Genomic DNA, 41,623 nt, shown 5'->3' with positions numbered 1-41,623 from the left:
GTAGTTTATCTGGTAACAATAGCAAGAGGGACACACCTGTACCCATACCGAACACAGAAGTTAAGCCTCTTAACGCCGATGGTACTTGGATGGCAACGTCCTGGGAGAGTAGGAAGTCGCCAGATTAGTGACCTAAACTTAGTAACAATAATAAGCTTTTAATAGGTCAAATGTAGTAGCATAGATAATCTATGCAGTTCTACTATTCTTAGGTAGCTCAATGGTGGAGCAACCGGCTGTTAACCGGTAGGTTGTGGGTTCGAGTCCCACCCTGAGAGCCAATTAAGTTGCCGGAGTGGCGGAACTGGCAGACGCACAGGACTTAAAATCCTGCGGCCTTTATCGGTCGTACCGGTTCAATTCCGGTCTTCGGCACCAACTTTTTACTTAATACCTAAGTGTACAACTTTAATAACATAACGCGGGATGGAGCAGTCTGGTAGCTCGTCGGGCTCATAACCCGGAGGTCATAGGTTCAAATCCTGTTCCCGCAACCATAAATTTATTTTTATAATAGGGAGTGCCCTAGTGTACAACCATAAAATTACTATTTATATGAGAAGGACAAGTATAAAAATTGTGGCGGCGTAGCTCAGATGGCTAGAGCATGCGGTTCATACCCGCAGTGTCAGCGGTTCAATTCCGTTCGCCGCTACCAAAACTTCATACATAGATAAATGTGCTAATAAAACAAATAAGGCCCCATGGTCAAGCGGTTAAGACATCGCCCTTTCACGGCGGTATCCCGGGTTCGAATCCCGGTGGGGTCACCAATTAACATCATATTTAAATATATGGGCGCATAGCTCAGTTGGGAGAGCACCTGCCTTACAAGCAGGGGGTCACAGGTTCGAGCCCTGTTGTGCCCACCATATTATGACCTAATCCAATTTGCATAGCAAATTGATGGTAGGTCAAATGCAATGAGTACCAAATTTATACGACCGATAGGGAGTGAATAAATTTGTGTCACGAAACTGCTAAAAAACATGCGGCCTGGTAGTTCAGTTGGTTAGAATGCCAGCCTGTCACGCTGGAGGTCGAGGGTTCGAGTCCCTTCCAGGTCGCCAAAAAAATATCTTGACATTTTAAAAGATGGATAGTATAATATGAAAGGTATTAAATATTTACCTATATAATTAATGATGCTGGCGTAGCTCAATTGGTAGAGCAACTGACTTGTAATCAGTAGGTTGGGGGTTCAAGTCCTCTCGCCAGCTCCACAAAAACATTATAAAAAAATATGGAGGAGTACCCAAGTGGCTAAAGGGGACGGACTGTAAATCCGTTAGCTCAGCTTTCACTGGTTCAAATCCAGTCTCCTCCACCAAAAAAAAATTTGCGGGTGTAGCTCAGTGGTAGAGCTCCAGCCTTCCAAGCTGATTGCGAGGGTTCGATTCCCTTCACCCGCTCCACTTGTTTTAAAAATTAAGCACCTATAGCTCAGTAGGATAGAGCAACGGACTTCTAATCCGTGTGCCGGGGGTTCGAATCCTCCTAGGTGCGCCATTAAATTTTACATTGCTTTACATTGGGGTGTAGCCAAGTCGGTAAGGCACTAGACTTTGACTCTAGCATTCCACAGGTTCGAGTCCTGTCACCCCAGCCAACAAAACTTATGATCCATTAGCTCAGTTGGTAGAGCACCTGACTTTTAATCAGGGTGTCCCGCGTTCGAGTCGCGGATGGATCACCATTTTTTATTGAACATTATAAAAAAGAAATATGGAGAGGTACCGAAGTGGTCATAACGGGGCGGTCTTGAAAACCGTTAGGGTGCAAGCCCACGTGGGTTCGAATCCCACCCTCTCCGCCAATTAAATTAAAGTTTGAATGGAGAAGTACTCAAGCGGCTGAAGAGGCTCCCCTGCTAAGGGAGTAGGTCCTTTACGGGGCGCGAGGGTTCAAATCCCTCTTTCTCCGCCATTTAAGGAAAAACATCTGGGGCCTTTAGCTCAGTTGGTTAGAGCGCCCGGCTCATAACCGGTAGGTCCGGGGTTCGAGTCCCTGAAGGCCCACCACACTTTATTTATTGTCCTTGAATCATGATTTTGTTTAAAATATTCAGCGAGGACATTTTTTTTCGCCCAGATGTTTAAATTTTAATACTATGCCCAGATAGCTCAGTCGGTAGAGCAGTAGACTGAAAATCTACGTGTCGCTGGTTCGATTCCGGCTCTGGGCACCATAGGTAAAGGGGTGTAGTTCAGTGGTAGAACGTCGGTCTCCAAAACCGAATGTCGTGGGTTCAAATCCTGCCACCCCTGCCATAAAAGGGTATAAAGGACATATGAGCTCACATTATTAGGTATGGACCTGTAGCTCAGCTGGTTAGAGCGCACGCCTGATAAGCGTGAGGTCGGTGGTTCGAGTCCACCCAGGTCCACCAAAACATAAAATAAAATTAAATATTAAAATAATAAAATAGTATGGACCTGTAGCTCAGCTGGTTAGAGCGCACGCCTGATAAGCGTGAGGTCGGTGGTTCGAGTCCACCCAGGTCCACCAGTAAACAAAATTTACTGGGGCCTTTAGCTCAGTTGGTTAGAGCGCCCGGCTCATAACCGGTAGGTCCGGGGTTCGAGTCCCTGAAGGCCCACCATATAAAAAAACACAGAAACTTTTAGTTTCTGTGTTTTTTTATAAAGATTTGCTATATTAAATTTTCTATTATTTCCTTAAGCAGTTCTAAGATATCTTCTAATAAATATTCAGATTCTATTTTTAATAAGAAGATATTTTTAGGAAGGGCATACCCATGAGTAACACTTATATCTTTGGATATATTAAAATCTCTTTTATCTATAAAAGTACAAGTTTCATCAGGAGTTACTAAGCCTCTAGTTACATAGAGAATTAATTTAAACTTATTTGTATCTTCTATTAACAGATTAAAACTTGCATCATAATAAATTAATTTTTCTCTTAAACCTTCTATATCTCCTTCAAAGATGAAACTGTCCTTGGACTCTTTTATATCAGATATCACAAATTCTATCATTTCATCATTTTTATTGACTTTAAAAGACTTCTTTTTTCTTATAATATTTATTATATCTATAATATCTATTAAAAAATAAAGATCATCATAATTATGAGATAGTAATCTATTTTTTAATTCTAAGTCTCTATGAAGAATATAGTCTTTATAAAAATCAATGCAATCTTTTCCGCTATAGATATCTTCTCTAAATATACCTAAATATTCTTCTACTGTCTTTAGTTTTAGATTATCTATTTTTAATAAGTCTTTATTTTTTCTAATAATAGAATATAAATCTAGTGATTTTTCTTTATCTATATAGAAAGGAAGTTTAAAATACTTTAATTTATGATTTATAAAAGGTATATCAAATGTATTTCCATTATAATTTATTATAGTTTTAAAACTCATTAGAAGTTTAGAGGATTCTATTAGTACCTGAGGTTCATCTTTTAATTCATTTGCAAAATATTGTGAGAGGATCCAAGTATCTTCTTTTTTATCAAAATATAATATTCCTACTAAATATATTATATCTCTATTTCTATTAAATCCTGTTGTTTCTATATCCAAAAAACACACATCTTTTGTTATATTTCCATTATTATATAATTTATTTTTATCTATTCTTTTTTTTATAATTTCCATATCTATCACCTAATTTCATATTATCCTATAATATGAAAAAAGTATAGTTTTCTTTATGTAAAAAAGGATAGATATTTCTATCTATCCTTTTTTATATTATTCTTCTTCTTCGTGTAGTGAAAAATTAAATGGTTTTTCTCTACAACCAGGGCCTGTTCCAGGACCGGTTTCACTATTTTCATCTATTTGCTTAGGAAATAGTGTTGGGAATGTTGTACAAATAGGTGAAGTATCAGGTGATAATTCTGGGAAACCAGTAGATAATACACAAAGCTGTACTGGTACTATTATCTTTTTCTCACATGTAATACATAGAGCGATAATAAGATCTATAGTTATTCGTCCTGATTCTGGACATACAGTTATATCTCTTTGAATACTATTAGTTGCAAGTCTAGTTTCACATAGTATATTACAGAACTCTGCAAATCTTGGGAAGAATGCTGAGTTGAAAACTGATGGTATACATAATTCAAAGAAATTAGTTAAGATAAGTGGAGAGTTTACTGGTGCTACTGGTACATTTGCAGTAATTGTGAATTTTACTCTTCTATCTCTAGAATCTAGTATCAGTAAATCAATTTCAATCAATACATTTCCACGAACTTTAACCTTTTGAGTTCCAAATACAGGGGTTCCAGCATTTACTTCATCACAATCGCTTGTATCAGCATAAATCAACTTTTCAGTAGAAAGTCCATCAGGGCCTATAACCTCTACATAACAACCCTTTTCATCTTTGAGAAATTCCCCACCAGAGAGAACTGTTTCTGGTTCAAGTTTAAAGTTTCTTGGATCGTTTATATTAGATGGATTAAAGAATTTTTTACACCTAATTTCTAGTACCCTAAGGATCCTACTTCCACTTGGGAGATTTGGAGTAAACCTCACATTGTTTACAGTGCTTAGTGCTTGAAGATTAAATAGTGCTGCGTCATATACCTTTTGAACAAATATTGGTTCTGTTACCACATGTCTAAGAGTTCCATCCCATTCACATCCTGTTGTCCCAGTACAACACCTTTCAGTTACTGGAAGTTCTTCTGGTGGACAATGATGATGGTGATGGTCATGATGCTTATTTGAAGACATATATTTTCCTCCTTTCAATAATTCAATAATAAATAGTGTTCAATCTTAATATATTCAATTTTGTTGACTTGTGTTACTATTAAGTCATAAATCCTTATATTATTAATAATAATAGTTATAGGGGTGATATTAATGAGTTTTTATGAAGACAGGGTATCTATTATTAATATGAATGAAAAAGAAGTTTATCTATTTAAAAATAAAAAGAATGAAATAAGCATGGATTATTATAATTTAAATGATGGGCATAATAATATTTCTATATGTGAAGATGCATATGGAGAATTTGATATTGTAGCAGTAGATGAAAAAATAAATTTGATCTACCAAAACACTAAAAACGATTTAAAACTACTAGTAATAGATAAATTGTTAATAGAAGAAATTGATGTAGAAACAGAAAAACTACCTAAGACATATGAAATAAAGATTGTCTTAAATGGTGGTATAAAAAGTATAATTTATTTAACACCTAAGTTCAGTGAAAAAGGAGTATTTGAAATTTATCATCAGATTTTTAAAGATGAAGAATGGATAAAGTTCAAAGTTGATGAGACTCGTATAAGTAAGTTTTTAAATCCTATAAAGATTTTAAATGATGAAACTACTATATACTTATTTTTTTATTATGGAGATCAGATTTGTATGAAAGAATTTGATGTGAATTTATTGGAATGGAAAGAAACTATAGTACTAACTGACAGTGTAGAAAAGTTAGATATAGATGTAATAAAAGATGGAAGATATATTCATTTAGTTTACTGTGAATATATAGATCAAAACTTAAATATAAAATACAAGAAATACGAGTATAGAGGGGATTCTTTATACGAAATAATAGATAGAACTATTTCAAATGAAGGAAATAATACACATCCTACTATAATTTTAAACGAAGATAAGATATGGATAGTATGGAAAGATACTTTAGGTTTAAACAGTTCATTTTCAAGTGATAAAGGTGAGAGTTTTAGCACTATTTATCTATGGAAGAAAACAAAAACTTATAATTATGTAAGATATAATTATAAACAAAAGGAAGATGAAACAAAATTAAAATTAAATCATTCATTTGGAACAATTTATCCAGATATAAAGTTTTTAGGATTTGGTGAATTAAAAGATGTAGAAGAAGTAAAACTTAAAAAAAGAAGGGATTAATCCCTTCTTTAATTTGTATATAGATTATCTTTTTCAAATAAGTCTTTAATAGTAGATAAGTTATTTGTTTTTCCAAGTATTAACATAAGTTGTATCCTAGCTTTATGACCTGGGAGATTGCCTCCAAGGATTACGCCTAAATCCCTAAGATGCTTTCCGCCACCCTGGTAACCATATGTGTCTAGGACTCTTCCAGTATGACAGCGTGAAACCATAACTATAGGTATATTATTAGCTATAGCTCTTTTAACTCCAGCAATCATTTGAGGGGGTATATTTCCTCTTCCTAAAGCTTCTAATATAATGCCTTTATATCCAGAAGCTATATAAAAATCTATAATGTCTGACTCCATTCCTGAAGCTACTTTTATAAGACCAATCTTTTCTTCTATATTTTCAGTTTGTATATGCTTTCTATTTATTATATCACGATAGAATATAACTTCATCATTATCTACTATTCCAAGTGGTCCAAATTCAGGTGATTTAAATGTATCAAGTGATAGTGTATTAGTTTTAACAACTTCACCTGCAGCATTTACTTCATTATTCATTACAACTAAGACACCTTTTCCTAAAGCTCTAGGTGAAGAAGCTGTACATATAGCAGCTGATAGATTACTAGAGCCATCATAACCTAGTTCAGAATTATTTCTCATAGCTCCTACTACTATAATAGGTTTTTCTTGATCTATAATTAAATCTAAAAAATAAGCAGTTTCTTCTAAAGTATCAGTACCATGAGTTATTATTACTCCACTTATATCTTCTCTATGTATATTACTTTTTATAATATTACATATTTCCATCATATGCCCAGGCAGTATATGAGGACTTGGAAGATTGCCAAAATTTATTGACTCTACATCTACAATTTCCTCTATATTGTTTATTGTAGACATTATCTCTTCTGAATTAAGTGCTGGGATAGCTGCGTGTAAAAGAGGATCAACCTTCATGGCAATTGTACCACCTGTAAAAATAATTAAAAGTTTTTTCTTCATTATAAGTCCTCCACTTTTGTGTTTATTCCATCTTAACATAAAAATAGGTAAAAAAAAAGACTCTTAAGAGTCTTTCATCCTTTCGGATGGAACAAATTGTTCAAAAGGGGTATTGGGAATAGAGATCTTATTTAAGGTTACCAGGGGGATAACCTTAAATAAATTATAACAAATTTCGACAAAAAATTCAATCCTTTTATTTAAATATTTTTTTATAATTTATATTGCAATATATTTTGTAATATAGGAAATATACTATATAATATAGAGTGTAATTATAATTTAAAAAAACTATAGGAGATAATCAAATGATTTATTTAGATAATTGTGCTACAACAAAGATGAGAAGAAAAGTAATAGAGACTATGTATAGTTCATTAGAAAAAGACTTTGGAAATCCTTCATCATTACATAGATTGGGATTAAAGTCAGAAAAAGAAATAAAGAAATCCAGACAAATCGTATCAGACTATTTAAATGTAGATGAAAGAGAAATCTATTTTACTTCAGGAGGAACGGAAAGTAATAATATAGCAATTCAAAGTATAGTAAATAGTTTATGCAAAAGGGGAAAACATATTATTACAACTAATATAGAACACGCTTCTATAATAAATACTATGAAGGAATTAGAAACTAAAGGATTTAAAGTTACATATCTAGATGTAGATAGTGAAGGAAGGATATCTCTGGAAGATTTAAAACAAGCTATAAATGATGAAACGATACTTGTTTCCATAATTCATGTAAACAATGAAATAGGAACTATTCAAGATATAAAAGAGATAAAAAACATAATAAAGCTTAAAAACTCTAAAGTTATCTTACACGTAGATGGGATACAATCTTTTGGGAAGATAGACTTTTCTATAAAAGATTTAGGAATAGACACATTTTCTTTTAGTTCACATAAAATCCATGGTCCAAAGGGAGTAGGAGGATTATATGTGAAAAGAGATTTAAAACTCTCACCTATAGTTTTTGGAGGAAATCAGGAAAGAGGAATGAGATCTGGAACTGAAAATGTATCAGGAATTATTGCATTTGGAAAAGCAGTAGAAATTATGGATAAAAACAAACAAGAAGAAAGAAAACATGTATTAGAATTAAAAAGATATACTATAGAATTAATTGAAAAAAATATAGAAGATATTAAGATAAATTCTTCTTTAGATAATGGTTTTTCTCCATATATATTGAGTATTTCTTTTAGAAATACAAGGGGAGAAGTTTTACTTCATTTTCTAGAACAAAAGGATATTTATATTTCCACAGCTTCTGCTTGTTCATCTAATGGGACTAAAAAAAGTGATATTTTAAAAGCAATAGGCTTAGATGACTTAGAAATAGAAGGAACTATAAGAATATGTTTTTCATATGAAAACAACAAAGATGATATAGTATATTTTGTAGATGAATTAAGAAAATCAGTAGAAGAAATAAGAAAAATAATGAAAAGGTGATATTTTGGAAAAAGTAATAAGTGTAAGTTTAGGAGAATTAGCATTAAAGGGATCTAATAGAAAATATTTTGAAGATCAACTTATAAAACAAATTATGAATAAGACAAAAGATATAAGATACGATAAGCTCTATAAAGAGCAAGGAAAGATATATATAGAAGCAAATGAAGAAAAGTTTGAAAGTTTAATGGAAAAACTTAAAAATGTATTTGGACTTGTCTATATAAGTCCATGTATAAGGGTAGAGAAAGATATAGAAGCAATAGAAGAAGCTTGTATTTTAAACATGAAAGAGAGGTTAGAAAAAGATCCTAATATAAAAACATTTAAAGTAGATACAAATAGAGCTGATAAAAACTTTGCTTTTACATCTCCAGAGATTTCTAGAGAAATTGGAAAGAGGCTTCTAAATAAATTTGACAACTTAAATGTAGATGTTCATAATCCAGATTTATACATGTATATAGACATAAAGCAAACTCACGCATATATATATAGTGAAAGAATAAAAGCATATGGTGGTATGCCAATAGGTACAAGTGGTAAAGCTCTTTTACTTATCTCTGGAGGAATAGATAGTCCAGTTGCAGGTTTTATGATGGCTAAAAGGGGTGTAAGTTTAAGTTGTGTACATTATCATTCGTATCCTTTTACATCTGAAAGAGGTGAAGAAAAGGTAAAAGAATTGGCTAAAAAGCTTAGTATGTATACAGGAAAGATAAAGTTTTATAGTGTAAACATTTTAAATATACAAAAGGAAATAAATGAAAAATGTCCTGAAAAAGAGATGACTATTATCTCTAGAAAATTTATGATGAGAATTGCAGAAAAAATAGCGAGATATAATAAACTTGACGCCTTAATCACAGGAGAGAGTTTAGGACAAGTGGCAAGTCAAACTATGCAAGGATTAACTGTTACAGATGAATCAGTATCTATTCCAGTTTTTAGACCACTTATAGGAATGGATAAAGTTGATATAATAGAAATAGCAAGGGATATAGATACACTTGAAACATCTAATCTTCCATTTGAAGACTGTTGTACTGTATTTTTACCAAAGCATCCAGTAACCAATCCTAGTGTAGAAAATATAAAAAGATCAGAGGAAGCACTAGATGTGGAAACACTAGTAAAGGATGCTATAGATAATATGAAGGTATATATTATAAAATAAGGGTATATATTTAAATATTACAATTTAAATAGGAGGAATATCATGAAAAAGTTTTTAGTTCCAATAATTATAATAGCTGTTATATTAGTTTTAATTGGAGGAGGATATAATAATTTACTTTCACTAAATGAGGATGTAGACAATTCATGGGCACAAGTAGAAAATGTTTTAAAACGTAGGGCAGACTTGATCCCAAACCTTGTAAAAACAGTTAAAGGTTATGCAGAACAAGAAGAAAGAGTATTAACCCAGATAACTGAAGCTAGAAGCAAAATGTCTTCTGCAAAAACACCAGGAGAATATGCTGAAGCTGATGCACAGCTTACACAAGGATTAAACAGTTTAAATGTAGTAGTAGAAAATTATCCAGATTTAAAGGCCAACCAGGGATTTTTAGAACTACAGGCAGAATTAGCTAGTACAGAAAATAAAATTTCAACTGAAAGAATGAGATATAATGACAATGTAGCTGTTTTCAATAAAAAGGTAAAAAGATTTCCAACAAATATCTATGCAAATATGCTTGGATTTGATAAAAGAGAATATTTTAAAATAAATGAAGCTGACTCAGAAGTTCCAAATGTTGACTTTTAGGGAGTGTTTATATGATTAAGAATAAACAAAACAAATCTATATTTATTCTTAGTTTTATTCTTTTAATTCTTTTAAATATATCTTTAAATACAAATATTGTAAATGCTAAACCTACTCTTCCAGATCCTAGTTTCGAGTTTTACGTATATGATGAATCTAGCATAATAAATTCAGATGTAGAAAACTATATAATAGATGTAAACAAAGAACTCAATGAAAAGACAGGAGCACAAGTAGTTGTTGCAGTGGTGGATTCACTACAAGATTTGGATATAAACACATATGCAACTTCTCTCTATGAAAAATGGAAAATAGGAAGCAAAGAGTATGATAATGGTATTCTCATACTAATAGCACCTAATGAAAATAAAATCTGGATAGAAACAGGCTATGGATTAGAAGGGGCTCTTCCTGCTGGAAGAACAAAGACCATCATCGAAAGAGACATGATTCCATCATTTAAAAATGATGATTACAATGAGGGTATAGCCCTTGGTTTTAATAGTATAATAGAGTATATAGAAAAAGATTACGATATTGTCTTAGATAAGAATGGATTTAATGATGACTATTATCCCGTACAAAGTGGAAGAAAAATTTCAATATTTCCTATTATGATATTTTTACTTATATTTGGATTTATTGACTTTAGATTTTTTAGAGGCATGCTTATAGCTAGTATTTTAAGAGCTTTTTTTAGTGGTCGTGGAGGTCCCGGTGGATTTGGCGGGGGTGGAGGCTTCGGAGGAGGAAGTAGCGGCGGCTCATCAGGTGGCGGAGGTCGATCTGGAGGTGGAGGAGCTGGCGGTAGCTGGTAAAATTCTAATTCCTAAAAAATCAAGACTAATACAAGAAGAATCTATAGAGATGGAAATTAAAATCTCTATGGATTCTTTTTATATTTGTTATTATAATAGAAGCTTTCTTTATAAAATCTATTGACAATAAATGCAAATCTCTTTATAATAAATAATTGGAGAAAAGTTTAGTAATAATAAACAAATAGTTTAATATATGCCTAATTATAGAAAGGTGGTTTAAGATGAATATAGGAGATAAAATCAAAAGACTTCGAATAAAAAACGATCTAACTCAAGAAGAACTGGCAGATAGATGTGAATTAACAAAGGGTTTTATTTCACAAGTTGAAAGAGACTTAACTTCTCCGTCAATTGCTACCTTTGTAGATATATTAGAGAGCCTTGGAACAAATCTTAAAGATTTTTTTAATGAAAATATTGATGAAAAAATTGTATTTACAAAAGAAGATGTATTTGAAAGTGAAAATGAAGATCTAAAGTATATATTAAAATGGATAATTCCAAATGCCCAAAAAAATATGATGGAGCCAATTTTAATAGAATTAGAAATAGGGGGAAAGACAAAAGAAGATTTCCCTCATGAAGGAGAAGAATTTGGGTATGTATTAAATGGAATTGTTTATCTACATATAGGTAAAGATAAATATAAGTTAAAAAAAGATGAATCATTTTACTTTAAGGCAAATTCAAATCATTATATTTCAAATGCTGGAAAAGGTAGAGCAAAAATAATCTGGGTGAGTACGCCACCTAGTTTTTAAAAAAGGAGGAAAATGATGAACATAATAGATTTAAAAAATGTATCAAAAGAATATGGTGGAGTAACAGTACTTGATAATATAAATTTATATATTAGGAAGAATGAATTTTTAACATTATTAGGTCCTAGTGGTTGCGGTAAAACTACTACACTTAGAATTATTGGGGGATTTGAAGAACCCTCTAGTGGGCAAGTAATATTTGATGGAAAAGATATTACTAAACTTCCAGCTTATAAAAGACAAATAAATACAGTTTTTCAAAAGTATGCACTTTTCCCTCATATGAATATATCAGAGAATATAGCTTTTGGATTAAAGATTAAAAAGATGAGTAAAGAGAAAATAGATAAGAAAGTAAAAGAAATGTTAAGACTTGTAAACTTAGAGGGGTTTGAAAATAGGTCAATAGAATCATTAAGTGGAGGTCAACAGCAAAGAATAGCAATAGCAAGAGCACTTGTAAATGAACCCGAAGTCCTGCTCTTAGATGAACCACTAGGAGCACTTGATTTAAAACTTAGAAAAGAAATGCAAACTGAACTTAAAAATATGCAACAAAGATTGGGTATAACATTTATCTATGTAACTCATGACCAAGAAGAAGCACTAACAATGTCAGATACAATAGCAGTTATGGACAAGGGAAAGATTCAACAGATAGGAACACCTGTGGATATATACAATGAGCCTAAAAATGCATTTGTAGCTAAATTTATAGGAGAAAGTAATATTATAGATGCGGTAATGAAAGAGGACTTTTTAGTTGAATTTGGAGAGAGAGTTTTTGAATGTGTAGATAAGGGATTTGAGAGATGTGAAGAAGTAGATGTGGTTATAAGACCTGAAGATATAGAAATAGTGAAAGCAGAAGATGGGAAATGGGAAGGTGTTGTAGAATCAGTAACATTTAAAGGGGTACACTATGAAATGATAGTTAAGTCAAAAGGTTTTGATTGGATGATTCATAGTACTATTATGAAACCTGAAGGAACCCATATAGGAATGAATGTAACTCCTGAAAATATTCATGTTATGAGGAAGGTGAAAAATCTATGAAATTAAAAAGAGCAGCCTATCCATATATTGTTTGGATGATGGTCTTTATACTCATGCCTTTACTTTTAATTGTTTATTTTGCATTTACAAGTGGAGATAGCCAAAGTTTTTTAGATTTTACTTTTAGTCTTAATAATTTTAAACGTTTTTTTACTCCCACATATTTAAAAGTTCTTACGAGATCTGTTAATTTAGCACTTTTATCTACTATAATTTCTTTAATAGTAGGTTATCCTTTAGCTTATATAATATCTAAAGAAAAGTCTAAAAGACAAAATATAATGATACTCATGCTTGTAATTCCAATGTGGATGAACTTTCTTCTAAGAACTTATGCATGGCTTACTCTTCTTGGAAGAAATGGATTTATAAATAACATACTGGCTAAAATAGGAGTTTCACCTTTAAACTTGATGTATAATAACAAAGCTATATTACTTGGTATGGTATATAACTTTTTACCATTTATGGTTCTTCCCATATATTCAGTTCTTACAAAGATAGAAAAAAACTTGATAGAAGCAGCGGAAGATTTAGGGGCAAACAGTATCACTATATTTAGAAAAGTTATATTTCCACTAAGTCTTCCTGGAGTTATAACAGGGATAACTATGGTATTTATTCCTGCGGTAAGTACATTTGTGATTTCAGACTTACTTGGAGGAGGAAAATATAGCCTTATAGGAAATGTAATAGAACAACAATTTAGAGTTACTGGAGATTGGCATTTTGGGTCAGCACTTTCGATTGTTCTTATGATTTTCATCCTTATAACTATGGCATTTACTTCAAAAATCGATAAAGAAAAAGAAGGAGGAGGTGGAGGGCTATGGTAAGTAAAATTTCAAAAAAAATATATTTATTTTTAATGTTTGCTTTTTTATATATTCCTATAGTAGTCCTAATCGCATTTTCTTTTAATGATTCTAAACTTCAAGGTGTATGGTCTGGATTCACACTGAGATGGTATATTGATCTTTTTAAAGATGCTGAAATCTTAAGAGCACTTTATATAACTATATTAATAGCAATCCTTTCATCAGTTATTTCTACCATTATAGGAACATTTGCTGCAATTGGTATTCATGGCATAAAGGGATTTAATAGAAATATAATTTTAAATCTAAACTATATACCTGTATTAAATCCAGATATAGTAACTGCTATATCCCTTATGGCTTTATTTAGATTTGTTAAAGTAGAATTTGGTTTTATTACTATGCTTCTATCACACATAGTTTTTTCAATTCCATATGTAATTCTTTCAGTACTACCTAAATTAAAGCAAATGAATGTAAATTTAGCAGAAGCTGCAATGGATCTTGGAGCTACACCGTTTTATGCTTTAAGAAAAGTAATAATCCCTGAAATATTTCCCGGAATCATTACAGGAATGCTACTAGCTTTTACACTTTCTATAGATGATTTTGTAATTAGCTTTTTTAATACAGGACATGGTATATCAAATTTAAGTATTACTATATATTCCATGACAAGAAAGGGCATAAACCCTATAATAAATGCTTTATCTACACTAATGTTTGTAGTTTTACTTGTACTACTACTTGTAATAAATAAAAGATCAGATGAAGATCTAAAAATAGGAGGTAATTAAATGATGAAAAATAAAAAGATGATAATTTTATTAGTTATAACTATACTTTCTCTTACCGTATTAACAGCTTGTGGAGAAAAAAAGCCTACACTAAATGTCTATAACTGGGGGGATTATATTGATAAAGAAGTTTTAAAAGAATTCGAAGAGGAATTTGATGTTAAGGTTAGGTATGAGGACTTTGGGACTAATGAAGATCTTTATGTAAAGGTGAAGCAAGGTGGAAGCAGTTATGATGTAATCTTTCCTTCAGACTACATGATAGAAAGAATGATAAAAGAAGATTTATTAGTAAAATTAGATAAATATAATATTCCAAATATGGACAAAATAGATGATAGATTTATAAATCTAGACTATGATCCAGCCAATGAATATTCCGCTCCTTATATGTGGGGAACTGTTGGAATAATATACAATAAGACAATGGTAGATCCTCTTACTAAATGGGCAGATTTATGGGATGAAAAATACAAAGATGAAATAATAATGCTAAAGAGTCAAAGGGATACTCTGGCTGTTGCTTTAAAAAAATTAGGATATTCTATGAATACAAGAGATATGGGAGAATTAGAAGAAGCTAAAGCAGAACTAATAAAACAAAAACCTTTGGTTTATTCTTATCTTGGTGATGAAATTAAAGGAGAAATAGTAGGAGAAAATGCAGGGGTTGGTGTAGTATGGTCAGGAGATGCTGTAACGATGATAAGACAAAACCCAAATCTTGAATATGTTATACCTGAAGAAGGAACAAACTTATGGTTTGATGCTATGGTTATACCAAAGTCTGCTGAGAATAAAGAGCTTGCAGAAAAGTTTATAAATTTTATGTTAAGACCAGAAATATCAGCTAAAAACGCAGATTATATAGGATACTCTACACCAATATCCGCGGCAAGAGAACTTCTGCCAGAGGACATAAAAAATAGCTTGGTTGCTTATCCTACAGATGATATGATAAAAAATGTAGAAATATTTAAAGACCCAACTGATATAATAGCTGAATATGATAGAATATGGACTGACATTATGAGTGAAGAGTAAAATTTTTAGAATAAGCTAAATTTATATAAAGATATCTATAGATAAATCTTTAAAAAAGAGATTTAATCCATAGATATCTTTTTTATTATAATGTGGTCTTGAATAGTTAATACTTAAAAGGGTATATTTACTTAGTGTAAAGTTATTTTTTATATACTATAATAAAAGAAAAAACATAAATTTTAGGGGGAAAATAATGAAATATATAGAAAATTTTTCTAATGATCCAAGCTATAATTTAGCATTTGAAGAATATTGTTTTAAATATTTACCAGAAGATGAAGATTATGTTATACTTTGGATAAATGAACCAGCTATAATAGTAGGGAAAAACCAAAATACTCTAGAAGAGGTAAACATAGAATATGTAAAAGAAAACAATATAAAAGTAGTTAGAAGGATTACAGGAGGTGGAGCAGTATATCATGATCTTGGAAATCTAAACTTCTCAATTATAAAAAATACTGGGGAAAATAAGAAGATAGATTTTAAAAGATATAACATCCCTATATTAAATGCTTTAGAGAGACTAAATATAAAATGCGAATTATCAGGTAGAAATGATATGACAATAGATGGAAAAAAGTTTTCTGGAATAGCTCAGTCTATATGGAGAAATAGAGCATTAAATCATGGAACACTTTTATTTGATACAGAACTTGATGTATTATCTAAAGCTTTAAATGTAAATCAAGATAAAATAGTTTCAAAAGGTATAAAATCTGTTAGGAGCAGGGTAACAAATATAAAACCATTTTTAAGTAAAGATACTACTATGGAGAGCTTTAGAGAAGTACTTCTTAAATATATATTTGAGTTTGAAGGAGAAGAGCCAGTAAAATATGAATTAAGTGAAAAAGAAAATGCAGAAATAGATAAACTATTCAATGAAAAATATGCTACATGGGAATGGAATTACGGATATTCTCCACAATTTAACTATAAAAACTATAAAAAGTTTCCATTTGGTGGTATAGAAGTAAGACTTCATATAAAGAATGGAATAATAGATAATTGTAAATTCTATGGAGATTTCTTTGGCTCTGCAAATGTAGAAAAATTAGAAGAAACTCTAACTGGTAAAAGCTACAATGAAGAAAGTATATTATCTTTATTAGATGAAAAAGAATTAAAACAATATTTTGGTGATATAGAAAAAGATGAATTCAAAGAATTGATATTTGGAATATAAAATTAGGCAAAATTGCAATTATAGATAAATCATTAGCAAATAAAAGAAAATAGAAATCTTAAAATTAAATATACCGCCTCAAAAGGCGGTATATTTAATAATTTAGGTATTTAAATATAAAGGATGGTTGAAATGAGAGAAATTCATGCAGATTTAATAACAAAAGAAGTAAAAAGACTAGTAATGGAAGCAAACTTCTTTTTACCAGAAGATGTATTAGAATCATTAAAAAGGTCTAAGAAAGATGAAAAATGGGAACTTGCATCTAACACTTTAGGTAAGATTATAGAAAATGCTAAAATCGCTAAAGACACGGAAGTTCCTATGTGTCAAGATACAGGTATGGTTGTAGCATTTGTAGAGATAGGTCAAGATATTCACGTAATAAATGGCTCTATAGAAGATGCCGTAAATGAAGGAGTAAGACAAGGCTATGAAGAAGGGTATTTAAGAAAATCAATAGTAAAAGATCCATTAGATAGAGTAAATACAAAAGATAATACTCCAGCTGTGATCCATTATAATATAGTCCCAGGAGATAAAATGAGTATTATAATTTCGCCAAAAGGATTTGGTTCAGAGAATATGTCTAGAATAAAAATGTTAAAACCAACTGAGGGTATAGATGGAGTAAAGGACTTTGTACTTGAAACAGTAAGCCTTGCAGGACCAAATCCTTGTCCACCTATAATTGTAGGAGTAGGTATAGGTGGAACTTTTGAAAAGGCAGCACTATTAGCTAAAAAATCTTTAATGAGAAATGTAGATCAGTACTCATCTGATTCTTTTTATGAGAATCTAGAAAAACAATTACTCAAAGAAATAAATGACTTAGGAATAGGACCTCAGGGGTTTGGAGGTAAAACTACTGCCTTAAAGGTAAATATAGAAACTTTCCCAACTCATATAGCAGGTCTTCCAGTAGCAGTAAATATAAGTTGCCATGCAACTAGACATAAGCAAGTTATTCTTTAGGAGGATAGAAAAAGATGAAAAAAACGCTCAACACACCGATAAACTCAGAAGACTTAAAAGATTTAAAAGTTGGTGATGATGTATATATCAGTGGATATATATATACTGCCAGAGATGCAGCTCATGCTAGACTTGTTAGATTACTAGAAGAAGGAAAAGAGTTACCATTTAATATTAAAGGAGCTATTATATATTATGTAGGACCATCTCCTGCAAGAGGGAAGGATCCGATAGGTTCTGCAGGACCTACTACAAGCTATAGAATGGATATGTACACTCCACAACTTTTAAAAGCAGGACTTAAAGGTATGATTGGCAAAGGTAAAAGGAGTCAAGAGGTAAAAGATAAAATTGTAGAAAATGGTGCTATCTATTTTGCCGCAATAGGAGGAGCCGCAGCTTTAATTAAAAAATCTATAAAATCTGCTGAAATTATAGCTTATGAAGATTTAGGAGCGGAAGCTATAAGAAAATTATATGTAGTAGATTTTCCAGTTACAGTTATAAATGATTCTAAGGGGGACGATCTTTACATGAAAGGTAGGAAAGAATACTTAGAATGGGCAAAGAGACAATGCAAGTAATTGCATAAACTTTTAAAATATAGTGGGGGTTATGAATATGAAAGATAGATCTAGTGGAATACTATTACATATATCTTCTTTACCTGGAAAATTTGGAATTGGTGATTTTGGTGAAGAAGCTTATAAATTTGTTGATTTTTTATGGGATGCTAAACAAAAAAACTGGCAAATCTTACCTCTTGGGATTACATCATTTGGAGATTCTCCATATCAATCTTTTTCGGCTTTTGCAGGGAACCCTTATTTTATAGATATAAATGAACTTATAAATAGCGGATATATAAAAGAAAATGAATTAGATACACTTTTTTTTGGAAATAACCCTATAAAAGTAGATTATGGACTTCTTTATAGAAATAAAATGTATATATTAAAAAAATCATATAAAGAAGCTAAACATACAATATATAATGACTTAAAATATTTCTATGAAGAAAATTATGATTGGATTAGGGATTTTGCATTATTTATGACGATTAAGGGTAAGCATAATAATAAGTCTTGGCTAGAATGGGATAAAAAATATCAAGAATATAATTCACCAGATGTTTTACAATTTGAAAGAGAAAATAATGAAGAAATTTTCTTTTGGGTATTTACTCAATATTTATTTTCAAAACAATGGAAAAGATTAAAAGAATATGCAAACAATAAAGGAATAAGTATAATAGGAGATCTGCCTATATATATAGCAATAGACAGTGCAGATGTTTGGAGTAATCCTAAACTATTTAATTTAGATGATAGTTTTAGACCTATAACAGTATCAGGGTGTCCTCCTGATGCCTTTTCGGCGAAAGGTCAGCTTTGGGGTAATCCAATTTATAAATGGGATGTTATGGAGAAAGAAGACTATAAATGGTGGATTAAGAGAATAGAATATAGTTTTAAGCTATTTGACACTTTAAGAATAGATCATTTTATAGGATTTGAATCATTTTGGGAAGTTCAATATGGAGATGAAGATGCAACAAGAGGTAGATGGTCAAAAGGACCAGGAATAAAATTATTTAATAAGATAAAAGAAGAACTTGGAGAGCTAGATATAATTGTAGAAGATTTAGGAGTTATCTCAGATGCTGTAAGAGAACTTGTAAAAAATACAGGATTTCCAAGTATGAAAGTAATTCAATTTGCATTTGATAAAACAAATGAAAGTGAACACATGCCACATCTATATAATAAAAATATGGTAGTTTATACCGGAACACATGACAATCTTCCTATTATGAGTTGGTTTGAAAATGTATCTAAAGATGAATTAAACTATGCTATAGAATATTTAAAACTAAACCATGATGAAGGTTTAAACTGGGGAATGATAAGAGGAATTTGGAGTTCATGTGCAAACCTTGCTATTGCCCCTATGCAGGATTTTTTAGCACTTGGTGAAACCTCTAGAATGAATTTGCCATCTACAATAGGAGAAAATTGGACTTGGAGACTAAAGAAAGAAGACTTAACAGAAAGCTTATCGAAAAAAATCAGGGACTTAACTGAAATCTATTGGAGGTAATTATAATGGATATAGAAAATATAAAGAAAATAATGGAAATAGAAGCTTTAGTTCATTTTGCAAAAAACTTGAATGAGTGTAATGTACATGAAAAGTATTTTGTTCTTTCAAAAAGTTTAATGGCAGAGGTAGTTCCACGTTGGAATAAGTCTAATAACAAATTTAAAGGAGAAAGAAAAGCATATTATTTTAGTGCGGAATTTTTAATGGGAAGAGCCTTAAGTAACAATATAATAAACCTTTCATTTAAAAGTGATATCTTAAATCTCTTAGATGAACTTGGTATGAATTTCAATAATATAGAAGAAGCTGAGGAAGATGCTGCACTTGGAAATGGTGGACTTGGAAGACTTGCAGCTTGTTTTTTAGACTCAGCAGCTACTTTAGACTATCCCCTCTATGGATATGGTATTAGATATCAATATGGACTCTTTAAACAAGCAATAGAAGATGGTTTTCAAATAGAAACTGCAGACAATTGGTTAGAACATGGAGACCCTTGGTCTATAGAAAATAGAGATGAAGCTGTTATAGTAAGTTATTCTGATCAAAACGTACTTGCCATACCTTTTGATACGCCAATAATAGGATATGGTGGTAACACTATAAACACTTTAAGACTATGGAAGTCAGAGTCACTTGTCTCTTTAGATTTTGAGAAGTTTAATAATTATGAATATGATGCCTCAGTAAAGCAGAAAAATGATGCAGAAAACATTTCAAAAGTTTTATATCCAAATGATATGGACAGAGAAGGTAAAAAGCTAAGACTTAGACAACAATACTTCTTTGTATCGGCATCATTACAGGATTTAGTTAGAAAATATAAAAAGAGTCATACAACTATAAATGATTTTAGTAAATTCCACAGTATTCAACTTAATGATACACATCCAGCAGTTGCAATACCAGAACTTATGAGAATATTAACTATACAAGAAACTATAGAATGGGATAAAGCTTGGCAGATAGTAACAGAAACTTTTTCTTATACAAATCATACTATATTAGCCGAAGCTTTAGAAGAGTGGCCAATAGAATTATATAAAGAACTACTTCCTAATATATATAAAATAATAGAAAAGATAAATATTAAATTAAAAGAACAACTTATTCATAAAGGTATATCTTCTAAGAATATATATCAATATGAAATAATAAGTTCTCACAATAATATTAGAATGGCTTATTTATCAATTTATGGTAGTCATTCTGTAAATGGAGTAGCAAGACTGCACACAGAAATATTAAAAGATACTCAACTTAATAATTGGTACCGAATTTATCCAGAAAAGTTTAACAATAAGACAAATGGCATAACGCAAAGAAGATGGCTTCTTCTTTCAAATCCTGAACTTTCAGATCTTATAACTGAACTCTTAGGAAGTGATGGGTGGATAACTGATTTAAAACAGATAAAAGTTTTAGAAAAATACAAAGATGATGAATATGTACTTAATAGATTTTTAGATATAAAAAATACAAAAAAGAAACAGTTAGCTGAATATATAAAGAAACATGAAGGGATAGAGATAGATCCTAATTCTCTATTTGACATACAGATAAAGAGATTCCATGAATATAAAAGGCAATTTTTAAATGCCCTTCATATACTTGATTTATACTTTAGAATAAAAGAAAATCCAAATTTAGATAGAGTACCTCAGACATTTATATTTGGAGGGAAAGCAGCACCTGGATATTTTAGAGCAAAAGCTATTATTAAGTTTATAAATGATATCAAAAATCTTATAGATGAAGACCCGGATGTAAGAGATAAATTAAAAGTTGTATTTGCTACAAATTACAGAGTAACTTATGGAGAAAAACTTTTTCCAGCAGCAGATTTATCAGAGCAAATTTCTACAGCAGGCAAAGAAGCATCAGGCACTGGAAACATGAAGTTTATGTTAAATGGTGCTCTAACTATTGGAACATATGATGGTGCCAATGTAGAAATAGTAGAAGAAGCAGGAGAGGAAAACAACTTTATATTTGGTTTAAGGGTAGAGGATATAAAAGAAATTGAGGATAGTTATGACCCTATCTACTACTATGAAAATGTAGAAGGCTTAAAAAGGGTCATGGATACCCTTATAGATGGAACCTTTAACGATGCTGGAACAGGTTTTTATAGAGAACTTTATGATTCAATAATCCATGGCTCACATAATTCAAAGCCAGATGCATACTTTATATTAAAAGACTTTGAAAGCTATAGAGATGCACAAATTAAAGCAAATACAGCTTATAAAGATAAACTCTCATGGGCTAAAATGTGCTGGATGAATTTAGTAAATGCAGGTAAATTTAGCAGTGATAGAACTGTAGAAGACTATGCAAATGAAATATGGCATATAAAAAAGCATAAATAAGCATTTAAGTATATTCCTTAAAATAAATAATATCAAATAAAACAAAGAAGGGGATTAAATGAAAAAGAAACTCAGTTTATTACTTGGACTCGCATTAATGGTTACAACTCTTGTAGCTTGTGCACCAAAGGAAACAGATGATGGAGCAGGAGATGGTAAATCACAGAGTGGAGATTTAGATAAAGTAAAAGCAACTATTTCAGTTCAAGTAGAAAAGGACTGGAGAGATTACTATGAAGCAGCGGCAGAAAGAGTAAAAGTTGAATATCCAGATTCAAAGATTGAGTTTATTGAAACAGGATCATTTGATCACCTAGATGTTTTAGATTCAACTGATGTAACAAACAAAGATGTGGCAGACTTATTTGCAATACCAGCAGATAGAATATATGGTATGAGCAAAAATGAAGCACTAGGATCTTTAGATGCTAAAACTATGGCTAAAAATCTTGGCGGATTTGATGACTATGATAACAATATAGGTGGCAGATTTAAAATAGATGATGAATATCTAGCTTTTCCTATGAATGTTGAAACACTAGTAAACTTTGTAAACACTAAAAATGCGAAAGCTAATGGTATAGACTTAGGAAAAGAAATAGAATTTACTGAATTAAATAATGAAGATCTTTTAGTTCCGTTTTTCGATGCGGGGCTTGGTGTTTCATTTATGAATGCAGCAAATATTAAGCTATTGGAAAAAGATGAAGAAGGGAAGTTTTATTCTGATATGACAAAAGACTTCTCCGAACTAAATGCAACTCAGCAAGAAGTATTTAAAGCTTTATTTAACTATTGGAAAGCACATAAAGAACAAGGCACTCCATTATTTGACAAAGATGCTGCGTGGGGATATATAGACTCTTCATTTGAAACAGGTAGTAAAACCTCTATAAGACTTGAAGGACCATGGTCTACAGGAAACTTATCTAAACTTACAGGAGACGGAGAAGATTTAGATGTATTACCTCTACAACAAGTTGTAGTTATGGGAAATCCTATATCTCAATGGAAAGGCTCATGGGGTCTTGCTATAAATTCAAGAATAGAAGACGATGCACAAAAGAAACAATTAGCAGAAGCTATGATACAAGAAATAGTAAATCCAGAATATGCAGTTGATTTCTTTAAGGCAACTGGTAAAATTTTAGACAATGTTAAAGCAGATAAATATATGGATTCAGATTTAACAGAAATGGATAAAAAAGTAATAAAAACTGTTTATGATTCATATGAAAAAGCACCATATAGTCCATTGTTTACAGAATGGGGTAAAGTATCGACTACTTGGGAAAATGCAGTTCTTTCTTGGAACTCTATAAATCCAGCTACAGTTGAAGATGCTTATAAAGAATTACAAGTTTCATTCCAAACTATGATGGATAACTTATAAGAAAATTAATTAGGGAGAAAGTTAAATCTTTCTCCCTAATTAATTTACATCTGTAGAAGTAAATTAATTTGAATAAAGTTTAATAGTATAAACATCTTATTGACATAATAAATTTAAAGATATACTATAAGGAAGGAAATAAAGTACTAAAGACTAATTACTATTAAATTTGAGGGGGAAATTTTAGATGGGTTCAAATGATTTCAGAATTGAAAGTGATTCAGTAGGAGAAAAAAATGTTCCTAAGGAAGCATATTACGGTCTTCAAAGTTTAAGAGCTGCTGAAAACTTTTATATTACTGGAAAAGGAATGTATAAAGAACAAATCATAGCTCTTGCAGAGATAAAAAAAGCTGCTGCAATGGCAAACAATAAAGCAGGACTACTTACAGATGAAGTAGCTGAAGCTATAATAAAAGCATCTGATGAGATAATAGAAGGGGAACTTCATGATGAGTTTATATGCGACCCTATACAAGGTGGAGCAGGTACATCAGCAAATATGAATGCTAATGAAATAATAGCAAATAGAGCAAATGAAATCTTAGGTGGAGAACTTGGTGTATACGATAGAGTTCATCCAAATGACCATGTAAACATGGGTCAATCTACAAATGATGTATTTCCCACATCTGGAAAACTTGCCACCTTAAAACTTATACCCAAAACTCTAGAAGAATTAGAAAAACTATATGAATCTTTGATGAAAAAATCACACGAATTTGATAGTGTTATAAAAATGGGTAGAACTCAAATGCAAGACGCTGTACCCATTAGACTTGGACAAGAATTTCACGCATATGCTTCTGTAATCAAAAGAGATATAGAAAGAATTAAGGTAGCTTTTGAAGCACTTAGAATTGTAAATATGGGTGCATCTGCCATAGGAACTGGCATAAACGTAGATACTACTTATTTTAAAGATATAGTACCAATGATTAGTAAAGTTTCTGGAATAGAGTTAAAACAAGCAGAAGATTTAATAGATGCAACACAAAACTTAGATGGATTTGTACATGCTTCATCTTCACTTAAAACATTATCAGTAAATCTTTCAAAGATCTCAAATGATTTAAGACTTATGTCTTCTGGTCCTAGGACAGGTTTTGCTGAAATAAATCTTCCTGCTAAACAAAATGGTTCGTCTATAATGCCAGGAAAGATAAATCCTGTAATACCTGAAGTAATGAGTCAGGTTGCTTTTAATGTAATAGGTAATGATATGACAATTACAATGGCAGCAGAAGGTGGACAACTAGAACTAAATGCATTTGAACCAGTTATATTCTACAATCTATTTGAATCAATAGTAACTCTTACAAATGGAGTAAAAACTTTTAGAGAAAACTGTATAGATGGAATAACTGCAAATAGAGAAAGAGCTAAACAATTAGTTCATAATAGCGTAGGAATAATAACAGCAATAGTACCACATGTAGGTTATAAAGCGTCTGCTAAAATAGCTGATAAAGCAATAATGACAGGAGAATCAGTAAGAAATCTCGTAATAAAAGAAGGACTATTAACTGAAAAAGAATTAAATGAGATATTAGATGAGTTTGCAATGACAAAACCTGGTATTGCAGCTAAACATCTTTTAAATGAATAGTATTATCGAGAACGATTTAAATATTATCTTGATGTGGTAACACTTGAACAATTTAGAGAAATGTTAAGTAGAATTGCTTATAGCACTGCAAGAAATTCAATAAAAGACAAGCCGTAGATAATTTATTATCTACTGCTTGTCTTTTATAAATATTATTATATTATAAATTATAATAATAATAAAAATAGTTCCAATAAGTAAACAAATCAATTTATCAAAAGTATTTAATACACCAGCAGTATTTCTCATGGCAAAATAATATAGAGTATACATTAACCCTAATATAGAAAAATTTAAAAGCCATATCCTAAATTTCCCACTTCTCATGGCATATCCCCCTTTCTTTATTTGCTTGTGCAATTTCTGACCTTTAAAATAAATTTTTATATATTTGAGTTAGGTGATTAAAGCTTAAAATATGTGAAAACTAAATATTAGATTTATGCTCCAATTATAAGATGTATTTTTAAAAGTATTATAAAATTTATACCCTATATATGTATAGTGAAATTTAATTTATTATACTAGCATATTTATCGGTTGATGTCAAGTTGTGGAAAATAATAGAAGTAATGAAAAAGGAGAATTCTAGGGATCAATAAATATTTTAAGGGTATCAGTTTCAAGGACTACATGAAATTTATTTTGTGATGACTAATTATTTTTAGACTTTAAATTAATTGCATTATTTTTTTGTTTCTTATTGTTTATTCTTATCCATTGGTATATAATGAAACTTCTGTTAATCCCAAGTAACTACAACTGAAAAAACAACTACCTATTTGAGTAGTGGGAGGTAAATCTATGAAAAAAATAATAAATAAAATTAAATTTTTAGCAATTATAAGTCCTGTTATAGTTATTCTGTCTATATATGTAGCTGACATTAATCACTTTTCAATGAAACCATTACTTGCTGGTACTGTAATGATATTATGTTCCTTAGAGTTTTATTTATTAGATAAATTAGACAAAAAGATTGAAAATAAATAAAAAAGAATTAAGGATTTATAATTGAATTTTGTAAGCATAAAATGATGGGTGGAATAGCCTGGTCAGAATTAATGAATCTGGTAATGTGGATAGATTCAACTAGTGCAGTTGGAATAGAAAGATAGATTAAAAATAAAGGAGTCCTTGTAAATGAGAATATTAGCACAAATAACGTCTCTATTGACAATATTATTTTTTGTCTTTTTAATTAAAAAAATTTTCAATAACACAAAAAATAAAAAATAAATTATATTTAAAAAACATGTAAAACAGAATAAAATACTCTATGGGAAGATACTACAGTATCTTCCCATAGTCATCAATACATCTTTTATTGTACGCTTACCCAAAAAGGTGGTTTAGGTAAAACAACTACTTATGCTAACTTAGGTATAGGTTTGGCTATCGATTTCTTAACTGATACGAAGAACTAGTGTTAGCGAAAAGCAAGAGCGACATAGCTGTTTATTTTGACAATTGATTTTGCTGATACACCTGCCATTTTTCATTTGTTGATATTTTATGAGCCAAGGATTATAATTTAATGTAATAGATAAATAGGAATTTTGAGGGGGCGTATATAATATGAAAAATAACTATAGAGAATTATTATATGACAATGAAACTCTTGAGGCAAAAAGCATATTGCTTAGGCGATTTAAAAAAGAGGATTACAAAGATGTTTTTGAGTATGGTAGTGATGAAGAAACCCTTAAATATTTGATGTGGGATGGACTAAGAAGCTTAGATGATGCAAAATCAGCAATTATTGATTTTTATTGGTCACAACCCGGCATTTATGCAATTGAATTAAGGGAAAATAAAAAATGTATAGGATGCATAGATTTAAGGTTAGAACCAGAACATGAAAAAGCCAGTGTGGGATATGTGTTGAATCGTCAATACTGGTGCAAGGGCTATACTACAGAAGCTTTATCTGCCGTACTGAGCTTATGTTTTGACAAACTTGAATTAAATCGTATCGAATCTACACATTATATCGGTAACGAAGGTTCGGGGGAGGTCATGAAAAAATGTGGTATGGAGTTTGAAGGAATTGGAAAGCGGGAGGTTAAGGTTAAATGTGTTTTTCATGATGTTGCTCACTATGCAATCACTAGAAATACTTGGTTAAGAAATATCCTAGAATAGGATAAATTTCAATTTAATCGGTTAATTACAGATAATTTATTAATAAGGGTTACCTAAGTGGTAGCTCTTTTTTCATCCTATAAAGGAGGTGATTTCTATGGCAACAAAACGTTTAATTTCCATGCGCCTTGGTATTGAGTGAAACCAACAGCTTTATTGACAATCTGACTGTGAGCGAAAAAAGTGATGAAGAAATGTATGCAATAAAAAAGCTCCATAGTATAAACTAAAGAGCTTTTAGGAATGGTGCCGGTGGTCTGTCACTAAATCCACTCGCACCAGTAGATGGTGCTTCGATAAAAAAATCAATTTCATATTCCTTTTTATTAACTCTTATCTCTTTAATGAAAGATTTCATTATCCTTTTTAAGTTTACTTTATTTTCTATATCTTCTTTTAATGATAAAATCCATTCTTTAATTTCTTCTTCCGGAATGCTGGACTTTACTTGGACTTCTTTTAGTCTTGTTTCAATTCCTTCTTTATAAGTTTCAAGGTCTTCAAGTTTCTTTCCTAATTCTAAAGAAGCAATTCCTTTAGTAATCATATTAATTATATTTTCTACTTCCTTATTAGTGTTAATTAACTCACTTTCTAGATAATTAATTTCTTCTGGAGCTTTTTCTTCATTTTCAGCAATATATTTGTGCATAGTTTCTAGTAATTTATCTAGGTTAGAAAATAAAAGTTTATCTAGCTCTTCAATAGTTTTACTCTCTATATCTTCAGCTCTGATTGATAAGTTACACTTAGGACACCTGTAATAGTAATAGAAGTTTGTACTTTCTTTACTTCTTTTCTGAGAATATCCGCTTAAATTTCTTCTACATTCTTCACATTTTATAAGACCTGATAAAAAATAGTCTCTATTTGATTTAGACTTTCCTCTGCTCTTAGACCTTCTCTTAATCTCTTCCTGAGTCATATTAAACACCTCCATAGGTATTAGGTTAGGTAGTGCATTTTCTACCCTTATAATGTCTTTTGTGGCTTTATATTCTTTTAAATTTCTTCTTCCATTCTTATATTTACGAGCTGTTTTATTAAATGTATAAACACCTGCATATTTTTCATTTTGAAGGATACTAGGAATAGATGTAAAAACAAATTCTTTTCCTTTTTTATTTCTATATCCTTTATCATTTAATTGATTTGCTATACCTTTATAGCCATTACCTTCTAAATAGAGTTTAAAAATTGTATTTACGATATAAGCTTCTTTACTATTGATTACATAACTTTTATCCTCATCTATATCAAAACCAAGAGGAGGAGTGCCTCCGTTAAACTTAGCTTTTTTTGCATTTTGTTTCATACCTTTCATTACTTCAGCAGCTAAGTTTAATGAATAATATTCTGCAAAGGATTCGAGTATACCTTCCATTAATGCACCTTCTGGAGAGTCTTCTATATTTTGCATAGCATAAACTACTCTTACTTCATGTTTTTTCAATACAGACTTATATACTGCAGAATCATATCTGTTTCTTGCAAATCTATCTACTTTATGGACTATTATAATATTGAAATTATTATTCTTAGCATCATTTATCATATTCTGAAAAGCTTCTCTGTTATCAGATCTTCCACTTAAAGCTCTATCTACATATTCAGCTACCACTAACATATCGTTCTTATTTGCATACTTTCTATTATCCGAGAGCTGTGCTTCAATTGATTCTTCTCTTTGATTATCTGATGAGTATCTAGCATATGAAGCTGCTTTAATCATAAAATCACTCCTTTATTATCTGGGGGATTAATGATATAATTAAGTTGCTTAGACTTGAGGTTATACCATTAATCTTGAGTTTGTCCTCTACGGTGTTTATAGCACTGTAGGGGATTTTTTATTTATCTAGTTTCTTTATTTCTTTTGTTAATTTATCAAAGTCTGATTCATACATTTTATCTTGAATAATCCTAAACTTGTTATACTCTGTATGGGCGGTAGCATCGGCGACCTTTCTTGATATATTACCCAAGTTTTTGAGGATATCATACTCATTAAATTCTAAAAATGCATCTAATTTATTTTTCCAATCTTCCATTGACATTAGTTGGTGCCTTTCTGCTTGGTTTTCTGCATAGTCCAAATACATATTAACGATTCTATTTAGTTCTCTTATTTCTTTTTCATATAGATAGTTTTTAGATACAGTTGTATCTGATTTTAAGATTTTACCTTCTGGGGAATTTTTCCAAGTTGTTAGTCCCATATTTTCTTTTTTACTGTCAGCTCTTTCGTAGATAATTTCAGGTGCTGTTTTATCAGTTACCGCAAAGAGTAATTTATTTTGAACCTCTTTAAAAAATGCTCTAGTTGTAGGTGCATCTTTATCATAGTCATAGCTAAACTGGGAATATATATCAGTAATTTTTTGATAGAATCTTCTTTCACTAGCTCTTATTTCTCTGACTTTTTCCAGTAATTCATCAAAATAATCTTTACCAAATGGCTTAGTATTTTTTAGCATTTTTTCATTTAGTACAAATCCTTTAGTTATGTATTCTTTTAATGTTTTAGTAGCCCATTTCCTAAATTGAGTTGCTTTATAAGAATTAACTCTATATCCCACTGCTATAATTGCATCTAAATTATAGAAGTTAATATTTCTTGTAACCCTTCTGTTTCCTTCAGTTTGAACTATTGGGAATTTCCTAATAGTTGAATTTTTATCTAATTCATTAGAACTATAAATGTTTTTTAAATGTTCGTTAATAGTAGAAATATCTACATCAAATAATTCAGCTATTGCTTTTTGTGGCATCCAAAATGTTTCTTCTTGAAACATTACATCTACTTTTACATCTCCTCCATCAGTTTGGTATATTAAAATTTCATTTTCTCCAGACATATTAGTTCCTCCTTATAAAATTTTCATAATTCCTAGTGGTTCAAAATATACTACATAATTATCTAACGTTACATATAAGCCATATAACTGCTTATAATAATCTAAAGCTTCTTCTATAAATTCTTCCGTTATTCCTAAGTACTCTGATAGCTCATATCTATTTTGAACTCCAGCTTCATAAGCATTTATTAAATTCGTTATACCTATAAGCTTTTTATAGGCCCATATACGAGCTTGTCTCTCTTGTTTTCGATTAACTATATCTGTTTGATCTAATATATCTCCATAGCTAGTATAATAGTGTCCTATTTCTTCTGCAAGTGTTACAAGCTTGTCCTTATCACTCATATTCTTATTAGTTGCTATGACTCCATCACTGTATAGTCCTTTTATTTTCTTAGATCTAAATGCTATCTCTACTACTTCTATATTTTCTTTTTCTGCTTCTTTCACAAGTTCTTCGTACATATAATCACCTCTCGATTTTAATGCTTTTATTTGTTTCTTCTAGACTTCACAAACTCTTTAAAAGCTTCAATTTCTTCAAGTTCCTCATTTGTAAATTCTTCGCCATCATGATGTGCTGCTATAGTTTCTGTTTCATAGTTTCTAGTTTCAGAAACACCTAATAAGTAATCCAGAGTAACATTAAATATTTTACAAATTTTTATTTTTACATCATCACTAGGAACTCTTTGTCCAGTTTCATATTGTGATAATGTTGTATTGCTGATATTAAGAGTTTTAGCTAGTTCTATCTGATTTAAGTGGTTTTCTTCTCTTAGTTGTTTTATTCTTTTACCTAATATGTTCATACCCTCGCTCCTTTATTTCTCTATGTGAGAATATAATACCCTTTATTTTACTGAATGAAAACATAATTTCACAAAAAGAGAATAAAAGTCTTGACATTTGCTATATGAGAATGTACAATAGTATTAAGAAGTTCACAAAATGAGAAAGAAAGAGAGGGGGAAAATAAATGTTTGATTTAAAGGAGATAAGATTAAAAAATAATAAAACTCAACAGCAAATGGCTGATATGCTTAACATAGGACTAACAACTTATCATCAGTATGAAACTTCAGATAGAGATATACCCTATTTAATAGCAAAAAAGATAGCAGATATATTTGAAGTTAATTTAGAAGATATTTTTTTACCTACTAGATTCACACTTAGCAAAAATAATAAAAATAGCAAGTAATTATTACAAGAATGAGCAAATAAAAGGAGGACAAACCTAATGCTAACAAAACAACAAATATTGCTAAAGACTAAAAGAAAACCCAGAAAAGATATAGAGAGAAGATTTTTCATTGATAAGTACAACATTAACAAAATATGGGAGGTGGCATACCTGAAAGGAACTTATCTTATAAGACAATATATAAAAAACAACGACAACAGTTTTTGTCTATTAGGAAAAGGATCCAGGAGGAACGAAAAAGAATTAAAAGAATTAGGAATATTAGACTTCAAAGAGTTAACAAACATACAACTTTTACAAGGAGAGAAAACAAATGGGATTAGATAAAGAATTACAAACGGAAAAAGTTATGAAAGAAAAAACTGAAATAGAGTTAATCAATATGCTAATAGATCAAGTTAGAAAAAACGATATGACAATTTTAAACCTTAGACAAGTAACTGCTAAAGCGATTAATTATTTAGAATCAAATGCAGTTCTTGAAAAGGAAGATTCAGATATTACCAAACCTTCCAACCAAGATTAATAAAACCTGTACTGATATTGTCCTGCACCTTCAACTATAAGATACCAACGGCCTGCACCATAAACTCTGATTGTTACAGGTGTTCTCGTATAGTATCCGCCATGATAAGAGTATTGCTGTCTGTTTTGATATTTTCTGAAATTAGAAGAATCAACTAAAAATACATTTGCAGCGTTTTTTAAACTAACTTCTACAGAAAGTTGGCCATTACTATCAGCATAAGGGACTCTAGACATATATTCACCTCCTTACAACTATATGTTGTGTACCGACATACACATTATACCATATAAGGGGATGTAAATAAATGGAAATATCCAAAAATGTTAAAAAACTAAGAAAAGAACAAAAACTAACATTAAGAGAATTGGCAGTTATATCTGGATTAACTTTCAGCGCTATAGCACAAATAGAAAGAGACGATATAAAAGATCCTCATATTAGTACAGTAATCAAGCTAGCAAGAGCATTTAACATTAGCATTGATGAATTAATCGGTTAAATAAAAGGAGGACAAGTATATGACAAATTTAATAAACATTGAAAATAAAGAAGGTAATTTAATAGTAAGTAGTAGATAAGTAGTAGAGAGGTAGCAAATAATTTTGAGAAGGAACATACAAAGGTGGTTAGAGATATAGAGAATTTGATAGAGGGTATAGCCAAAAGTGGCGACACCTACAACCACTTGTTAATGGAGAATGAATATCAGAATGAACAAAACAAACAAATATACAAAAAATATCTTTTAACAAGAGATGGATTCACTTTATTAGCTATGGGTTTTACAGGACAAAAGGCTTTAAAGTGGAAACTTAAATATATTGAAGCTTTCAACAAAATGGAAAAAGCTTTAAAAGAAATCTATCACATATCAGAAACTGCAATAGTTAATAATGTAATGGCTCATTTAGAAACAAGATTTTTTCCTGAAATAGATAACCGATTATCAAAGTACGAAGAAAACTACAGACCTACTCACGCAAATAAAATAAGTATAAATAGCTATATCAAGGAAGCTCTAGGAGAATTGCAAGAGATAGGGGAAGTAAACTTAGTAAAACAAAGAGTATTACTTTTGTTAAATGCAGAAGCTTGGCAAGATATACCCTATGAAAAGCTAATAAAAAATATGCACCTTATAGATGAAAGTATAAAAGCTGTAAAGAATTTTAGAACTAAAAGACAACTAAGTTTTATAGAAGAATAGGAGGACAAGCAAATGAAATCTACTTTGAAAACAATAACAGTAGATAGATGTAGTAATAAAACTATAAGAGAAGGAATTAAAGAAGTAGATTTAAACCATGATCCTTGGGAAGAACTTTGTAAGGTTTTAGCAGAGGCATTTATTGAGAGTAGAAAAGGAGGGAAAGTAAATGTATGAAATAAAAGGATTTAAAAATCTATCCAATCCCGCTAAAAGATTGTTTGGATATGTTTATCAAAAACATCAAGCAGGAGTTGAAGATAAAGAAGATTGGACTGCTATAAAGGTTAAAGAAAGAAAAAATTGTATAGAAGTTACATTCCGAAATGGTAAGTGGTTGAATTATTATACCAATGGAACTTGGGGATAAGAAAAAGGAGTAGATGAAAATGTTTTTTAAAATACCGGCGATGATAATTTTAGTATTTGCAACGATAAGGCAATTAAATATCTGTGCTAGAAAACAAAGTACAAAAGAGGATGATAAATTTATTTATATTTTCTTTGTAGCTATTACTTTTACTTTAGTAAATTTGGGGGTGATATAAGTGGAAGATAGAAAACTAGATTTAATAATTAAAGAAGCAACTAGATTATTAAGAGAGCATCCAGGACTAACCTATATGGAAGCTATAAGAATTGCAAAAGAGACTTTTAAAGATAAGGAGATTGATTAAATGTTGGCTATATATGATGAAAAACCATGTTTCGCAGAATATGGAGAAGAATGTAAGATTCTAATGGAAAAAGATTGTTATGAATGTAGTTTTTATAAGACCAAAGAGCAATATGAGGAGGGTTTGAAAGGATATCCAGATTTAGAAACAAAGGATAAAGGCAATAGGGTTGATTGTATTTTGCTCAACAAAACTACAGGCGAAGTACTAGAATTTAGCAGCATGACAAAACTTAGTCTTTTTCTAGGGAAAACTAGGGGATGGGCTTATCAAGTATCAAGACTTAAAGGTTATAAGTTTGATTATAAAGATTTTGAAATTGAAATAAAGAGGTGAGAAAGTTGCAGGACAAACAAGTAATAATTGCAGTTAAAAGGACTATTAGGAAATTTAGATTTAAAGATAATATTTCAGCCATAGCCCAAAGAGAATTAGAAATAGTACTAAGAAATATTAAAAGAAATGAAAAAGAACCTACCCCGACCAAGGAAATAGGCTCTTAGAAAATTACTATTACTGTAAGTATATCATGAAAGGAGAAAAATATACATGGAAGCTAGAGATAAAATGAAATTTATTTTAGATGATATTTACGATTTAGAAAGACAATTAAGAGATTACGAGGACATAAAAGAAAAATTAGATAGAAGAAACAAAGATTTAGATTTAGCTATAGATGAATATTTAAATCCAAAAGAATTTAAACTATATGACAAAGTCAAAGTATTTAAAAACTATACAGATAATCCAATATATGATTTTGAAATATACGAAAATGCAGTCGGAACAATTATAGATGTTGATGCAGACCATAGGTCCCCTTATTTAATAGAGTTTGATGATGAGCACGTAGAAAGATATTCAAGAGAAAATGGCAGACCTTTATGGGAAGGTAGCCAGTTAGAAAGTACATTTTTATAGGAGGGAATTATGAGTGAAACTTGGAAAATAAAAAACGATAATGAAGCAGAATGGATTATAGAACAAACTAATGATGATCTATTAGAAATTGAAAGATTTAAGTATTCTTTAGAAGAAAAAATAGAAACTTTAAGAATTAAATTAAATAAATTGAATGATGAAGAGGACTCTATAAAAGAAAGAAGGGATAGTTATTTACTAGAATACTTTGAAACTATACCAGAAGAGTTAAAGAAGAAAACTAAAACACAAGAAAAATATAGATTACCAAGTGGAGAAATAGTTAAGAAATATCCATCTCCTGAAATAAAAAGAGATAATGAAAAATTATTATCCTGGATTAAAGAAAATAAAATGAACGATTATGTAGAAGTTAAAGAAACTCCAATGTGGGGAGAATTAAAGAAAATAACTCAAACTATAAACGGACAAGTAGTAACAGAAGATGGAGAAATAATAGAAGGTATTGAGCTAATTGAAAGACCACCAGTATTGGAATTTAAGGAGGTATAGAGAATGTTAAATATAAAAAAAGCAACAGATATTAAAGAAACTAAAGGAACTTATCTAATATATGGACCTCCTGGAATGGGGAAAACTTCATCATTTAAATTCTTACCAGGTAAAACTTTAGTATTAGATGTAGACAGGACAAGCAAAGTTCTTAGAGAAACCAAAAACATAGATATAGCTGAAATAGATAATATAAAAACTTGGGAACATTGGGAGGAAACAATATTAGACTTAGAAGAAAATTATAAAGGTAAGTATGACAATATTTGTGTAGACAACATATCTGAACTTGAAAGATGTTTATTATCAGATTTAGGAAGTAAAGGGAAAAATTTGGGAGTACCAAGTCAAGGAAATTATCAACAAATGCAATTTAGATTAGTTAATAGTCTTAGATATATGAAAAATCTAGGAAGTAATATTATTATGACGGCTTGGGAAACAACGGATTTATATACTACAGCAGATGGACAACAATTTAATAGATCTTATCCTCAATTAAATGGAAAAATATTAAATAATATTTCTGGACTATGTGATGTAGTAGGAAAGTTAGCGATTAATAAGGATGGAGAGAGAGGGTTTATATTAGCACCTACAAACAGTTATTTCGCAAAGAATCAATTAGATGATAGACTCCATTGTCTACAAAGTGAGCTGATAATAGATGGAACTAAGATTGAGGAATTACCAGGAGAAGCTAATAAATAAAGTAAGACAAGCTTTTATTGATGGATATAAAAATCCTTGTATAGTCTTAGGTTGTGGTGGTGGTAAAACGGTTTTATTCTCTTACATGGCTAAACAATCACAAGACAAAGGTAACACAGTATGGTTTCTTGTCCACAGGAGAGAGTTATTAGACCAAACTATAGAAACATTTAATAGGTTTGGTATTGAAAGAAAAACAATTCATATAGGTATGGTCGGTTCTTATTCAAGGAATTTAGATAAATATCCTAAGCCCGATTTCATAATATTTGATGAGTGCCATTTTTCAGCAGCTAAAACATGGCAAAGGATTATAGATAAGTTCCCAGATGCTAAAATAGCTGGTTTAACTGCTACCCCTAGTAGATTGGATGGAAAACCACTAGATAAGATTTATGACTCTTTAATAGTGGGAGATAGTGCCAAAACATTAATAAAGAATGGCTATTTATCACCATATAAATATTATGCTCCTACAGTTACAGACTTATCTTCTTTAACTAAAAAAAGAGGGGATTTTGACAAAGAACAAGCTAGCGAATTATTGTCTACCAGAGCAGTTTTTGGAGATGTGGTTAAGCATTATAAGAACTTAGCAGATGGAAAACAAACAATATGTTATTGCAGTTCTATAAAGCATAGTAAGGAAATGGCAGAAGAATTTAAAACAGAAGGAATAAATGCAGTTCATTTTGATGGAGATACACCTAAAAAACAAAGAACTAAAATAATAAAAGATTTTAGAAATAAAAAGATACAAATATTATGCAATGTAGACCTAATAAGTGTTGGGTTTGATTGTCCAGATGTTGACTGTTGTATTTTATTAAGACCTACTATGTCGACAGCTCTATACATTCAACAGTCAAATAGGGCATTGAGATTTAGAGAAGGCAAGGTAGCTATAATATTAGACCATGTAAATAACTATGAAAGACATGGGCTTCCAGATGATGAAAGAGAATGGTCTTTAAATAATAAATTAGAAGGACAACCTAGTTATCAAGAAAATGGAGAATTGATACTAAGGCAATGTATAAATTGTTATAACGTTTTTAAAAGTAGTAGAATTTGCCCATATTGTGGATTTGAAAACGAACTTCAACATCAAGAGATAGAAAATATTAAAGGAATTGAATTGAGGGAAATAAAAGATAAAAAAGAGGAAGAAGCAAAAAAAATAGTATTAGATTACAGGAAACCTGAAGATTGTACAAATGTAGAAGAATTAAAACAATTTGCTAAAAACAGGAATTATAAAAGTGGTTGGATTTACTTCCAAATGAAGTCAAGGGGGTGGATGTAATGAGGAAAATGATAGATATAAAAAACCAAAGATTTGGAAAATTGAAAGCTATAGAACCAAGTGTGAAAGTCGCCACAAATAAAAGTAAAAAGTGGATATGTGAGTGCGACTGTGGAACTGTAAAAGAAATTAGAAGTAGTGATTTAAGGTTAGGAAAAATAGTTAGTTGTGGATGTGAGAGAGATAGAAAGATAAAAGAAAGATCATATAAACATGGTATGTCAAATACTAAAATATACGATGTCTGGCAATCTATGAAAGGTAGATGTTATAGAGAAACTTGTAAAGACTATCCAAACTATGGTGGTAGAGGAATAAAGATTGATAAAAATTGGTTAGGTGATTTTATGGTTTTTTATAATTGGGCTATATCCGAAGGATATAAAGAAGGTTTAACAATAGATAGAATAAATCCAAATGGAAATTATGAACCAGGTAATTGTAAGTGGTTACCAAATGAAAAACAAGCATTGAACAGAAGAAATACGATAACTCACATGTACGAAGGAAAAGAACTTAATACTAGAGAATTAAGCGAAGAATTAAATATAAATTATAACACTCTTAGAAATTATTTAGGTAAAGGAAGAACAATAGAGGAAATTTTAGAAAACATTTAAAAATTTAAGGAGGAATATAAAATGTTTACAATTAATCATGATGAAGCACAAGAAATTGGTGGAAGAGTAGCAGAGGGAGAATATGAGGTGTTATTATTTAAAGCTTTTGAGGATGCAGCCAAATCAGGAACAATGTTTATAAATATGCACTTAATAATAAGAAATGATATAGATCAGGCACATAAAAATCAATATTTATTTGGTAGCATATGGCAAAGTAAAGAAACTGGAGAATATCATTCAGGAATGATAAATACAGTAGCTAAGGCTTTACAAGTGCCAAATGGGAAGAAGTTTAACACTCTAGAAGATTTATTAAATGAATTTCAGAATAAAACTGCAAGAGTAACGGTAGAGCATGAAGAATATAACGGAAAAATAAATGCAAGAGTTAAGAGATGGGAAAAAAGTAAGTTCCAAGGATGTAATCATCAATTTAAAAAAATAGAGGACAACCCTATAAACGGATTTACTCAAGTAAGTAATGATGATATACCATTTTAAATAAGTAATTTAAATACTTACTGGAGGTGAGAAACATTTATGATAATATACCTGAAGAACTAAAGAAAATAGATAACTGGTGTAACTATAAATTAGTTGATGATCCAGCAAGACCAGATAAACCTAAAAAACTTCCTATAAACTCTAAAACAGGTGGAAATGCTATGAGTAATAATCCTGATACATGGTGTAGCCATGATAAGGCTCTCGAAGGAATAAAAAAAGGATACGGAGAAGGACTAGGGTTCTTCTTCTCTCCCCCTTACTTTGGAGTAGATATAGATGATATTGATGAAGATATAGAAAAATATAAATTAGGTGATTCAGATAATGTAGTATCGGAATTTATACATGGACTTGGAACTTATGCAGAATATAGTCAGAGTGGAAGAGGTATTCACCTTATATGTAAAGGGGAACTACCGCCTGGTGGTAGGAGAAAAGGCTCATTTGAAATGTATCAGTCTGGTAGATACTTCATTATGACAGGCAATATTGCAAGTGAGTATGTAGATATAAGAGAGTGTACTGAAAGTATTAAATATCTACATAGCAAATATATTGGGTCTCCTAATAAGAATATTATTCACAATCAAGACAAAGTAGAAATTGATCTAGATGAAGAAAAAATACTAGAATTAGCTATAAAAAGCAAACAAGGACAAGCTTTCTCTACCCTCTACAATGGATTTTGGGAGGGATTATATCCATCTCAATCTGAGGCAGATTTATCATTTGCTAATATGTTAGCTTTCTGGACTGATAGAGATTTCAATAAGATGGATTCTATATTTAGAAAATCTAGACTATATAGGCCAAAATGGGATAGTAAGAGAGGACAAACCTTCTATGGAGAGGGTATTTTAAGAAAAGCCATAGCAGATTGTAGGGAGACTTTTAAACCTGGTCAGGGAGTAGAGGATTATGGAGTAGTAATATTAAACAATAAAGTTAAGAAATATGCTTTTGACGATACAGGAAATGCAGATAGATTTATAGAACATTACAAAGACAGAGCGAGATACTCCTACATTGACAACGGTTGGTACTTCTATAACGGTAAAAAGTGGGAATTTGACAACAAAGGTGATGTAAAAGGGTTAGTTGATGATGTAATTAAAAAAATGAAGGTAGAAATGGCACTATGCAAAGATGAAGAAGAGGAAAAAGCTTTTTTAAAGCATCTTAAATATACAAGAAATAGCAGGGGGAAAACAAATATGTTAAAAGAATCTGAACATAGATTGTCGATACTTCCTTCTGAATTTGATAGTAAGAAAGATATATTTAATACTATCAATGGAGTTGTAAGTCTTAGGGATGGAAATTTAGAAGAACATAATTATGAACAGTATTTATCTAAGATTTCCTCTATTGAGTATACAGATAAAATAGATACCCCAATGTGGGAAGAGTTTTTAAAACAAATATTTGATAATGATATGGAATTAATAGAATATATCCAAAAAGCAGTAGGTTATTCTATGTCGGGATCTACCAAGGAACAATGTGTATTCTTTTGTTATGGGAATGGAAGAAACGGTAAATCTACATTCTTGGATATTATAAGTGAAATCATGGGAGATTATGCTACTAATATTCAACCTGAAACTATTATGGTTCAATCCAGGCAAGGTGGAGCTAATAGTGATATAGCTAGACTTAAAGGTGCAAGGTTTGTAACAACGGTAGAGCCAAATGAAGGGGCAAGAATAAATGAAGGGTTACTAAAGCAATTAACAGGCGGAGATACAGTAACAGCTAGACATCTTTATGGTAAGGAGTTTGAATTTGAAGCAGAGTTTAAACTATGGATGGCAACTAATCATAAACCCATTATTAGAGGTAGAGACTTAGGAATTTGGAGAAGAATGCATTTAATACCTTTCACTGTACAAATCCCAGATGAAAAAGTAGATAAAAATCTAAAATATAAATTAAGACAAGAGCTAACAGGAATATTAAACTGGACGGTGGAAGGGTGTATTAAATGGCAGAGAGAAGGACTAGAAATGCCATCAGCAGTATTAGAAGCAGTAAAAGAGTATCGTAGTGAGATGGATGTTATAACGGCCTTTTTAGAGGATTGTACAGTTGAAGGGCCTGGGATAATTGAAGCAGGTAAATTATATAAGGCTTATGCTGCATGGGCTGATGAAAATAATGAGTATAAAATGAGTAATACTAAGTTTGGGAAAGAGATTGGGCTTAGATTTAATAAAGGTCCTCAGAAGAGAGGCAGAAACACTTATGAAGGTCTTAGGATCATAGATGAATTTCAAGAATACGAAGTAAGTTATGGGAGGTAATAAATAATGAAATATAGAATAATACAAATTATTCCTAATAATAAAGATATATATTCTTGTTATCAAGAAAATAATGGTGGAATTACAAGTTTAGAGATAATTTGTTTTGCCCTTATTGAGTGGGAGGATGGAGAAAGAGAAGTCAAACCTATGGATATTACAACAGATGGAGTTATAGGTTTTTTAGATGAGAGTGTTAATTTCCTTAATATTGAATAAAAAGAAGAGGGTTTGAAGAGGGTTTGGTATATGAATAAAAGTGTTACAAGTGTTTAAATATACACATTTTCTCGTGTTATATATAAAGAGTGTGAAGAGGGTTAGAGTCAATTTACCATAACTTTATATTATTAATATTCCCTATAGGACTTTATGGAATTACCCTCTAACCCTCTTCAACTATCTTCAAGCTACTAATAGCCTCATTCTTTTATTACTAACTATCTTCAAACTATATTTAACTATCTTCAAAAAAATAAATATAAATAATAATAATATAAGGAGGGTTAAAATGAAAAATATAATAAATGCTAGTTGCAATGATGAAGAGTTTCGTATAGTTATTGACGGAGATAATATAGATCTATTGACAGCTATATCAGAGATATTGAGAAAGATAGAAGAACAAAATAACATAACTGTAGATACATCTATGAAAATTATAAAAAAGATGTTGGAGGTATAATATGAAAGAAAAAGATATACAAAATGAAATAAGATTAGCACTTAACCCATATATGATAGTTTTTAGAATAAATGTAGGTGGTTTTAACACGCAAGATGGTAGATTTGTGTCAACAGGTGTTCCTCGAGGATTTTCAGATTTATTTGGAGTTAGAAAATCAGATGGACGAGCAGTGTTTATAGAAGTTAAAAATGAAAAAGGTAAAACATCTAAATATCAGGATAATTTTCTAAGTCAAATGAAAAAGGCAGGTGCTATAGTTGGAGTTGCAAGGTCGGGAGATGAAGCGATTGATATTGTTAAAGCAAATATATAATGCAGCTATAGAAAGATACAACAATATGGAAGAATGGATTAAGACTGCA

49 protein-coding genes, 21 tRNA genes and 1 rRNA gene are annotated in these 41,623 nt (G+C 30.7%); 62 read left to right on the top strand and 9 right to left on the bottom strand.

Annotated features, from left to right (window positions below):
* Nucleotides 1-8 precede the first annotated feature (8 nt).
* The 22 genes from rrf (at nucleotide 9) to TICRE_RS05465 (ending at nucleotide 2,602) form a co-directional block, all read left to right on the top strand.
* Nucleotides 9-125, top strand: a 5S ribosomal RNA gene (rrf, locus tag TICRE_RS05570).
* A gap of 81 nt (nucleotides 126-206) precedes the next feature.
* Nucleotides 207-281 (top strand) — tRNA-Asn (locus TICRE_RS05565).
* Between the two features lie 8 nt (nucleotides 282-289).
* Nucleotides 290-378, top strand: a tRNA-Leu gene (locus tag TICRE_RS05560).
* Nucleotides 379-420: 42 nt separating this feature from the next.
* A tRNA-Met gene (locus TICRE_RS05555) sits at nucleotides 421-497 on the top strand.
* Nucleotides 498-581: 84 nt separating this feature from the next.
* A tRNA-Met gene (locus TICRE_RS05550) sits at nucleotides 582-658 on the top strand.
* Nucleotides 659-698: 40 nt separating this feature from the next.
* A tRNA-Glu gene (locus tag TICRE_RS05545) sits at nucleotides 699-773 on the top strand.
* A gap of 23 nt (nucleotides 774-796) precedes the next feature.
* Nucleotides 797-872: transfer RNA gene (locus tag TICRE_RS05540), tRNA-Val, on the top strand.
* 121 nt (nucleotides 873-993) lie between these two features.
* A tRNA-Asp gene (locus TICRE_RS05535) sits at nucleotides 994-1,070 on the top strand.
* Between the two features lie 77 nt (nucleotides 1,071-1,147).
* Nucleotides 1,148-1,223: transfer RNA gene (locus TICRE_RS05530), tRNA-Thr, on the top strand.
* Between the two features lie 22 nt (nucleotides 1,224-1,245).
* Nucleotides 1,246-1,330, top strand: a tRNA-Tyr gene (locus TICRE_RS05525).
* Between the two features lie 11 nt (nucleotides 1,331-1,341).
* Nucleotides 1,342-1,415 (top strand) — tRNA-Gly (locus TICRE_RS05520).
* Nucleotides 1,416-1,432: 17 nt separating this feature from the next.
* Nucleotides 1,433-1,509: transfer RNA gene (locus TICRE_RS05515), tRNA-Arg, on the top strand.
* A 23-nt stretch (nucleotides 1,510-1,532) separates the two neighbouring features.
* Nucleotides 1,533-1,609 (top strand) — tRNA-Gln (locus TICRE_RS05510).
* A gap of 11 nt (nucleotides 1,610-1,620) precedes the next feature.
* Nucleotides 1,621-1,696, top strand: a tRNA-Lys gene (locus tag TICRE_RS05505).
* A 31-nt stretch (nucleotides 1,697-1,727) separates the two neighbouring features.
* Nucleotides 1,728-1,816, top strand: a tRNA-Ser gene (locus TICRE_RS05500).
* A gap of 19 nt (nucleotides 1,817-1,835) precedes the next feature.
* Nucleotides 1,836-1,926 (top strand) — tRNA-Ser (locus tag TICRE_RS05495).
* A gap of 18 nt (nucleotides 1,927-1,944) precedes the next feature.
* Nucleotides 1,945-2,021: transfer RNA gene (locus tag TICRE_RS05490), tRNA-Ile, on the top strand.
* Between the two features lie 91 nt (nucleotides 2,022-2,112).
* Nucleotides 2,113-2,188, top strand: a tRNA-Phe gene (locus TICRE_RS05485).
* Nucleotides 2,189-2,195: 7 nt separating this feature from the next.
* Nucleotides 2,196-2,270 (top strand) — tRNA-Trp (locus tag TICRE_RS05480).
* Between the two features lie 42 nt (nucleotides 2,271-2,312).
* Nucleotides 2,313-2,389 (top strand) — tRNA-Ile (locus tag TICRE_RS05475).
* Between the two features lie 42 nt (nucleotides 2,390-2,431).
* Nucleotides 2,432-2,508, top strand: a tRNA-Ile gene (locus TICRE_RS05470).
* A 17-nt stretch (nucleotides 2,509-2,525) separates the two neighbouring features.
* A tRNA-Ile gene (locus TICRE_RS05465) sits at nucleotides 2,526-2,602 on the top strand.
* A 51-nt stretch (nucleotides 2,603-2,653) separates the two neighbouring features.
* On the opposite strand, the gene TICRE_RS05460 is transcribed toward TICRE_RS05465, so the two are convergent.
* Together TICRE_RS05460 and TICRE_RS05455 are read right to left on the bottom strand one after the other, a co-directional pair.
* Nucleotides 2,654-3,631, bottom strand: a complete 978-nt coding sequence (locus tag TICRE_RS05460) for a ribonuclease H-like domain-containing protein (RefSeq protein ID WP_075725967.1) — start codon at nucleotides 3,629-3,631, stop codon at nucleotides 2,654-2,656.
* Between the two features lie 96 nt (nucleotides 3,632-3,727).
* Entirely contained in the window at nucleotides 3,728-4,723 is a 996-nt protein-coding gene (locus TICRE_RS05455) for a hypothetical protein (RefSeq protein WP_198927493.1), read from the bottom strand.
* A gap of 132 nt (nucleotides 4,724-4,855) precedes the next feature.
* Here TICRE_RS05455 and TICRE_RS05450 point away from each other — a divergent pair, with 132 nt between their 5' ends.
* Nucleotides 4,856-5,884: a hypothetical protein gene (locus tag TICRE_RS05450; protein WP_075725965.1), complete on the top strand. Its 1,029-nt coding sequence runs from the start codon at nucleotides 4,856-4,858 to the stop codon at nucleotides 5,882-5,884.
* Between the two features lie 8 nt (nucleotides 5,885-5,892).
* Here TICRE_RS05450 and TICRE_RS05445 read toward each other — a convergent pair whose 3' ends face one another.
* A complete protein-coding gene (locus TICRE_RS05445) occupies nucleotides 5,893-6,888 on the bottom strand; it encodes an asparaginase (protein WP_075725963.1) in 996 nt (331 codons plus the stop codon).
* A gap of 308 nt (nucleotides 6,889-7,196) precedes the next feature.
* On the opposite strand from TICRE_RS05445, the gene TICRE_RS05440 reads away from it, so the two are divergent.
* The 16 genes from TICRE_RS05440 (at nucleotide 7,197) to TICRE_RS05365 (ending at nucleotide 25,063) form a co-directional block, all read left to right on the top strand.
* On the top strand, nucleotides 7,197-8,351 hold the full coding sequence (locus TICRE_RS05440) for a cysteine desulfurase family protein (protein WP_075725961.1): 1,155 nt from the start codon (nucleotides 7,197-7,199) through the stop codon (nucleotides 8,349-8,351).
* Nucleotides 8,352-8,355: 4 nt separating this feature from the next.
* Entirely contained in the window at nucleotides 8,356-9,528 is a 1,173-nt protein-coding gene (thiI, locus tag TICRE_RS05435) for a tRNA uracil 4-sulfurtransferase ThiI (RefSeq protein WP_084191864.1), read from the top strand.
* A 42-nt stretch (nucleotides 9,529-9,570) separates the two neighbouring features.
* Entirely contained in the window at nucleotides 9,571-10,122 is a 552-nt protein-coding gene (locus TICRE_RS05430) for a LemA family protein (RefSeq protein ID WP_075725957.1), read from the top strand.
* 11 nt (nucleotides 10,123-10,133) lie between these two features.
* Nucleotides 10,134-10,940 carry a TPM domain-containing protein gene (locus tag TICRE_RS05425; protein ID WP_075725955.1) on the top strand — a complete coding sequence of 269 codons (807 nt, stop codon included), beginning with the start codon at nucleotides 10,134-10,136 and terminating at the stop codon, nucleotides 10,938-10,940.
* A 224-nt stretch (nucleotides 10,941-11,164) separates the two neighbouring features.
* Nucleotides 11,165-11,704, top strand: coding sequence for a helix-turn-helix domain-containing protein (locus TICRE_RS05420; protein ID WP_075725953.1), 540 nt, complete (start codon nucleotides 11,165-11,167; stop codon nucleotides 11,702-11,704).
* A gap of 12 nt (nucleotides 11,705-11,716) precedes the next feature.
* Nucleotides 11,717-12,760 carry a spermidine/putrescine ABC transporter ATP-binding protein gene (gene potA / locus TICRE_RS05415; protein ID WP_075725951.1) on the top strand — a complete coding sequence of 348 codons (1,044 nt, stop codon included), beginning with the start codon at nucleotides 11,717-11,719 and terminating at the stop codon, nucleotides 12,758-12,760.
* Nucleotides 12,757-13,596 carry an ABC transporter permease gene (locus TICRE_RS05410; protein WP_075725949.1) on the top strand — a complete coding sequence of 280 codons (840 nt, stop codon included), beginning with the start codon at nucleotides 12,757-12,759 and terminating at the stop codon, nucleotides 13,594-13,596. The genes potA and TICRE_RS05410 overlap by 4 nt, the downstream gene beginning before the upstream one ends.
* Complete coding sequence (locus TICRE_RS05405) at nucleotides 13,590-14,375, top strand: ABC transporter permease (RefSeq protein ID WP_075725947.1); 786 nt, start codon at nucleotides 13,590-13,592, stop codon at nucleotides 14,373-14,375. Before TICRE_RS05410 ends, TICRE_RS05405 begins: the two co-directional genes overlap by 7 nt.
* Nucleotides 14,376-15,419, top strand: coding sequence for an ABC transporter substrate-binding protein (locus tag TICRE_RS05400; protein WP_075725945.1), 1,044 nt, complete (start codon nucleotides 14,376-14,378; stop codon nucleotides 15,417-15,419).
* 196 nt (nucleotides 15,420-15,615) lie between these two features.
* Entirely contained in the window at nucleotides 15,616-16,611 is a 996-nt protein-coding gene (locus tag TICRE_RS05395) for a lipoate--protein ligase (RefSeq protein WP_075725944.1), read from the top strand.
* Nucleotides 16,612-16,743: 132 nt separating this feature from the next.
* Nucleotides 16,744-17,586, top strand: coding sequence for a fumarate hydratase (locus TICRE_RS05390; RefSeq protein WP_075725942.1), 843 nt, complete (start codon nucleotides 16,744-16,746; stop codon nucleotides 17,584-17,586).
* Between the two features lie 14 nt (nucleotides 17,587-17,600).
* On the top strand, nucleotides 17,601-18,170 hold the full coding sequence (locus tag TICRE_RS05385; RefSeq protein ID WP_075725940.1) for a Fe-S-containing hydro-lyase: 570 nt from the start codon (nucleotides 17,601-17,603) through the stop codon (nucleotides 18,168-18,170).
* Nucleotides 18,171-18,207: 37 nt separating this feature from the next.
* A complete protein-coding gene (gene malQ / locus TICRE_RS05380) occupies nucleotides 18,208-19,686 on the top strand; it encodes a 4-alpha-glucanotransferase (protein ID WP_075725938.1) in 1,479 nt (492 codons plus the stop codon).
* Nucleotides 19,687-19,691: 5 nt separating this feature from the next.
* Nucleotides 19,692-22,061 (top strand): glycogen/starch/alpha-glucan phosphorylase, encoded by a 2,370-nt coding sequence (locus TICRE_RS05375; RefSeq protein ID WP_075725936.1) that lies wholly within the window; start codon nucleotides 19,692-19,694, stop codon nucleotides 22,059-22,061.
* A 58-nt stretch (nucleotides 22,062-22,119) separates the two neighbouring features.
* Nucleotides 22,120-23,454, top strand: a complete 1,335-nt coding sequence (locus TICRE_RS05370; RefSeq protein WP_075725934.1) for a sugar ABC transporter substrate-binding protein — start codon at nucleotides 22,120-22,122, stop codon at nucleotides 23,452-23,454.
* A 187-nt stretch (nucleotides 23,455-23,641) separates the two neighbouring features.
* Complete coding sequence (locus tag TICRE_RS05365) at nucleotides 23,642-25,063, top strand: aspartate ammonia-lyase (RefSeq protein ID WP_075725932.1); 1,422 nt, start codon at nucleotides 23,642-23,644, stop codon at nucleotides 25,061-25,063.
* 129 nt (nucleotides 25,064-25,192) lie between these two features.
* Here the strand turns inward: TICRE_RS05365 and TICRE_RS05360 are convergent, their stop codons facing one another.
* Entirely contained in the window at nucleotides 25,193-25,390 is a 198-nt protein-coding gene (locus TICRE_RS05360) for a hypothetical protein (protein ID WP_075725930.1), read from the bottom strand.
* Between the two features lie 477 nt (nucleotides 25,391-25,867).
* Between TICRE_RS05360 and TICRE_RS05355 the strand changes: the two genes are divergently transcribed.
* Together TICRE_RS05355 and TICRE_RS05350 are read left to right on the top strand one after the other, a co-directional pair.
* Complete coding sequence (locus TICRE_RS05355) at nucleotides 25,868-26,056, top strand: hypothetical protein (protein ID WP_075725928.1); 189 nt, start codon at nucleotides 25,868-25,870, stop codon at nucleotides 26,054-26,056.
* 585 nt (nucleotides 26,057-26,641) lie between these two features.
* Complete coding sequence (locus tag TICRE_RS05350) at nucleotides 26,642-27,208, top strand: GNAT family N-acetyltransferase (RefSeq protein WP_075725925.1); 567 nt, start codon at nucleotides 26,642-26,644, stop codon at nucleotides 27,206-27,208.
* Between the two features lie 226 nt (nucleotides 27,209-27,434).
* Here TICRE_RS05350 and TICRE_RS05345 read toward each other — a convergent pair whose 3' ends face one another.
* The 4 genes from TICRE_RS05345 to TICRE_RS05330 form a co-directional block, all read right to left on the bottom strand.
* On the bottom strand, nucleotides 27,435-28,940 hold the full coding sequence (locus TICRE_RS05345; protein WP_075725923.1) for a recombinase family protein: 1,506 nt from the start codon (nucleotides 28,938-28,940) through the stop codon (nucleotides 27,435-27,437).
* A 118-nt stretch (nucleotides 28,941-29,058) separates the two neighbouring features.
* Nucleotides 29,059-30,066 carry a virulence RhuM family protein gene (locus TICRE_RS05340; RefSeq protein ID WP_075725921.1) on the bottom strand — a complete coding sequence of 336 codons (1,008 nt, stop codon included), beginning with the start codon at nucleotides 30,064-30,066 and terminating at the stop codon, nucleotides 29,059-29,061.
* 12 nt (nucleotides 30,067-30,078) lie between these two features.
* Nucleotides 30,079-30,534, bottom strand: a complete 456-nt coding sequence (locus TICRE_RS05335) for an ImmA/IrrE family metallo-endopeptidase (RefSeq protein ID WP_075725919.1) — start codon at nucleotides 30,532-30,534, stop codon at nucleotides 30,079-30,081.
* A gap of 26 nt (nucleotides 30,535-30,560) precedes the next feature.
* Nucleotides 30,561-30,881, bottom strand: a complete 321-nt coding sequence (locus TICRE_RS05330) for a helix-turn-helix domain-containing protein (protein WP_075725917.1) — start codon at nucleotides 30,879-30,881, stop codon at nucleotides 30,561-30,563.
* A 167-nt stretch (nucleotides 30,882-31,048) separates the two neighbouring features.
* Here TICRE_RS05330 and TICRE_RS05325 point away from each other — a divergent pair, with 167 nt between their 5' ends.
* The 3 genes from TICRE_RS05325 to TICRE_RS05315 are packed head-to-tail and all read left to right on the top strand — an operon-like array spanning nucleotide 31,049 to nucleotide 31,802.
* Nucleotides 31,049-31,273, top strand: coding sequence for a helix-turn-helix transcriptional regulator (locus TICRE_RS05325; RefSeq protein WP_075725915.1), 225 nt, complete (start codon nucleotides 31,049-31,051; stop codon nucleotides 31,271-31,273).
* A gap of 39 nt (nucleotides 31,274-31,312) precedes the next feature.
* Nucleotides 31,313-31,603: a hypothetical protein gene (locus tag TICRE_RS05320; RefSeq protein WP_075725914.1), complete on the top strand. Its 291-nt coding sequence runs from the start codon at nucleotides 31,313-31,315 to the stop codon at nucleotides 31,601-31,603.
* Nucleotides 31,590-31,802, top strand: coding sequence for a hypothetical protein (locus tag TICRE_RS05315; RefSeq protein WP_075725912.1), 213 nt, complete (start codon nucleotides 31,590-31,592; stop codon nucleotides 31,800-31,802). The genes TICRE_RS05320 and TICRE_RS05315 overlap by 14 nt, the downstream gene beginning before the upstream one ends.
* Here TICRE_RS05315 and TICRE_RS05310 read toward each other — a convergent pair.
* Complete coding sequence (locus tag TICRE_RS05310; protein WP_075725910.1) at nucleotides 31,799-32,038, bottom strand: DUF1883 domain-containing protein; 240 nt, start codon at nucleotides 32,036-32,038, stop codon at nucleotides 31,799-31,801. The genes TICRE_RS05315 and TICRE_RS05310 overlap by 4 nt on opposite strands.
* A gap of 71 nt (nucleotides 32,039-32,109) precedes the next feature.
* On the opposite strand from TICRE_RS05310, the gene TICRE_RS05305 reads away from it, so the two are divergent.
* The 18 genes from TICRE_RS05305 (at nucleotide 32,110) to TICRE_RS05245 (ending at nucleotide 41,574) form a co-directional block, all read left to right on the top strand.
* Nucleotides 32,110-32,304: a helix-turn-helix domain-containing protein gene (locus TICRE_RS05305; RefSeq protein WP_075725908.1), complete on the top strand. Its 195-nt coding sequence runs from the start codon at nucleotides 32,110-32,112 to the stop codon at nucleotides 32,302-32,304.
* Between the two features lie 75 nt (nucleotides 32,305-32,379).
* A complete protein-coding gene (locus TICRE_RS05300; RefSeq protein ID WP_084191863.1) occupies nucleotides 32,380-33,012 on the top strand; it encodes a Rha family transcriptional regulator in 633 nt (210 codons plus the stop codon).
* Nucleotides 33,013-33,024: 12 nt separating this feature from the next.
* On the top strand, nucleotides 33,025-33,189 hold the full coding sequence (locus tag TICRE_RS13195) for a hypothetical protein (RefSeq protein WP_158016442.1): 165 nt from the start codon (nucleotides 33,025-33,027) through the stop codon (nucleotides 33,187-33,189).
* On the top strand, nucleotides 33,182-33,382 hold the full coding sequence (locus TICRE_RS05295; RefSeq protein ID WP_075725904.1) for a hypothetical protein: 201 nt from the start codon (nucleotides 33,182-33,184) through the stop codon (nucleotides 33,380-33,382). The genes TICRE_RS13195 and TICRE_RS05295 overlap by 8 nt, the downstream gene beginning before the upstream one ends.
* Before the next feature lie 19 nt (nucleotides 33,383-33,401).
* Complete coding sequence (locus TICRE_RS13190; protein WP_158016440.1) at nucleotides 33,402-33,560, top strand: hypothetical protein; 159 nt, start codon at nucleotides 33,402-33,404, stop codon at nucleotides 33,558-33,560.
* Nucleotides 33,561-33,689 carry a hypothetical protein gene (locus TICRE_RS13740; protein WP_269843976.1) on the top strand — a complete coding sequence of 43 codons (129 nt, stop codon included), beginning with the start codon at nucleotides 33,561-33,563 and terminating at the stop codon, nucleotides 33,687-33,689.
* Nucleotides 33,690-34,025: a hypothetical protein gene (locus TICRE_RS05290; protein WP_075725902.1), complete on the top strand. Its 336-nt coding sequence runs from the start codon at nucleotides 33,690-33,692 to the stop codon at nucleotides 34,023-34,025.
* Between the two features lie 5 nt (nucleotides 34,026-34,030).
* A complete protein-coding gene (locus tag TICRE_RS13185) occupies nucleotides 34,031-34,192 on the top strand; it encodes a hypothetical protein (RefSeq protein ID WP_158016438.1) in 162 nt (53 codons plus the stop codon).
* Between the two features lie 46 nt (nucleotides 34,193-34,238).
* Nucleotides 34,239-34,610, top strand: coding sequence for a hypothetical protein (locus TICRE_RS05285; RefSeq protein WP_075725900.1), 372 nt, complete (start codon nucleotides 34,239-34,241; stop codon nucleotides 34,608-34,610).
* Between the two features lie 9 nt (nucleotides 34,611-34,619).
* The gene (locus tag TICRE_RS05280) at nucleotides 34,620-35,123 is read left to right on the top strand and encodes a host-nuclease inhibitor Gam family protein (RefSeq protein WP_075725898.1); all 504 of its coding nucleotides are present in this window, start codon (nucleotides 34,620-34,622) and stop codon (nucleotides 35,121-35,123) included.
* 3 nt (nucleotides 35,124-35,126) lie between these two features.
* Nucleotides 35,127-35,834, top strand: a complete 708-nt coding sequence (locus TICRE_RS05275) for an AAA family ATPase (RefSeq protein WP_075725896.1) — start codon at nucleotides 35,127-35,129, stop codon at nucleotides 35,832-35,834.
* Nucleotides 35,791-37,140: a DEAD/DEAH box helicase gene (locus TICRE_RS05270; RefSeq protein WP_075725894.1), complete on the top strand. Its 1,350-nt coding sequence runs from the start codon at nucleotides 35,791-35,793 to the stop codon at nucleotides 37,138-37,140. Before TICRE_RS05275 ends, TICRE_RS05270 begins: the two co-directional genes overlap by 44 nt.
* Nucleotides 37,140-37,760, top strand: coding sequence for a hypothetical protein (locus tag TICRE_RS05265; protein WP_075725892.1), 621 nt, complete (start codon nucleotides 37,140-37,142; stop codon nucleotides 37,758-37,760). Before TICRE_RS05270 ends, TICRE_RS05265 begins: the two co-directional genes overlap by 1 nt.
* Before the next feature lie 21 nt (nucleotides 37,761-37,781).
* The gene (locus TICRE_RS05260; RefSeq protein WP_075725890.1) at nucleotides 37,782-38,264 is read left to right on the top strand and encodes a DUF669 domain-containing protein; all 483 of its coding nucleotides are present in this window, start codon (nucleotides 37,782-37,784) and stop codon (nucleotides 38,262-38,264) included.
* Between the two features lie 26 nt (nucleotides 38,265-38,290).
* On the top strand, nucleotides 38,291-40,573 hold the full coding sequence (locus TICRE_RS05255; protein ID WP_198927492.1) for a phage/plasmid primase, P4 family: 2,283 nt from the start codon (nucleotides 38,291-38,293) through the stop codon (nucleotides 40,571-40,573).
* Between the two features lie 6 nt (nucleotides 40,574-40,579).
* Entirely contained in the window at nucleotides 40,580-40,792 is a 213-nt protein-coding gene (locus TICRE_RS05250; protein WP_075725888.1) for a hypothetical protein, read from the top strand.
* Between the two features lie 292 nt (nucleotides 40,793-41,084).
* Nucleotides 41,085-41,258 (top strand): hypothetical protein, encoded by a 174-nt coding sequence (locus TICRE_RS13180; protein ID WP_158016436.1) that lies wholly within the window; start codon nucleotides 41,085-41,087, stop codon nucleotides 41,256-41,258.
* 1 nt (nucleotide 41,259) lies between these two features.
* Nucleotides 41,260-41,574, top strand: a complete 315-nt coding sequence (locus TICRE_RS05245; protein WP_075725886.1) for a VRR-NUC domain-containing protein — start codon at nucleotides 41,260-41,262, stop codon at nucleotides 41,572-41,574.
* Nucleotides 41,575-41,623: the final 49 nt, after the last annotated feature.

Source organism: Tissierella creatinophila DSM 6911 (assembly GCF_001940565.1).
Classification (GTDB): domain Bacteria; phylum Bacillota; class Clostridia; order Tissierellales; family Tissierellaceae; genus Tissierella_A; species Tissierella_A creatinophila.
Note: the sequence above shows the minus strand (reverse complement) of the source record. Positions and strands in the feature narration are given on the sequence as shown.

What these genes read in the sequence shown, in the direction of transcription:
- TICRE_RS05460 (WP_075725967.1), bottom strand. Translation starts at nt 3,631, where the DNA reads ATGGAAATTATAAAAAAAAGAATAGATAAAAATAAATTATATAATAAT.
- TICRE_RS05455 (WP_198927493.1), bottom strand. Translation starts at nt 4,723, where the DNA reads ATGTCTTCAAATAAGCATCATGACCATCACCATCATCATTGTCCACCA.
- TICRE_RS05450 (WP_075725965.1), top strand. Translation starts at nt 4,856, where the DNA reads ATGAGTTTTTATGAAGACAGGGTATCTATTATTAATATGAATGAAAAA.
- TICRE_RS05445 (WP_075725963.1), bottom strand. Translation starts at nt 6,888, where the DNA reads ATGAAGAAAAAACTTTTAATTATTTTTACAGGTGGTACAATTGCCATG.
- TICRE_RS05440 (WP_075725961.1), top strand. Translation starts at nt 7,197, where the DNA reads ATGATTTATTTAGATAATTGTGCTACAACAAAGATGAGAAGAAAAGTA.
- TICRE_RS05430 (WP_075725957.1), top strand. Translation starts at nt 9,571, where the DNA reads ATGAAAAAGTTTTTAGTTCCAATAATTATAATAGCTGTTATATTAGTT.
- TICRE_RS05425 (WP_075725955.1), top strand. Translation starts at nt 10,134, where the DNA reads ATGATTAAGAATAAACAAAACAAATCTATATTTATTCTTAGTTTTATT.
- TICRE_RS05420 (WP_075725953.1), top strand. Translation starts at nt 11,165, where the DNA reads ATGAATATAGGAGATAAAATCAAAAGACTTCGAATAAAAAACGATCTA.
- potA (WP_075725951.1), top strand. Translation starts at nt 11,717, where the DNA reads ATGATGAACATAATAGATTTAAAAAATGTATCAAAAGAATATGGTGGA.
- TICRE_RS05410 (WP_075725949.1), top strand. Translation starts at nt 12,757, where the DNA reads ATGAAATTAAAAAGAGCAGCCTATCCATATATTGTTTGGATGATGGTC.
- TICRE_RS05405 (WP_075725947.1), top strand. Translation starts at nt 13,590, where the DNA reads ATGGTAAGTAAAATTTCAAAAAAAATATATTTATTTTTAATGTTTGCT.
- TICRE_RS05400 (WP_075725945.1), top strand. Translation starts at nt 14,376, where the DNA reads ATGATGAAAAATAAAAAGATGATAATTTTATTAGTTATAACTATACTT.
- TICRE_RS05395 (WP_075725944.1), top strand. Translation starts at nt 15,616, where the DNA reads ATGAAATATATAGAAAATTTTTCTAATGATCCAAGCTATAATTTAGCA.
- TICRE_RS05390 (WP_075725942.1), top strand. Translation starts at nt 16,744, where the DNA reads ATGAGAGAAATTCATGCAGATTTAATAACAAAAGAAGTAAAAAGACTA.
- TICRE_RS05385 (WP_075725940.1), top strand. Translation starts at nt 17,601, where the DNA reads ATGAAAAAAACGCTCAACACACCGATAAACTCAGAAGACTTAAAAGAT.
- malQ (WP_075725938.1), top strand. Translation starts at nt 18,208, where the DNA reads ATGAAAGATAGATCTAGTGGAATACTATTACATATATCTTCTTTACCT.
- TICRE_RS05375 (WP_075725936.1), top strand. Translation starts at nt 19,692, where the DNA reads ATGGATATAGAAAATATAAAGAAAATAATGGAAATAGAAGCTTTAGTT.
- TICRE_RS05370 (WP_075725934.1), top strand. Translation starts at nt 22,120, where the DNA reads ATGAAAAAGAAACTCAGTTTATTACTTGGACTCGCATTAATGGTTACA.
- TICRE_RS05365 (WP_075725932.1), top strand. Translation starts at nt 23,642, where the DNA reads ATGGGTTCAAATGATTTCAGAATTGAAAGTGATTCAGTAGGAGAAAAA.
- TICRE_RS05360 (WP_075725930.1), bottom strand. Translation starts at nt 25,390, where the DNA reads ATGAGAAGTGGGAAATTTAGGATATGGCTTTTAAATTTTTCTATATTA.
- TICRE_RS05355 (WP_075725928.1), top strand. Translation starts at nt 25,868, where the DNA reads ATGAAAAAAATAATAAATAAAATTAAATTTTTAGCAATTATAAGTCCT.
- TICRE_RS05350 (WP_075725925.1), top strand. Translation starts at nt 26,642, where the DNA reads ATGAAAAATAACTATAGAGAATTATTATATGACAATGAAACTCTTGAG.
- TICRE_RS05345 (WP_075725923.1), bottom strand. Translation starts at nt 28,940, where the DNA reads ATGATTAAAGCAGCTTCATATGCTAGATACTCATCAGATAATCAAAGA.
- TICRE_RS05340 (WP_075725921.1), bottom strand. Translation starts at nt 30,066, where the DNA reads ATGTCTGGAGAAAATGAAATTTTAATATACCAAACTGATGGAGGAGAT.
- TICRE_RS05335 (WP_075725919.1), bottom strand. Translation starts at nt 30,534, where the DNA reads ATGTACGAAGAACTTGTGAAAGAAGCAGAAAAAGAAAATATAGAAGTA.
- TICRE_RS05330 (WP_075725917.1), bottom strand. Translation starts at nt 30,881, where the DNA reads ATGAACATATTAGGTAAAAGAATAAAACAACTAAGAGAAGAAAACCAC.
- TICRE_RS05325 (WP_075725915.1), top strand. Translation starts at nt 31,049, where the DNA reads ATGTTTGATTTAAAGGAGATAAGATTAAAAAATAATAAAACTCAACAG.
- TICRE_RS05320 (WP_075725914.1), top strand. Translation starts at nt 31,313, where the DNA reads ATGCTAACAAAACAACAAATATTGCTAAAGACTAAAAGAAAACCCAGA.
- TICRE_RS05315 (WP_075725912.1), top strand. Translation starts at nt 31,590, where the DNA reads ATGGGATTAGATAAAGAATTACAAACGGAAAAAGTTATGAAAGAAAAA.
- TICRE_RS05310 (WP_075725910.1), bottom strand. Translation starts at nt 32,038, where the DNA reads ATGTCTAGAGTCCCTTATGCTGATAGTAATGGCCAACTTTCTGTAGAA.
- TICRE_RS05305 (WP_075725908.1), top strand. Translation starts at nt 32,110, where the DNA reads ATGGAAATATCCAAAAATGTTAAAAAACTAAGAAAAGAACAAAAACTA.
- TICRE_RS13195 (WP_158016442.1), top strand. Translation starts at nt 33,025, where the DNA reads ATGAAATCTACTTTGAAAACAATAACAGTAGATAGATGTAGTAATAAA.
- TICRE_RS05295 (WP_075725904.1), top strand. Translation starts at nt 33,182, where the DNA reads ATGTATGAAATAAAAGGATTTAAAAATCTATCCAATCCCGCTAAAAGA.
- TICRE_RS13190 (WP_158016440.1), top strand. Translation starts at nt 33,402, where the DNA reads ATGTTTTTTAAAATACCGGCGATGATAATTTTAGTATTTGCAACGATA.
- TICRE_RS05290 (WP_075725902.1), top strand. Translation starts at nt 33,690, where the DNA reads ATGTTGGCTATATATGATGAAAAACCATGTTTCGCAGAATATGGAGAA.
- TICRE_RS05285 (WP_075725900.1), top strand. Translation starts at nt 34,239, where the DNA reads ATGGAAGCTAGAGATAAAATGAAATTTATTTTAGATGATATTTACGAT.
- TICRE_RS05280 (WP_075725898.1), top strand. Translation starts at nt 34,620, where the DNA reads ATGAGTGAAACTTGGAAAATAAAAAACGATAATGAAGCAGAATGGATT.
- TICRE_RS05275 (WP_075725896.1), top strand. Translation starts at nt 35,127, where the DNA reads ATGTTAAATATAAAAAAAGCAACAGATATTAAAGAAACTAAAGGAACT.
- TICRE_RS05270 (WP_075725894.1), top strand. Translation starts at nt 35,791, where the DNA reads ATGGAACTAAGATTGAGGAATTACCAGGAGAAGCTAATAAATAAAGTA.
- TICRE_RS05265 (WP_075725892.1), top strand. Translation starts at nt 37,140, where the DNA reads ATGAGGAAAATGATAGATATAAAAAACCAAAGATTTGGAAAATTGAAA.
- TICRE_RS05260 (WP_075725890.1), top strand. Translation starts at nt 37,782, where the DNA reads ATGTTTACAATTAATCATGATGAAGCACAAGAAATTGGTGGAAGAGTA.
- TICRE_RS05250 (WP_075725888.1), top strand. Translation starts at nt 40,580, where the DNA reads ATGAAATATAGAATAATACAAATTATTCCTAATAATAAAGATATATAT.
- TICRE_RS13180 (WP_158016436.1), top strand. Translation starts at nt 41,085, where the DNA reads ATGAAAAATATAATAAATGCTAGTTGCAATGATGAAGAGTTTCGTATA.
- TICRE_RS05245 (WP_075725886.1), top strand. Translation starts at nt 41,260, where the DNA reads ATGAAAGAAAAAGATATACAAAATGAAATAAGATTAGCACTTAACCCA.